This window comes from Chromatiaceae bacterium, assembly GCA_016714645.1.
Lineage (GTDB): Bacteria > Pseudomonadota > Gammaproteobacteria > Chromatiales > Chromatiaceae > M0108.
Map to the genome: position 1 here is coordinate 650,034 of JADKCI010000004.1, position 57,671 is coordinate 707,704.

At 64.0% G+C, this 57,671-nt stretch carries 35 protein-coding genes (2 of these 35 cut by a window edge); 27 read left to right on the top strand and 8 right to left on the bottom strand.

What is annotated here, in order from left to right; translation table 11 throughout:
- From nuoF to IPN92_14970, 11 genes are all read left to right on the top strand, one after another.
- A protein-coding gene (gene nuoF / locus IPN92_14920) for an NADH-quinone oxidoreductase subunit NuoF (GenBank protein MBK8639490.1) crosses the window boundary here: on the top strand, nt 1-361 show its end. 923 nt of this gene lie to the left of the window's left edge; only the last 361 of its 1,284 coding nucleotides appear in the window; the start codon falls outside the window, past its left edge; the stop codon is at nt 359-361.
- A gap of 28 nt (nt 362-389) precedes the next feature.
- The gene (locus IPN92_14925) at nt 390-2,753 is read left to right on the top strand and encodes an NADH-quinone oxidoreductase subunit G (protein MBK8639491.1); all 2,364 of its coding nucleotides are present in this window, start codon (nt 390-392) and stop codon (nt 2,751-2,753) included.
- Between the two features lie 14 nt (nt 2,754-2,767).
- Nucleotides 2,768-3,802: an NADH-quinone oxidoreductase subunit NuoH gene (gene nuoH / locus IPN92_14930; GenBank protein ID MBK8639492.1), complete on the top strand. Its 1,035-nt coding sequence runs from the start codon at nt 2,768-2,770 to the stop codon at nt 3,800-3,802.
- Nucleotides 3,803-3,819: 17 nt separating this feature from the next.
- Nucleotides 3,820-4,311: an NADH-quinone oxidoreductase subunit NuoI gene (gene nuoI, locus IPN92_14935; protein MBK8639493.1), complete on the top strand. Its 492-nt coding sequence runs from the start codon at nt 3,820-3,822 to the stop codon at nt 4,309-4,311.
- A gap of 68 nt (nt 4,312-4,379) precedes the next feature.
- Complete coding sequence (locus IPN92_14940; protein ID MBK8639494.1) at nt 4,380-5,117, top strand: NADH-quinone oxidoreductase subunit J; 738 nt, start codon at nt 4,380-4,382, stop codon at nt 5,115-5,117.
- Nucleotides 5,038-5,343 (top strand): NADH-quinone oxidoreductase subunit NuoK, encoded by a 306-nt coding sequence (gene nuoK, locus IPN92_14945; protein MBK8639495.1) that lies wholly within the window; start codon nt 5,038-5,040, stop codon nt 5,341-5,343. The genes IPN92_14940 and nuoK overlap by 80 nt, the downstream gene beginning before the upstream one ends.
- Before the next feature lie 159 nt (nt 5,344-5,502).
- Nucleotides 5,503-7,491: an NADH-quinone oxidoreductase subunit L gene (gene nuoL / locus IPN92_14950; GenBank protein MBK8639496.1), complete on the top strand. Its 1,989-nt coding sequence runs from the start codon at nt 5,503-5,505 to the stop codon at nt 7,489-7,491.
- A gap of 21 nt (nt 7,492-7,512) precedes the next feature.
- Nucleotides 7,513-9,060, top strand: coding sequence for an NADH-quinone oxidoreductase subunit M (locus IPN92_14955; GenBank protein ID MBK8639497.1), 1,548 nt, complete (start codon nt 7,513-7,515; stop codon nt 9,058-9,060).
- Nucleotides 9,061-9,119: 59 nt separating this feature from the next.
- A complete protein-coding gene (nuoN, locus tag IPN92_14960; protein MBK8639498.1) occupies nt 9,120-10,556 on the top strand; it encodes an NADH-quinone oxidoreductase subunit NuoN in 1,437 nt (478 codons plus the stop codon).
- A gap of 627 nt (nt 10,557-11,183) precedes the next feature.
- Nucleotides 11,184-12,515, top strand: a complete 1,332-nt coding sequence (locus tag IPN92_14965) for a Fe-S oxidoreductase (protein ID MBK8639499.1) — start codon at nt 11,184-11,186, stop codon at nt 12,513-12,515.
- Nucleotides 12,516-12,589: 74 nt separating this feature from the next.
- Nucleotides 12,590-13,171, top strand: a complete 582-nt coding sequence (locus tag IPN92_14970; protein ID MBK8639500.1) for a DUF3501 family protein — start codon at nt 12,590-12,592, stop codon at nt 13,169-13,171.
- 195 nt (nt 13,172-13,366) lie between these two features.
- Here the strand turns inward: IPN92_14970 and hemW are convergent, their stop codons facing one another.
- The 4 genes from hemW to IPN92_14990 all read right to left on the bottom strand — a co-directional run bounded on the left by hemW (nt 13,367) and on the right by IPN92_14990 (nt 19,262).
- A complete protein-coding gene (hemW, locus tag IPN92_14975) occupies nt 13,367-14,536 on the bottom strand; it encodes a radical SAM family heme chaperone HemW (GenBank protein MBK8639501.1) in 1,170 nt (389 codons plus the stop codon).
- Between the two features lie 122 nt (nt 14,537-14,658).
- Entirely contained in the window at nt 14,659-16,887 is a 2,229-nt protein-coding gene (gene uvrD / locus IPN92_14980; protein MBK8639502.1) for a DNA helicase II, read from the bottom strand.
- A 266-nt stretch (nt 16,888-17,153) separates the two neighbouring features.
- Nucleotides 17,154-17,867 carry a Crp/Fnr family transcriptional regulator gene (locus tag IPN92_14985; protein MBK8639503.1) on the bottom strand — a complete coding sequence of 238 codons (714 nt, stop codon included), beginning with the start codon at nt 17,865-17,867 and terminating at the stop codon, nt 17,154-17,156.
- A gap of 195 nt (nt 17,868-18,062) precedes the next feature.
- On the bottom strand, nt 18,063-19,262 hold the full coding sequence (locus tag IPN92_14990; protein MBK8639504.1) for an NnrS family protein: 1,200 nt from the start codon (nt 19,260-19,262) through the stop codon (nt 18,063-18,065).
- A gap of 465 nt (nt 19,263-19,727) precedes the next feature.
- On the opposite strand from IPN92_14990, the gene IPN92_14995 reads away from it, so the two are divergent.
- From IPN92_14995 to IPN92_15025, 7 genes are all read left to right on the top strand, one after another.
- Nucleotides 19,728-19,934, top strand: coding sequence for a hypothetical protein (locus IPN92_14995; protein MBK8639505.1), 207 nt, complete (start codon nt 19,728-19,730; stop codon nt 19,932-19,934).
- Between the two features lie 93 nt (nt 19,935-20,027).
- Nucleotides 20,028-20,501: a hypothetical protein gene (locus tag IPN92_15000; protein ID MBK8639506.1), complete on the top strand. Its 474-nt coding sequence runs from the start codon at nt 20,028-20,030 to the stop codon at nt 20,499-20,501.
- Nucleotides 20,502-21,013: 512 nt separating this feature from the next.
- Complete coding sequence (locus IPN92_15005; protein MBK8639507.1) at nt 21,014-21,979, top strand: IS5 family transposase; 966 nt, start codon at nt 21,014-21,016, stop codon at nt 21,977-21,979.
- Between the two features lie 839 nt (nt 21,980-22,818).
- Entirely contained in the window at nt 22,819-23,526 is a 708-nt protein-coding gene (locus IPN92_15010) for a ParB/RepB/Spo0J family partition protein (GenBank protein ID MBK8639508.1), read from the top strand.
- A gap of 8 nt (nt 23,527-23,534) precedes the next feature.
- Nucleotides 23,535-24,485 (top strand): DDE-type integrase/transposase/recombinase, encoded by a 951-nt coding sequence (locus IPN92_15015; GenBank protein MBK8639509.1) that lies wholly within the window; start codon nt 23,535-23,537, stop codon nt 24,483-24,485.
- Nucleotides 24,485-25,150 carry an ATP-binding protein gene (locus tag IPN92_15020; protein ID MBK8639510.1) on the top strand — a complete coding sequence of 222 codons (666 nt, stop codon included), beginning with the start codon at nt 24,485-24,487 and terminating at the stop codon, nt 25,148-25,150. The genes IPN92_15015 and IPN92_15020 overlap by 1 nt, the downstream gene beginning before the upstream one ends.
- A 260-nt stretch (nt 25,151-25,410) precedes the next feature.
- Nucleotides 25,411-25,614 (top strand): hypothetical protein, encoded by a 204-nt coding sequence (locus tag IPN92_15025; protein MBK8639511.1) that lies wholly within the window; start codon nt 25,411-25,413, stop codon nt 25,612-25,614.
- Between the two features lie 1,017 nt (nt 25,615-26,631).
- Here IPN92_15025 and IPN92_15030 read toward each other — a convergent pair.
- The 3 genes from IPN92_15030 to IPN92_15040 form a co-directional block, all read right to left on the bottom strand.
- Nucleotides 26,632-29,976 (bottom strand): insecticidal toxin protein, encoded by a 3,345-nt coding sequence (locus tag IPN92_15030; GenBank protein ID MBK8639512.1) that lies wholly within the window; start codon nt 29,974-29,976, stop codon nt 26,632-26,634.
- Between the two features lie 453 nt (nt 29,977-30,429).
- Nucleotides 30,430-37,470 carry a hypothetical protein gene (locus IPN92_15035; GenBank protein MBK8639513.1) on the bottom strand — a complete coding sequence of 2,347 codons (7,041 nt, stop codon included), beginning with the start codon at nt 37,468-37,470 and terminating at the stop codon, nt 30,430-30,432.
- Nucleotides 37,471-37,536: 66 nt separating this feature from the next.
- The gene (locus tag IPN92_15040) at nt 37,537-45,492 is read right to left on the bottom strand and encodes a toxin (protein ID MBK8639514.1); all 7,956 of its coding nucleotides are present in this window, start codon (nt 45,490-45,492) and stop codon (nt 37,537-37,539) included.
- Nucleotides 45,493-45,952: 460 nt separating this feature from the next.
- Here IPN92_15040 and IPN92_15045 point away from each other — a divergent pair, with 460 nt between their 5' ends.
- Nucleotides 45,953-46,960, top strand: a complete 1,008-nt coding sequence (locus tag IPN92_15045; protein ID MBK8639515.1) for a transposase — start codon at nt 45,953-45,955, stop codon at nt 46,958-46,960.
- Here the strand turns inward: IPN92_15045 and uvrA are convergent.
- Complete coding sequence (gene uvrA / locus IPN92_15050; GenBank protein MBK8639516.1) at nt 46,932-49,757, bottom strand: excinuclease ABC subunit UvrA; 2,826 nt, start codon at nt 49,755-49,757, stop codon at nt 46,932-46,934. The two genes, IPN92_15045 and uvrA, sit on opposite strands and share 29 nt — an antisense overlap.
- 96 nt (nt 49,758-49,853) lie before the next feature.
- Between uvrA and IPN92_15055 the strand changes: the two genes are divergently transcribed.
- From IPN92_15055 to IPN92_15090, 8 genes are all read left to right on the top strand, one after another.
- Nucleotides 49,854-51,200, top strand: coding sequence for an MFS transporter (locus IPN92_15055; GenBank protein MBK8639517.1), 1,347 nt, complete (start codon nt 49,854-49,856; stop codon nt 51,198-51,200).
- A 111-nt stretch (nt 51,201-51,311) separates the two neighbouring features.
- On the top strand, nt 51,312-51,839 hold the full coding sequence (gene ssb, locus IPN92_15060; GenBank protein ID MBK8639518.1) for a single-stranded DNA-binding protein: 528 nt from the start codon (nt 51,312-51,314) through the stop codon (nt 51,837-51,839).
- A gap of 12 nt (nt 51,840-51,851) precedes the next feature.
- Complete coding sequence (gene rfbB, locus IPN92_15065) at nt 51,852-52,940, top strand: dTDP-glucose 4,6-dehydratase (GenBank protein MBK8639519.1); 1,089 nt, start codon at nt 51,852-51,854, stop codon at nt 52,938-52,940.
- Nucleotides 52,937-53,821 carry a glucose-1-phosphate thymidylyltransferase RfbA gene (gene rfbA, locus IPN92_15070; GenBank protein MBK8639520.1) on the top strand — a complete coding sequence of 295 codons (885 nt, stop codon included), beginning with the start codon at nt 52,937-52,939 and terminating at the stop codon, nt 53,819-53,821. Before rfbB ends, rfbA begins: the two co-directional genes overlap by 4 nt.
- On the top strand, nt 53,818-54,381 hold the full coding sequence (gene rfbC, locus IPN92_15075) for a dTDP-4-dehydrorhamnose 3,5-epimerase (GenBank protein MBK8639521.1): 564 nt from the start codon (nt 53,818-53,820) through the stop codon (nt 54,379-54,381). Before rfbA ends, rfbC begins: the two co-directional genes overlap by 4 nt.
- A gap of 25 nt (nt 54,382-54,406) precedes the next feature.
- Nucleotides 54,407-55,297 carry a dTDP-4-dehydrorhamnose reductase gene (gene rfbD / locus IPN92_15080; protein ID MBK8639522.1) on the top strand — a complete coding sequence of 297 codons (891 nt, stop codon included), beginning with the start codon at nt 54,407-54,409 and terminating at the stop codon, nt 55,295-55,297.
- A 188-nt stretch (nt 55,298-55,485) separates the two neighbouring features.
- Nucleotides 55,486-56,499, top strand: coding sequence for a hypothetical protein (locus IPN92_15085; protein MBK8639523.1), 1,014 nt, complete (start codon nt 55,486-55,488; stop codon nt 56,497-56,499).
- Between the two features lie 146 nt (nt 56,500-56,645).
- A protein-coding gene (locus IPN92_15090; GenBank protein MBK8639524.1) for a peptide chain release factor 3 crosses the window boundary here: on the top strand, nt 56,646-57,671 show its 5' portion. 555 nt of this gene lie beyond the right edge of the window; 1,026 of the gene's 1,581 nt are visible here — the first part of the coding sequence; the start codon lies at nt 56,646-56,648; its stop codon lies off the right edge, out of view.

A 57,671-nucleotide genomic window follows, 5' to 3' on the forward strand; every position in this document is an offset into this window, starting at 1 on the left:
CATTGCCAAGGTTGGGTCCATGCTGGGTTCTGGGGCGGTTATCGTCCTCGCCGAGGGTACCGACATGGTCAAGGTCCTGTCTAATCTGTCCCATTTCTATGCCGCCGAGTCTTGCGGCCAATGCACACCTTGCCGCGAGGGCACGGGCTGGCTGGCTCGGGTGCTGCACCGCATTCTGCATGGCCAGGGTCGGCCGGAAGATCTCGAGCTCCTCGATACCGTGGCGGGCCATATCGGCGGACGTACCATCTGTGCCCTGGGGGACGCGGCGGCCATGCCGGTGCAAAGCTTCCTCAAGCATTACCGGCATGAATTCGCCCATTACATCGAACATGGCAGGGGCCTGGTTGAGGTCGCATGAAAGGGCGGCCTCCCACTGAGATAGCGCAATGACGGACAAGGTCACAATCGATATCGACGGTCGCGCCTGCGAGGCGCAACCGGGAGAAATGGTTATAGCGGTCGCTGATCGCGAGGGGATCTCTATCCCGCGCTTTTGCTACCACAAAAAGCTGTCCATTGCCGCTAACTGTCGCATGTGCCTGGTGGAGGTGGAGCAGAACGGGCGCCCCTTCCCAAAGCCAGTGCCCGCCTGTTCTACCCCCGTATGCGCCGGTCTCAAGGTTCTGACCCGCTCCCCCAAGGCCCTGGAGGCCCAGAAGGGGACCATGGAGTTCCTGCTCATCAATCACCCCCTGGATTGCCCCATTTGCGATCAGGGCGGGGAGTGCGAGTTGCAGGATGTCGCCATGGGCTATGGCCGTGACGTCTCGCGCTACATCGAGGGCAAGCGGGTCGTACAGGACGAGAATCTGGGCGCCCTCATCGCTACCGACATGACGCGCTGCATCCATTGCACCCGCTGCGTGCGGTTCGGCGCCGAGATTGCCGGTGTGCGTGAACTCGGCGCCACAGGGCGCGGCGAGTATGTCCGCATCGGTACCTTTGTCGAACACGCCATGGCCCATGAGCTGTCCGGCAACATCATCGACCTCTGCCCGGTTGGCGCCCTGACCTCCAAGCCCTATCGTTTCCAGGCCCGTGCCTGGGAGCTTAGCCAAGTCGACGGCTTGGCGCCGCATGATGGCCTGGGCTCCAACCTGCACCTGCATGTGCGCCGCAACCAGGTGATGCGAGTCCATCCGCGCGACAACGAGGCCATCAACGAGACCTGGATCTCGGACCGGGACCGCTTCAGTTACGAGGGCCTCTACACCGAGGACCGGCTGCTGTCGCCCCTGGTCAAGAAGGACGGTGCCTGGCAGGCTATTGGCTGGTCCGAGGCCTTACAACTGGCCGCCACCCAACTCAAGTCCGCTGGCAGCCAGCTTGGGGCCCTGATTTCGCCCGCCGCAACCCTGGAAGAGATGTTCCTGGCCCAAAAGCTGGTGCGCGGCCTGGGCTCCCCCGACATTGATACCCGTCTGCGTCAGCAGGACTTCCGCGGCGACGCGACCGATCCCTTGCTGCCCTGGCTGGGGTTGGCCATCGCGGATGTCGAGAAGCAGGGGGCCATTCTGCTGGTCGGGTCTGACATCCGGGCCGAAATCCCCTTGCTGGCCCACCGCATCCGCAAGGCGGCCATGGAAAACCAGGCCAGGGTCGTGACCGTCAATCCCTACGCCTTGGCCCTGACCTTCCCGGCGGAGCAATTTACCGGTACGCCCACGGCCAATCTCGGGGACCTAGCGGCTATCGCCAAGGCCCTGGGTGCCAAGGGCGGGCCTGGCAATGTTAAAGACCTCATCGCCCACGTCACACCCAATGATCGGCATCAGGCGAGCGCCCAAGCCTTGCTCCAGGCCGAATCCGGTGTGGTCCTGCTGGGCGCCCTGGCGGCGGCCCATCCCGACTATGCCCTCTTAAAGGCCTTGGCCAGCATCGTTGCCAAAGCCGCCAAGCTTAGGCTGGGATTTCTACCTGCGGCGGCCAATGCCGCAGGTGCCGCTCTGGCGGGGGCCCTGCCTCAGGTCGAGCCTGGCGCCAAGGCGGTAGCTACTCCTGGCGCCTCGATTGACACCCTGCTGGCGGAGCCCCGCAAGGCCTATCTGCTGTGGAATGTCGAACCGGGTCATGACCTGGCCGATCCGGCCCTGGCGGCCAAGGCCCTGGCCCGGGCGGATTTCGTTGTGGCCTGCGTGTCCCATCGCGGCGCCTCCGTCGAGGCGGTCGCGGACCTGATGCTGCCCATTGCCGCCTTTGCGGAGACCTCCGGGACCCTGGTCAACGCGGAACTGACCTGGCAGGCCTTCCGTGGGGTTGTCTCCCCGCCGGGCGAGGCGCGGCCGGGTTGGAAGATTCTGAGGGTGTTGGGTAATCTTCTTAATCTCGAGGGTTTTGACCAGGATAGTTCGCTCCAGGTGGCTGACGAGGTCCGCGAGGTGTGCGAGGGTGCCAGCCCGAGCAATGCCCTACGTGGGCATGTCAAGGCCAAGCCCGCGGCGCAGGCGGACCTCTGGCGCCTCGGCAACGTCCCCCTTTACCGGCTGGATACCCTGGTGCGGCGGGCCCCTGCCCTGCAACGCGTCCCGGGCGCGGGCTGTTTCTCCGTCCATCTCCATCCCGATCAGGCCACCGCCCTGGGTCTGGCGGCCGGCGATGCCGTTACCATCACCCAGGGCGAGGCCAGCGCCCGGAGCAAGGTCGCACTGAGCGAGGCCATCCCCCTAGGCTGCGCGCGCATTCCGGCGGCGGTGGCTGGCAGCGAGACCCTGGGCGTTCAGATCGGCCCCGTCGTGATCGCCAAGGAATGAGAGCGGATTGAATCATGATTGATCTCTGGAATTCCCTGCCGGAAGTCATCCGGATCCTGCTGAAGATCGTGGTGATCCTCGGGCCCCTGATGGGCCTGGTGGCCTACTACACCCTGGCGGAACGCAAAATCATCGGCTACATGCAGATCCGCATCGGCCCCAACCGGGTCGGTCCCCGCGGCCTGCTTCAGCCTATTGCCGACGCCCTCAAGCTGATGTTCAAGGAGATCATTCTGCCGACCCGGGCGGATAAGACGCTTTTCATCATCGCCCCCCTTCTGACCCTGGGCCCGGCCCTGGCGGCCTGGGCCGTCTTTCCCTTCGACGAGGGCCTGGTGCTGGCGGATGTCGATGCCGGTCTGCTCTACATCCTGGCCCTGACCTCACTGGGGGTTTATGGCGTCATCATCGCGGGCTGGGCCTCCAATTCCAAATATGCCCTCTTAGGTGCCTTGCGCTCCGGGGCTCAGATCGTGGCTTATGAGATCGCCATGGGCTTCGCCCTGGTGGGCGTCTTGGTGGCCGCCGGCAGTCTCAATCTGGGCGACATCGTCCGGGCCCAGGAGGGCAACATCCTGACCTGGTTCTGGCTCCCGCTCCTGCCCCTCTTCGGTGTCTATTTCATCTCTGGCCTCGCTGAGACAAACCGCGCGCCCTTTGATGTAGCGGAGGGTGAATCCGAGATCGTCGCGGGCTTCCATGTTGAATACTCGGGCATGACCTTCGCCGTCTTCTTCCTCGGCGAATATGCTAACATGATCCTTATCTCGGCCCTGTCCGCCCTCATGTTCCTGGGCGGCTGGCTGTCGCCCCTGCCGGCGGCCTGGGTCGAGGGCATTTTTCCGCTCGATAGTGGCTTCCACTGGTTGCTGCTCAAGACCTTTTTCTTCATGTTTCTCTTCCTGTGGTTCCGTGCCACCTTCCCCAGATATCGCTACGACCAGATCATGCGCCTGGGTTGGAAGGTCTTCATCCCGATCACCATCGTCTGGATTCTGGTCGTCGGGCTCGCGGTCTTGTACAAGCTGCCCCCCTGGTGGTCGGCCTGACGAAGAGGGGATAGAGAATGCTGCAAACCATGCGCGATTATCTGCGGAGCCTGCTGCTCATTGAGCTATTCCAGGGGCTGGGTGTCACTGGCCGCTACTTCTTCCGGAAGAAAATCACCGTTCAGTATCCGGAGGAAAAGGCGCCCCTCTCGCCGCGTTTCCGTGGTCTCCATGCCCTGCGCCGTTACGAGAACGGTGAGGAGCGTTGTATCGCCTGCAAGTTGTGCGAGGCGACCTGCCCGGCCCTGGCCATAACAATCGAGGCAGAGCCCCGCGAGGACGGCAGTCGCCGCACCACGCGCTACGACATTGATCTCTTTAAGTGCATCTATTGCGGCTTTTGCGAAGAGTCCTGCCCCGTGGACTCCATCGTCGAAACCTCGATTTACGAATACTGCTTCGAGAATCGTGACGAGAGCATCATGACCAAGGAGCGGTTGCTGGCCATCGGCGACCAGTACGAGGACGAGATTGCCGCGGCGCTATCGGCGGATTCACGCTACCGTTAGGCGCCGAATTGCGCCTTACACCTGATCCAATGGCTGACAGACCTACTTAAACCGGACCGGACCAAGACATGGGCTTCGAAAAGTTTCTCTTCTATGTCCTGGCGGCGACGGTAATCGCCGCGGCCGGCATGGTGGTCACGCGCCGCAACCCAGTGCATGCGGTACTCTTTCTCGTGGTGGCCTTCGTGGCGAGCGCCATGCTCTGGATATTGATGGACGCGGAGTTTCTCGCCATCAGCCTGGTTCTGGTTTACGTCGGCGCCGTGTTGGTCCTCTTCCTGTTCGTTATCATGATGCTGGACGTCGACATCGCCACCCTGAAGGCTCAGTTTATCCGCCACCTCCCCCTCGCCCTGGTGGTTGGGGTGATCATGCTGATTGAGATCTTCATGGTGGTCGGCCCCGGCAACTTCGGTGGCGAGTCCTTCCCGACTCCGGCCCACCATGGCGCCGACTACAGTAATACCCGCGAGCTCGGCCTCTTGCTTTACAGCGTCTATCTCTACCCCTTTGAGATAGCGGCCGTGATCCTGCTGGTGGCCATCGTTGCCGCCATCCGCCTGACTCTGCGTCACCGCCCGGACACCAAGTATATTGATCCCTCCCGGCAGGTCTATGTCCGCAAGGGTCCGGACCGGGTGCGAATCGTGCGGATGCCGCCCGAGCCTCGGCGGGTGCCGCCCACTACCCCCAGACGGTCACCGCCCAAGGCAAGGAGGACGCATCATGATCGAACTCTCCGATTATCTGATGCTGGGTGGAATCCTCTTTTCCATCAGCGTCGCGGGTATCTTCATCAATCGTAAGAACCTCATCGTCCTGCTGATGTGCATCGAGTTGATGCTCCTGGCGGTCAATATGAACTTCATCGCCTTCTCCCATTTCCTGGGCGATATGTCGGGTCAGGTGTTTGTTTTCTTTATCCTGACCGTCGCCGCCGCCGAGGCGGCTATCGGCCTCGCCATTCTCGTGGTGCTGTTCCGCAACCGGCGCACCATCGATGTCGAGGACCTGGATGCCCTCAAGGGTTAGCCCGGGGCGGACTGGGTCGAAAGTTCGGGACGGGAACAACAGGGCTTGTTCGATCAGTGTTAGGCTGGGGATGGCCGGGTTGGGATGCAATTGAATCCCGATAATCCCGTCACTTAATCGCGGCGTCGGCGGAACAGAGCATAAAGAGCAGACAAGCAGATGGAAAACCTCTACCTGACCATCGTCCTCGCCCCCTTGGTGGGCTCTATCATCGCTGGCTTCCTGGGGAGCCGGATTGGGCGGACGGGTGCCCACTCGGTGACCATTCTGGGCGTGGGTCTATCCTGTGGTCTGTCCCTTTATGTGCTTAAGGGATTCGTCGATGGAACCCTGCCAGCCTTTGACGGCCCCGTTTATACCTGGATGATCAGCGGTGGCATTAGCTTCGAGATTGGCTTCCTAGTTGACAAGCTGACGGCCCTGATGATGGCCGTGGTGACCTTCGTCTCCCTCATGGTGCACATCTACACCATTGGCTATATGGCGGATGATGAGCACAACTGGCCCAAGGAATCCCTGGCGGGCCGCAACGCCTATCAGCGTTTCTTCAGCTATATCTCCCTCTTTACCTTCTCCATGCTGATGCTGGTGATGTCGAACAACTTCCTGCAGTTGTTCTTTGGCTGGGAAGCGGTGGGACTGGTTTCCTACCTCCTGATCGGCTTCTGGACCGTGCGCGAGTCGGCCATCTTCGCTAATCTCAAGGCCTTTCTGGTCAACCGGGTCGGTGACTTCGGCTTCATCCTGGGCATCGGCGCCATCGCCATGTATTTCAACTCCATGGATTACATGGAGGTTTTTGGCGCGGCGCCCGCTCTGGCCCACACTCAGGTCCAGATCTGGGGAGATTCTTCCTGGTCCCTGATGACGGTCATTTGCGTACTGCTTTTCATCGGCGCCATGGGTAAGTCGGCCCAGGTCCCGCTCCATATCTGGCTGCCGGACTCCATGGAAGGCCCCACTCCCATCTCCGCCCTGATCCACGCCGCCACCATGGTCACCGCCGGTATCTTCATGGTGGCGCGCATGTCGCCGCTTTACGAACTCTCGGAGACTGCCCTGAGTTTCGTTATGGTGATCGGCGCCACCACGGCCTTTTTCATGGGCCTCGTCGGCCTGGTGCAGAACGACATCAAGCGCGTTGTCGCCTATTCGACCCTGTCCCAACTGGGCTACATGGTCGCGGCCCTAGGGGCCTCCGCCTACGCGGCCGGCATCTTCCACCTCATGACCCACGCCTTCTTCAAGGCCCTGCTCTTCCTGGCGGCCGGATCGGTCATCATTGCCATGCACCACGACCAGGACATCCGCAACATGGGCGGTCTGCGCAAGTACCTGCCCATCACCTGGATCACCTTTCTCCTTGGCTCCCTGGCGCTCATCGGTTTTCCCGGCTTTTCGGGCTTCTTTTCCAAGGACGCCATCATCGAGGCCGTGCATCTGTCCCAGGTGGGCGGGGCGGGGTACGCCAGCGTACTGCTGACCCTGGGTGTCTTCGTGACCGCTCTCTACAGTTTCCGGCTCTATTTCCTCGTCTTTCATGGTAGGGAGCGAATGGATGAGCACACCCGGCATCACCTGCACGAGACGCCGGCCGTCGTCTGGGTGCCGCTGGTCCTCCTGGCCATCCCGTCCGTCTTCATTGGCTGGATGACCATGGAGGCGGTGCTGTTTGGCGACTGGTTCAAGGGCGTCATCCACGTCGCCCCTCAGCACGATGTCCTGGCCCAGTTAGGCGCCCATTTCCATGGCCAGGCAGGCTTCGTCCTGCACGGCATGATGGGGCTGCCCTTCTGGCTGGCCATGGGTGGTCTGGCTCTGGCCTGGTACATCTACATGATGAAGCCGGTCATTGCCGATTACGCCATGGTGCGCTTCAGCCGGACCTATCGCATTCTGGATGGTAAGTATGGCTTCGATCAGTTCAATATGGCCGTCTTCGCTGGCGGGAGCCGGGCCTTGGGCAAGCTGTTTTGGGTAACCGGCGATCAGGGCCTCATCGATGGCGTCCTTATTAATGGCTCGGCCCAAGGCGTGGGCCGTATCGCCCAGCGCCTGCGCGGTATCCAGACCGGCTATCTGTACCATTACGCCATCGCCATGATTCTGGGTCTGGTGGCCTTGATGACCATCTTCGTGACCTTCTGATTCCGAGGGAGACGGACGAGCATGCACTTCGCAATTCCAGTTCTGTCGCTGGCCATCTGGCTGCCGATCATCGGTGGCCTGGCGGTACTCGCCAGTGGCGATAAGGCCCCCAACATTTCTCGCTGGGTGGCCTTGAGCTTTTCCGTGCTTGCCTTCCTGGTCAGCCTGCTCCTCTGGACGGGTTTCGATGCCAGCACGGCCCAAATGCAATTCGTCGAACGTGCCCCCTGGATTCCCAGCTTCAATGCCTGGTACCACCTGGGGGTGGACGGCATCTCCATGCCGCTCATCATCCTGACCACCTTTATCACCATCCTGGTCCTCATCTCTGGCTGGGAAGTCATCAGCTACAAGCCGTCCCAATACATGGCCGCCTTCCTCATCATGGAAGGCGTCATGGTCGGTGTCTTCTCCGCCCTGGACGCCATCCTCTTCTATGTCTTCTGGGAAGCTATGCTGATCCCGATGTTCATCATCATCGGGGTCTGGGGTGGACCCAGGCGGGTTTACGCCACCATCAAGTTCTTCCTGTACACCTTCTTCGGCTCGGTCTTCATGTTGGTCGCCCTGATCTACATGTACTTTAAGTCGGGCTCCTACAGCATCCTCGACTTCCAGGCCTTGCCCCTGAGCCTCACCGAGCAGATTTTGATCTTCCTGGCCTTCCTGGCCGCCTTCGCCGTCAAGGTGCCTATGTGGCCGGTGCATACCTGGCTGCCGGACGCCCATGTAGAGGCACCAACCGGCGGATCGGTGATCCTGGCGGCCATCATGCTGAAGATCGGCGGCTACGGCTTTCTGCGCTTCAGTCTGCCCATCACCCCGGACGCCAGCGCGACCCTGGACTGGCTGGTCATCGCCATGTCCCTGATCGCCGTGGTCTATATCGGCTTTGTCGCCCTGGTCCAGCAGGACATGAAGAAGCTGATCGCCTACTCTTCCATCGCTCACATGGGCTTTGTCACCCTGGGCTTCTTCATCGCCTTCAGTATTTTCGCTCGGGCTGGCTCCACGGGCGGCGTGGTGATGGGCTTTGAGGGTGGCATGGTGCAGATGGTCTCCCATGGCTTCGTCTCGGCGGCCATGTTCCTCTGCGTCGGGGTCCTTTACGACCGTCTCCATTCCCGCGAGATCACGACCTACGGGGGCGTGATTCACACCATGCCCGTGTTCGGCGCCCTGATGGTCTTCTTCGCCATGGCCAATGCCGGCCTCCCCGGAACTTCGGGATTCGTGGGTGAATTCATGGTCATCCTGGCCAGCTTCCAGGCCGATTTCTGGTATGCCTTCCTGGCGGCGACCACCCTGATTCTGGGTGCGGCCTATACCCTCTGGATGGTCAAGCGGGTCGTCTATGGCCCCGTGACCAGTGACAAGGTGGCGGGTTTGCAGGACGCCAATGGTCGGGAGTTGCTGGTGCTGGGGACCCTGGCGGTTGCCGTGCTGGCCCTGGGCCTCTGGCCTGCGCCCTTAGTGGAGGTGATGGACGCCAGCATCCAGAACCTGGTCCAGCATCTGGCGGTTTCCAAGCTGGCCGTGGCCCCTTCGGCCGTGGCGGTACTGCCCTGAACCCTGTTTAGCCCGGTGCCCCGCGCACCTGCCGGGTCCCTTGATTGCGGAAGATCAGCATGACCTTCGATTACGCCCATTTGATTCCCGTCGTTCCGGAGATCGCGGTTCTGGTTTTGGCCAGTACCCTGCTGCTGGTGGATCTCTGGCTGAAGGACCGGGAAAGGGGGATCAACCATGTGATCGCCGTCCTGGGTCTCCTGGTCGTCATCGGCCTTACTGGTCTGGTCGGTGGCGGGGAGCGGGAGATTGTTCTTGGCGGTACCTATGTCCGCGATCCCATGAGCGATCTGCTCAAGATAGCCATCCTCCTCATCAGCCTGCTGACCTTCGTCTATTCCCGAGACTACCTGCGCGACCGCCAGATGATGGTGGGCGAGTTCTATGTTCTGACCCTGTTCGCGATGTTGGGCATGATGGTCATGGTATCCGCCAACAGCTTCCTGACCCTCTACCTGGGGCTGGAACTGCTGGCCCTCTCCCTCTATACCCTGGTGGCCTTCGACCGGGACAGCCCGAAGGGTGCCGAGGCGGCCATGAAGTACTTTGTCCTCGGCGCCCTGGGCTCCGGACTTCTGCTCTATGGCCTCTCCATGCTTTATGGCGCCACCGGTTCACTGGAACTGGGGGCCGTCGCCGGGGCGGTGGCCTTGCAAGGTGCCACTAACCAAGTCCTGGTCTTTGGCCTGGTCTTCGTCGTCATCGGTATTGGCTTCAAGTTTGGCGCCGTGCCCTTCCACATGTGGGTGCCCGACACTTACGAGGGCGCGCCCAACCCCGTGGTCCTCTTTCTCGGCAGCGCCCCCAAGATCGCCGCCTTTGCCCTGGCCTTCCGCCTCCTGGTGGATGGACTGGGCGCATTGCACGCGGAATGGCAGGGGATGCTCATCATCCTGGCCGTCATCTCCATGGCGGTCGGCAATATCGTGGCGATCGCCCAGACCAACATCAAGCGGATGCTGGCCTACTCGACCATTTCCCATGTCGGATTCATCTTCCTGGGCCTGATCGGCGGCAATGCCGAGGCCTTTTCCGCCGCCATGTTTTACGCCATCGTCTATGCCCTGATGGCCGCCGGGGGCTTTGGCCTGCTGGTGATGATGAGCCGCGAGGGATTTGAGGTGGAGCGCTTGGAGGATCTCAAGGGCCTGAACGAGCGTGGCTCCTGGCAGGCGGCCATGATGGGGCTGGTCATGTTCTCCATGGCCGGGGTGCCCCCAACAGTAGGCTTCATGGCTAAGCTGCTGGTTCTGGAGGCCGTCATCAGCGTGGGTCTCTGGTGGCTCGCCCTGGTCGCCGTCTTTTTCTCCATCATCGGCGCCTTCTACTATCTGCGCGTCATCAAGATGATGTACTTTGACAAGCCTGAAACCGCCGAGCCCCTGGTCTTCGGCACCGGTGCCCGCCTGGCCATTTCCATCAATGGCTTGGCCATCCTGCTCCTGGGCCTCTTCCCGGCGGTCCTGCTGACCTATTGCCAGGCGGCCTTCGTCTGATATTTGCTCTTCCATGACCCCGGCGCCCTGTCTGGCGCGTCGGGGAATCGGGATATCCCGAGGCGGGGCCATCATCGGTATGGTCAATCGCCTACATCGGAACTATCCATTTCATTAAAGCTTCCCCCTGGCATAAATTAGTCCCATGCCGGCATCGGGGGTCCTTGCTCCAGACCGGCCTTGTCCTTTGCCAGTGGTGTGGAGATAAGCAGATGACCGCTAAACCTGAATGCCATCAAGTCCCCGTTAGCCAGGAACCCAGCGCGTCCTGGATGCAGGTCCTCGATTTCGGTATCAACCCGCACCTCAAGGGCTCGGCCGGGCAGGGGACTGACCAGAGAGTGAGGCTGCCCTCACGATTCGTGACCTTGCCCTGATCAGGTTTCCCCTAACCCTTGGCATCGGGGGATTAGGTCTTCGAAGGCGGCGGTGACCCACGATAGGATCTTAAAGTCGATAAAGGGGATCAGCCTTGGCCATTGGTTTTTCAATGCCGAAGCGGCTAAGCTGATATTCATGCCAGAAGGCCTTGCAGCCCCTGGACCCTTGGTCCAGTGCGCCTCGTGGTCGTCTGGTCGCCGCGCCCTGTTTCGATTCGTTCCTAGCATTAGATAAGGAGTGACCCCCATGCCCGCTCGCGAAGGCAGCCTCGAGGCTCCCACCCGACACAGTCTCGACTGGACCAATCCCAGGTTTTACGACGAGGAAGACCTGTTCAAGGAGCTGGAGCGGGTTTTCGACATCTGCCACGGCTGTCGTCGCTGCGTCAGCCTTTGTCATTCGTTCCCCGAACTTTTTGACCTGGTCGATGAATCATCGACGCTCGAAGTGGATGGCGTCGCCAAGGCCGATTACTGGAAGGTCGTTGATCATTGCTACCTCTGCGACCTTTGTTTCATGACCAAGTGTCCCTACGTGCCGCCTCACGACTGGCACCTGGACTTCCCGCACCTGATGTTGCGCGCCAAGGCCGCCAAGTTCCAACAGGGCAAGACCCAGACCCGGGACAGGATTCTCTCCAGTACCGATGCCGTGGGTGCCATCGCCAGCCTGCCGGGGGTCGATAAAGTTGTCAACGCCGCCAACAAATCAGACGTGGGACGCAAGGCCCTGGAGGTGGTGCTGGGGGTGCATCGCGATGCCCGCCTCCCCGAGTATCACAACAACACCCTGCGTAAACAGTTGGTTGGCAAGGTGGGTCGCCAGGTTGATGGTGAGGAGGCGGGTTCCACCACCGGCAAGGTAGCCCTCTTTACCACCTGCTACAACAATGTCAACGAACCCGACGTCGGCATGGACCTGGTGACGGTGTTCGAGCATAACGGCATCCCCATCACCATCCCGAACAAGGAAAAATGCTGCGGTATGCCCAAACTGGAGTTGGGCGACCTGGATAGCGTTAAGGCCCACATGGAAGAGAACATCCCGGTCCTCATGAAGCTGGTGGACGAGGGCTGGGACATCGTCGCGCCCATCCCTTCCTGCGTGCTGATGTTTAAGCAGGAACTGCCCCTTATGTTCCCGGATAACGCCCAGGTACAAAAGATTCGCCAGCACATTTACGACCCCTTCGAATATCTCATGATCCGCCACAAACACGGCAAGCTGCGGACCGATTTCAAACAGCCCCTGGGCACCGTCGCCTATCACGCCGCCTGTCATCAGCGGGTCCAGAATCTGGGACAGAAGACCCGGGAACTGCTGAGTTTGATTCCGGATACCCGGATCGAGATCATCGAGCGCTGCTCCGGCCACGATGGTACCTATGCCGTCAAGAAGGAGTTCCACGCCTACTCGATGAAGATCGTCGCCCCCGTGGTCAATAAGGTCAGGCAGATCAAGCCGGACTATTACGGCAGCGACTGCCCCATGGCGGGCCAGCACATCGGCCATGGCCTCAAGGACGGCAGCGCGCCAAAGCATCCCTTGACGTTGCTGCGCCTGGCCTACGGTCTCTGAGTCGTGGCACGGGGCGGATCGACCGCCGCCCCGCCCGCTCTACCTTCGCATTGCTTAACGAGGTACCCATCAGCATGAGCCACTTGACGCCCGCCGATCTCTACAGCACTGAGCAATATGCCAAAGTTCGCAATGAATTCCGCGCCCGGGTGATGGCGCATAAGCGCGACCGCAAGGTGCCTATCGGTCCCAACGCCACCCTCTATTTTGAGGACCGCCTGACCATCCAGTATCAGATTCAGGAGATGCTGCGCATCGAGCGGATCTTCGAGGAGGACGGCATTCGGGAAGAGTTGGACGCCTACAATCCCCTGGTTCCGGATGGCCGCAACCTGAAGGCGACCTTCATGGTCGAGTTTGCCGATAGCGAGGAGCGTAAGGAGGCCTTGGCCAAGCTGATTGGCATCGAGGATCGGGTCTGGGTCCAGGTCGCCGGCCATGAGCCCCGGTACGCCATCGCCGACGAGGACCTGGAGCGTGAAGACGCCTCCAAGACCTCCTCGGTCCACTTTCTCCGCTTCGAACTGACCGATGCCATGGCCGCCGCCCTCAAGGGTGGTGCCGGTCTAGCCCTGGGCAGCGACCATCCCCACTACGGTTACCGCGTCGAGGCGTCCCCCGCCACGCGCGACTCCCTGACGGCCGATCTGGCCTGACGCCTGTTTCCGCCAACCGTTCCGACCCCTCATCCCGCCACGAGTATCGGCAACAGATTGTTTTATCCGGCTCCATCCCCCCTGGTGGGGGGGCTGGGCAGAGGGGGGCCAAACGCCTACCTTCCCGTGAGTGACTAACAGTCAGCCTTTTGAGATGGCGTGCGGGTGACAGGGCTGCCTGTCACCCAAGAGGGCCTAATCCGGCATGAAGTGCCCAAGAAGGTCATTAAGGAACCAGCGACCCCGGTCTGTGGGACGGACCCAAGAGCCACGGATCTCCAGCAGCCCGGCCTCTGCGGCGCTGGCCAGTGGAGCCCCCAGCCGTTCCAGATCCAGCCCAGTGCTTTGAGAAAAGAGCTGGCGATCGAAACCCCCGGTCAGCCGCAGGGCGTTCATAGCGAACTCCAGGACAAGGTCCTCATCCTTGAGCTGCCAGCGTGAACCCAACGGATCGGGGCCCGTCAGGGCCTTGAGGTAGGCGACGGGTTGCCGGGGCTTGGCCTGGCGCCAGGTCAGACCGGTTATCGGGTCACGGCGTTTAGCATGGGCACCGGCGCCGATGCCGATATAGTCGCCGAAGGTCCAGTAGTTAAGGTTATGCCGGCACTGGCGCCCGCTGCGGGCATGGGCCGATACCTCGTACTGGGCAAAGCCGCTGGCCGAGAGTAACTCCAGGCCCTGGAGCTGCATGTCCGCGCCCAGGTCATCCTCGGGCAGGGGCGGTGGGGTGGCATAAAAGGGGGTGTTGGGTTCCAGGGTGAGCTGGTAGTAGGAGAGGTGCTCGGGCTCTAGGGCCAGGGCCAGGGCCAGGTCTTCCCGGGCTTGAGGTAGATTCTGGTGGGGCAGGCCGAACATCAGGTCCAGGTTGATGTTGTCAAACCCCGCCTGACGCGCGAGCTGGAAGGCGCGGCGGGCCTCGTCCGGGCCATGGATGCGACCCAGGTCGCGCAGCCGGTCCGCGCTCAGGCTTTGCACCCCCAGGGACAGGCGGTTGACCCCAGCTTCGCGATAGGCGGCGAAGTTGGCGACGTCCGCCGTGCCCGGATTGGCCTCCAGGGTGATTTCGGTTGCCCTGTCCAGGGGCAGGCGCTGGCGAATGCCCTCCAGCAGCCGGGCAATGGCGGCCCCGGAGAAGAGGCTGGGGGTGCCACCGCCGATGAAGAGCGCAACCAGCGGCGGTAAGGTCTGAGCCCGCCCCGCCAGATCCCGATCGAGATCGCCGAGCAGGGCCGCCACATAGGCCTCCTCGGGGATGGACTTGCCGGCGGCGTGGGAGTTGAAGTCGCAATAGGGGCACTTGCGAACGCACCAGGGGATGTGGATGTAAAGGCTGGGGGCTGAACTCGGGTGTTCGCCGCCTGGAATGGGGTTAATGGGCGCCGCCTGCTTTGCGGGTGGGTTGGGGCGCGGGACCCTTCACGCCAGGGCCGGCCAATGAGAGAAGGCGCGGCGCAACCCGCGCCAACCGGTCTGGGGCTTCGGAGGCCTCATCCCAAGGGCTCCAGCTTGGCGTAGGCGAGGACTAACCACTTGGTACCCTCACCTTGGAACTTGACCTGAATCCGCGCGGCGGCACCGAGGCCCTCGCTGTTGAGCACCACGCCCTCGCCGAATTTGGGATGCCGGACCCCCTGGCCAAGATTAAAGCCGCCTCCCTTGCCGGTTTCCGGGACGCCGGCGGACCAGGAGGCGCCAGCCTGCCGAGCGCCGGTTGCTGGGGAGAAGGATGAGCCCCAGGCCGAGGACCGCGACAGGCCCCCAGCCCGCACCTCACGTACCAGTTCCGCCGGGATCTCGCGCAGGAAGCGGGAAGGGAAGGGGCGATCCTCGCTACCCCGGAAGCGGCGGCTCTCCGCGTGACTGACAAAAAGCTGGTGCATGGCCCGAGTCATGCCGACATAGCAGAGGCGTCGCTCCTCTTCCAGGCGGTTCGGGTCGTTGGCCGACAGACTATGGGGGAAGAGGCCCTCCTCGATGCCGACTAGGAAGACGATCGGGAACTCCAGGCCCTTGGCGCTATGCAGGGTCATGAGCTGGACACCATCCTCGAACTCATCGGCCTGGGCATCCCCGGACTCCAGGGTCGCATGGGCCAGGAAGGCGACCAGGGCATCCTGCTCGCCCTCCACCGCGCCGTCCCCCAGTTCATGGCGGAAGCGCCCGGCGGTCTCGACCAACTGCCCCAGGTTCTCGATGCGATCCTGGCCCTTGCCGTCTTTCTCCTTGCGGTAGTGCTCCTCCAGGCCGGTGGTGGCAATCACGTCGTTGGTGAGGCCCTCCAGGTTGAGATCCGGGACCGCGAGACGGAGGCGATCGATCAGACCCAGGAACTGGCCGATGGCCCCAGCGGCACGGGGGGGGAGGGTGCCGGAAGCCATCAGATCCCGCGCGGCCCGCCAGAGCGAGACCCGCGTCTCCCGGGCCTGTTCCCGCAGGTTCTCCAGGGTGCGGGGGCCGATGCCGCGCATCGGGGTGTTAACGGCCCGCTCGAAGGCGGTGTCGTCGTCGGGGTTGGCGACCAGGCGCAGGTAGGCCATGGCGTCCTTGATCTCGGCGCGTTCGAAGAAGCGCAGGCCGCCATAGACCCGGTAGGGAATCTGGGCCTGGATCAGGGCCTCCTCGAAGAGCCGCGACTGGGCCGTGGTGCGATAGAGGATGGCGCACTCCGCGCGGCGGTAGCCCTCGTCCGTGACAAAGCCGTGAATGCGATCGACCACGAAGCGGGCCTCGTCCACCTCGTTGAAGGCGGCGTAACGCAGAATGGGCTCGCCCTCGGCATCCTGGGTCCAGAGATTCTTACCCAGCCGCATGGGGTTATGCGCAATCAGGGCATTTGCCGCCTGAAGGATATTGCCGGTGGAACGATAATTCTGTTCCAGACGCACCACCTGGGTGTTGGGATAGTCGCGCTGGAAGCTCTGGATGTTCTCCACCCGGGCCCCGCGCCAGCCATAGATGGACTGATCATCGTCGCCCACCAGGAAGAGAGTGTCCCGGTCCCCGGCCAGCAGGCGAAGCCAGGCGTACTGGATGGCATTGGTATCCTGGAACTCATCCACCAGGATGTGGGCGAAGCGCTCCTGGTAGTGGTGGCGGATGTCCGGGCGGTCCCGCAGCAGTTCATGGGTGCGCAGCAGCAGGTCGGCGAAATCGACCTGGCCGGCGCGCTCGCAGGACGCCTGGTACTCGCGATAGACCTCGATGAGCTTGCGCTGGTAGAAGTCGCCGCCGTCGTCCAGGTGCTCCGGGCGGCGGCCCTCATCCTTTTCCCGGTTGATGAAGCCCACCACCTGGCGGGGCGGGTAGCGGGACTCGTCAAGCTGCAGCTCCTTGAGCAGGCGTTTGACCAGCCTCAGTTGGTCGTCGCTGTCGAGGATCTGGAAATGCTGGGGCAGCCTGGCATCCTGCCAGTGGGCGCGCAGAAAGCGGTGGGCCAGGCCATGAAAGGTGCCGACCCACATGCCACCGATGGGCTGTTGGAGGATCTCCTCGATGCGAGTCCGCATCTCCCGGGCCGCCTTGTTAGTAAAGGTCACCGCCAGGAGGGACCAGGGCGCCAGATGCTCGACCTGGATGAGCCAGGCGATGCGATGCACTAGCACCCGGGTCTTGCCGCTGCCGGCGCCGGCCAACACCAAGCGATTGCCGCCGGCAGCAGTGACGGCCACGCGCTGGGCATCGTTTAGGGGGTCGAGAATGTGGGAGATGTCTTCCATGGCGTCATTCTACTCGTAGGTTGGGACAGGAGGGAGGAAGAGGGCAGGAGTGGTCCCTAGCGAAGGGCGGGTACCCGATTAACCCTTATGATTTTCGGCAAGGTTGCTCAATCGGCCTGGGGAAAGGCCCGGTGGCTGGCATGAGGGTGAGCAGCACCTGTGCGGGCTGGCAGGGCGAGCAGCAGCCTTATGCCGCCCTTGAACGTATGCGGGTGGTGGCTCCGCCTCGGTCCTGCCTTGGGGGGATGGATGCGAATCGCCCCAGGTTAACAGGGGAGGACCGGCATGCGGGGCAAGTAGGCGGGTTCCCCCAGATCTCCCAAGGCGGCAATCTTCTCCAGGGCACTCGGGTCCAGGATACTGACATGCCGACCCTGAACACGGATGATGCCGCGCTCACTCAGGTCCTTTTCGATGCGGGAGAAGGTCTCGGGTTTGATGGAGAGGCGCGAGGCGATGACGCCCTTGCGGGCGTTCAGGTTCAGGATCCGGCCATCCCCCGGACACTTGGCGAGCAGATAACAGGCGAAGCGGCTGGTGGCGGAATGCAGGGTCAGATTATCAATCTCCCGCACCAGGCCGCGCAGGCGCTGGCTCAGAACCCCGAGCAGGATGAAACAGGTATCGAAGGACTCCCGCAACATGCGCGTGAAGTCCCGGGTATCCATGCTGATTAACTCAACCGGGCCCAGGGCCGCCGCGCAGACCGGATAGCGGGGGGCGTCCAGGAACATCAGGGCCTCGGCGAAGGTCTCGCCGGGCGCTGCAATCTCGATGACCTTCTCGGCCCCCTCCGCGGACAGGCGGAATAGCCGCAGGCGGCCGGAGATTACCAGGTAGAAGCGTTCGGCGGCATCGCCCTGGCGGAAGAGCATCTGACCCTCGTCCAGTCGGACAGGAATGGCGTGGCGCGCCACCCGCGTCAGTTGTTCATCGGACAAGCGGGACAGCAATAGCGCCCGGCGTAGTTCCTGGATCATGACCACCTCCTTTGTTCGTTTCCGGGGATGCGCTGGCGGAACAGCGCGTCAATCGGGTGGCCATTGCCGATTAAAAAAATTTATAGAACCGAGTAGGGCCCAGCCTCGACCTAAATCAAGTATTACAGTCCCCCCGGGTTTCGCAAAGGCATGATCGGGGGCCGGCAAGCCCGAGGGCAGGCGGAGAAAGGGCCCTTAACCCGGCCGGCCATCCGCCCGCGGCCCTATCAGCATGGGCCCGTAAACCCAAAGGAAGATCCCGAAGGCCAGGATCCAGAGTCCACCCGATAGCCCCAGCCAGAGGGAATACTGGCTGGGCCAGAGCAGGGCGGGGACCACCCGCGTCAGGGCGGCGAGATTGATCGCCAGGAAGGCGGCGATGGTGGCCGGCGAGGCCCGCATGTCGCGGCCGGTATGCCCCAGGGTCACCCGGGTGACCATGCCAAAGGTAAAGACGCCAATGGCCCCAGTTGTCAGGGCGTGCAGGGCGGGGAAGGGGGGCAGGAGGCCCAGTGCGGACAGCCCATCCAGGGCCAGGCCGGCTATCATCCAGAGGTAGCCGGCGTAGAGGACCGCCAGCATGGGATTACGCCAGGCGCGGCCGTCATACCAGCCGGCGAGGCGGATGGCCTGCAGCGCCGCCAGGGCCAGGAGGGGGATGGCGGCGAGGGCGGGCACCGTCGTCAGCAGGTTGACCAGGGCCAGGGCGGTGGCAACGGCGAAAGAGGCGCCTTCCACCCAGGGCCGGTTGACGGGTTGGTTGCCCGGGAGCGCGCTCTGAGTGAAAAAGGGCATGATGCGACCCGCGACGATCAGGAGGATCAGCAGGGTCAGATCGAGCATGAGGCGTGACCCACGACTCGCCGAATTGGCCAGCAGGCCCAGGGCTTGGGCGTGCACCAGCAGATTGGCCAGGGTCATGCCGGCCAGTAGGGCAAGAAAGACCCGGTTGATCTTGTTCTTCCCCTGCCAGAGCGGCGGGATCAGGACCAGGGCCAGGGCCGGGAAAAAGGCCAGATCAAGGATCGCGATCAGGGTGGGTGGCAGGGGCAACAAGGGTCCGAGCCGGGCCGCCAGCCACAGCAGCACCAGGGCGCCGAGACGCCCCCCGGTGGGGGTGTCGATCCCGGTCCAGTTGCGCGCCGCCGTCAGCAGAAAGCCCGCGATGACGGCCCCGACATAGCCAAAGAGCATCTCGTGGGCGTGCCAGGCCGTGCCGCCGAGATAGGTATCTCCCGGCAGCAGACCCCATAGGCGTGCGAGCCAGATGGCCATGGCCAGTAGGGCCAGGGCCGCGGCGGCGAGGAAGAAGGGCCGAAAGCCGAGGGCCAGGAGGCTCGATCGCTTGCCAGGGGGGGGCAGGGGAATTGCGGACAAGATGGGGTCCTCGCTCATATCTGGAAGTGTGACGGACAGCCTATCGCCCGGGCCGGCGCTAACCTTGATCCGGGTCAAGGGGCCGGGCGGGGTGATTGGGGGAATTACCCTGGCCAGGATTTGCTCGTCCCATCCCTATGTCGCGCCTCCAGGGCCTTAGGGATGAGGATTTATCTCCAGCAGTTCCTTGATGGGCTAGAGTAACAAAGATAGCGGGGAGCCAGGGTTTTGTGTCCCTTCTATTAAGGGTTTTGTTGGGCTTGGGGGCCCTGTACGCCCAAGCCAGATGGTCCCGGATATCTTCCAGGAACCGGATGGTTTCCTGTTTCCCGGCAACAAGGTGGTGGTGAAGAAGGACTATTTCGCCGGGGTCCTTCTGGGTGGGGTCTGCGTATCTTCCTGGACCCCTTTCCCGGCTACTACTGGTCAGGGAACGATGGCTATGAGATTCAGACCCGCTGGCGCGCCAACAATGCCCTGGAGGTGGTCAATACGATCCCGGGTATCCATTACGGACCCGAGATCAACGCCGTCAACGACGCCATCCTCTACAACGTCTCCCCTTGGAGCGTGACTGAATCCCTCGAACTCGCCAACATTGTCGCCCATGATTTCGTGGATAAACCCCAGACCACCTTTCTCTTCTATTCCTTGGGAGAGCCCTCTCTGACCCGAATGGCGCTAAGTTAAGCGCAACCCGCGGAAAAAATAGGGGGTTAGCTGGCAAGAGTGGTAGGCTGAAAGTTGCCAAACCCACAGCGCCAGCCAGGCGAGCCAACCCTCATGCATCCTAACCAGCGCGCCGCCACGCGGCAACGTCAGTGCGTCCTTGATCACGCCGACAACACCAACGCTCAGGGCTTTTTTAGCCTGCTCACTGGCCCGCAGCTCCTCGATCGCGTGGCGGGGTTGCTGCCGGAGCCTCGCGAGCGGATGTTTCCGCCGACCGAGACACTGGCGATGTTCATGACTCAGGCCCTCTCGGCGGACGGCAGTTGTCGCCAAGTGGTGGACGAGGCGGCGGTTAAGCGATTGATCGCGGGACTCCCGGCCCACAGCGCCAACACCAGCGGCTATTGCCAGGCGCGCGCCCGGTTGCCGTTACCGATGATTTCGACCCTGGTGCGGGACACCGGGGCGATGGTGGCGGGGGACGCGGCGCTCTGGTGGCAGTGGCAGGGACGTCCGGTGCGCTTAGTCGACGGCGCCACGGTCACCTTAGCCGACACCGAAGACCATCAAGCCAAGTATCCGTAACCGACGAGTCAGAAGGCGGGATTGGGCTTTCCCATCATGCGCTTGGTGGCCCTGCTGTGCCTGGCAACCGGGGCCCTGCTGGACGCGGCGACCGGTCCCTGCCAGGGCAAGGGCAGTGACGAGCAGGCGCTCTTGCGCACCCTGCTCGACACCCTCAAACGTGATGATATCCTGCTCGCAGATGCTTATTACTCAACGTACTTTCTCCTCTGCGACCTGGTTGCCCGCGGCGTCGACGGGGTGTTTGAGCAGGACGGTGCGCGCAAGCGCAGCACCGACGTTCGGCGCGGCCAGATTTTGGGTGTGCGTGACCATCTCATCATCCTGCCCAAGCCCAAGCAGCCACCGTGGATGAGCCAAACCGACTACGACCGTGCTCCCGCCTCGTTGAACGTGCGCGAGTTTCAGGCGGGCGGCAAGATCATGGTCACCACCTTTTTGTGGCGTTGGTGCATAAATCCGCCGATTCCTGCTAAGCTGACCATCGTTTCACCTTTCAGCAAGCCCCAAACATGCCATCCACGGACCAGACCAGCGCGGCTCCCGCCACCAAGCAGGCGACCTATCGGATCACCAACTGGCCAGAGTACGACCGGGCACTGGTGGCGCGCGGAGACCTCACCTTCTGGTTCGACCAGGAGGCGATCACCCAGCGCTGGACGCCTGAGCCCACGGGCAAGCGGGGTGCCCCTTGGCGCTACTCGGACGGGTCCATCCAAACGTTGCTGGTCTTGAAGCACCTGTTCCACTTGCCGTATCGCTCGCTGGAAGGGTTGGGACGTTCCCTGATGCGCCTGATGGGGTTGGATCTACCGATCCCGGATCACACGCACTTGTCGCGTCGGGTGAAGACCTTGACGGTTCAAATCCCCCGCCAGGAGCGCACGGGGCCGATCCATGTGGTGGTGGACTCGACGGGACTGAAGGTGTTTGGCGAGGGGGAATGGAAAGTGCGCCAACACGGTGCCGGGAAGCGGCGCACCTGGCTCAAGGTCCATCTGGCCGTCGATGCCCACGCCAAGGAGGTCATTGGCGTGGAAGTGACGACGGCGGCCTGGACGGATGGCGAGGTCTTTGGGGATCTGGTGGATCAGATCGAGGGGGCCATCGAACAGATCGATGCCGATGGAGCCTACGATACCCGCGAAGCCTATGATGTGGCCGCACAACGCGAGGCGATACTGGTGGTTCCGCCCCGGGAAAACGCGGTGGCCTGGGACGCCGATCACCCGCGCGCGCAGGCACTCGCCGCAATCCAGGAGAAGGGACTGGCGCAGTGGAAGAAAGACACGGCCTACCACCATCGCAGTATCGCCGAAAACGCCATGTACCGCCTCAAACAGCTCTTCGGGGCGGGAGTGGCCTCACGCATTTTTGACGCCCAGCTGAACGAGGTCCAGGCGCGGATTGTGGCCATGAACAAAATGACCTACCTGGGGATGCCGATCTCGGTCCGGGTTGGGGTCACTGCGTCCTGAAAAAATGGGGTGGGGGAATCCTGCCCTGCTATTTCTTTATGCACCAACGCCCCTTTTTGTGTCCGAAAGCGTACCCCAAGGGCCTCCTCAAGGTCCTATATCGTAGCCGCTGGAACATTGAACTGGACCTGCGCAACATCAAGACCACGCTTGCCTCAACGCTAACCCGAATTGACCCACCTTCTGCTAAGAAATCAGACCCACCCCCTGGTGCGTAGGGGTCTGCGCTAACGAAAAAGTCCCCACCCCCACCCCCCACCCTGGGGCATCGGGGCACACTTCCACCGCGCGGCACTCCGCTGATGGGTGGGAAAGATGAGCCACGCGCCCGGCTGTTGCTGCTGCGGCCAGCCGTTTCAGCCGCGCCCCCAGAACCCAACCCAGACTTACGGTTCGCAGCCGGCGTGCCGGCGTGCCAGCGGGCGCGCAAGCGTGTCTGGCAACGCGGCAAGCGCGCCACCGATTCGGACTACCGGGCCAACGACCAGGCCGCCCAGTGGGCCTGGGCGCAGGCGCATCCGCAGTATTGGCGGGCCTGGCGGGAACGTCACCCCGAGTCCGTTGCGCGCAACCGCGAGGCCCAGGGGGCGCGCAATGCTCGGCGCCGTGAGGCGCTGGGAGTGATTGCAAAAGAGGACGCGTGGACGTCTGAAAGCGGTTTACCGGCAGGCACTTACCGGGTTGAGCCGTGGCGTGGGACGGATTGCAAATGTGGACGTGTCAACCGCGAAAACCTGTTTGTACTCAGCGGAGTAGGCGCGGTTTAGGGGCCCTGGCGGCGGATGGCAAAGAGAGGACTCGATGGCCCTGGCGGGAATGTTCGGGCTAGGGTGTCGGCCATGCACGCCGCCCCCGTGAACGGTATTGCGCTCGATCTGCATCAGTTCGATGCCCCCTATGCCCAGACCCGGGTGCAGCGCCCCGAGCAGGTCCGCCGGCTGATGGCCTCCATCGACGCCGATGGCCAGCGGGTGCCACTGATGGTTGTGGCCGCGGGCCCTCGCTGGATTTTGGTCGACGGCTACCCGCGCTGGGCGGCGCTGCGGCACCTCGGCCGCGACACCGCCCAAGTCGAGGTGTGGCAGGGCCCGCTCGGCGAGGCCCTGACGCAGGTGTTGGCCCGCCACCAGGGCCGCGCCTTCGCGCCCATCGAGCAGGCATGGATGTTGTCGGCGGCCCTGGCCGAGGGGCTGAGCCAGCGCGCCCTGGCCGCGGCCCTGGGCAAGGACGCCAGTTGGGTCAGCCGGCGTCTGGCGCTGCTCGCGCAGTTGTCCGAGCCCTTGCAGGAGGCGCTGCGCCAGGGCGTGCTCTCGACCTGGGCGGCGAGCCGGGTGTTCGTGCCGTTGGCGCGCGCCAACGCCGTCGATGCCGAGTCCTTGCTCGCCACCCGGCACAACGGGCCCTTGTCCACGCGGGAGTTGGCCACCTGGTATGCCCACTATGGGCAGGCTCACCGCACTGCCCGCGCGCGCAGGGTGGCCCAGCCGCGGCTGTTCATCCAAGCCTTGCAGAGGCCGGACACCCCGCTCAACACTACAGCACCCTGACCTACTGGGTGCGCGAACTGCAACTGCGTGAGGAGCCACCGGCGCGGGTCGGTCATTACGACTTCGCCCCGGGCCAGGAGATGCCGCACGACACCTCGCCCCATCGCTTGCGCAGCGGTGGGATCTTGCTCACCGCCCCGTGCGCCGCGCGCATCCTGGGCTTTAGCCGCCTCAGCGTCATCCCGTACTACCCGCGCTTCACCCGCTTCGAGGCCCAGGTGTTCCTCGACGCGGCCGTTACCTTCCTCGGCGGCACCTGCGCGCGCTGTACTATCGACAATACCCGCATCCTGGTGGCCGCCGGCAGCGGGCCGGGGGCCCTGATCGCCGCCCAGATCGAGCAGTTCGGGGCACGTTTTGGGGTCCGATTTAAGCCCCATGCCATCGGCAATCCCGACCGCAAGGCCCACGTCGAGCGATTTTTTCACTACGTCGAGCACCATTTCCTACCCGGACGTTCCTTTGCCGACTGGCCGGACATCAACGTCCAGGCCCGCGCCTGGTGTGAGACGGTCGCCAACCAGCAGGTCAAGCGCTCCTTGGGCACCGCCCCACGGGCCGCCTTTGAGCAGGAGCGCCCGGCGCTGCACCCGCTGCCGGCCCATCAGCCGGCGGTGGGTGTGATCGCCCCTCGGGTGGTCGACACCGAGGGCTATGTGCATCTGGAGACCAACCGCTATTCGGTGCCCGAGCGACTCCTCGGCAAGGCGGTGGAGGTCTACCCGTACTTCGAGACGGTGGCGATCTACTTTCAGGGCCGCGCGGTGGCCCATGCCCCGGGACGTGGGGCGGCCCGGCTCAAGCGGCTGTTGCAGTTCCAACGCACCTATCCCATCAGGCCCTTCCTCGCCGCCGTGGCCCAGGCCCTGGCCGATGGCCTCTATGACCTGACCCGCCGGGCGTCGCTGATCCTCAAGCAGGTGCGCGGGACGTTCTTCCAACTCCCGGAGGGGGACTGATGCGCGCGGCCATTCACACCTTGCTCGCCGAACTGCACTTCGCCGGTATGGCCGAGACCCTGGACCGGGTGCTCGATGGGGCCGAACAGGGCGGCGATCCGCCAGCGGCGGTGTTACTCGCCCTGCTGCGCGAGGCGTCGCGGCACCGCCAGGAGCGCAGCCGCGCCTATCGCCTGCAACAGGCCCGCCGGCCCTGGGACTGGTCGCTGGACACCTTCCCCTTCGCACGCCAGCCGACGGTGGACGCTGCCCACATCCGCGCCCTCGCCGGTCTGGGATTCATTGACCGGGCCGCGAACCTGGTCTTGATCGGCCCGCCCGGCACCGGCAAGACCGGACTGGCCATCGGCCTGCTGCGCCAGGCCCTGGTCAACGGCTACCGTGGCCGCTTCTACAACGCCCAGGACCTGATCGACGAACTCTATGCCGCGCTGGCCGATCACTCCACCACTCGCCTGCTCAAACGCCTGGCCGCCTATGACGTGCTGGCCATTGACGAGTTGGGGTACATGAACCTCAAGCCCGAGCATGCCAACGCCCTCTTCCAACTGCTGGAACAGCGCTACGCCCGCAAGAGTACCCTCATCACTACCAACCTCGACTTCGACCAGGGGTACGACCTGTTCCGCAATAAGCCCCTGGTCGATGCCTTGCTCGACCGCTGACAGCATCACTGCATTACCTTGCGCCTCACGGGACCATCCTTGCGCGCCCCCGCGGTGCCAGGCGACAGCGCCGCCCCGCGCTAAACCCTACCCCCCCTCGCACCGCCGGTCGCGGTCCGGTTTCTTGGCGAACCGGACCGCGACCGGGGCCCTACTGCGCCCCTTACCAAACGCTAAGAGCAGTCATCTCCTGCGCACGAGGTGGGTCCGTTTTTCCTAGCGCAAGTGGGTATGTTTTGATTAGCGTTGAGGTCCGTGCGGTGCTCGATCGCCTCGATCAGCGCTACCAGGCCGTACGCCGCCACTTGCCCTCCCGACGCACCTTCTTCGAACATCTCCGGGCCCTGGCCCAGTACCTGCCGTTTGACTCCTGGGACCACCTGTTCAACTTTATGCGCGAGGCCCTCGAGCCCGCCCAGCCACCCCTCGCCCGCCGTCCTGGCGCGCGGCGTAGGCAAATTTAGAATTGCTGGATGATGGGCTGCTTTGGCACCGTCCCCTGCGATTCGTGGCTTCGATGGCGTATGTTTCACCTCGTTTCCGCCCAGTTTGGGCTATTTGGGCAGCCTGGAGTCCATCAGTAAGAGAGAAATCCAGTTAGATAGAGACCCCAACCGCCTGAATTTACCGGCCTGCGCGCCTTTTCGCGCAGGTCTGGTGGAATGACAGGTGTACGGTCGGCATGGGCGTGAACTTGTGGGGTGAAAGTCCCCTGTAGGAGGGCCTGTATGCCCGTGAGGGCAGATAAAACTACTAGCCCACGGCAGGGGCAGGCCCGCAAGGGGCTGTCTGAAGGAAGCCCGAGCGCAAAGGTGCGAGCCGACGGACAGAAACCGCATAGAAGGCTCAGGCCCCGGGCGAGTCAGCACCAGGTGACGAAGACCGCCAGGTGCAGGGGATAGGGTAAATGCGGCGGTTGTGTGCACTGAAGGTTCACGTTCTTATCCGGGGAGATCGGTCCTGCAAGCGGTCCGTGCCGCGACGGGGGTCAAACTGAGGTCCTGTCCGAAAGGGCAGAAATCGCCATCGAACCCTAAGCGGCAGTGGTCGCCATGGGAGCCGGACTGAGGCCCAGCGCGAAAGCGCTGGAGACGCCACCGGACCCTACCGTGATCCGGGCAGCGCGTGCGGCGGCAACGTCGTGCGTGAGGGGACAGAAGTCAGCAGAGGGCGTAGTAGCCAAACGCTCGCCGTAATGGGCGGGACAGGGTGAAGGCCCGAACCTTCCGCAAAGAGCGAGCCGCACTCCGCGCACGGATGCACTGCTGCGTATTCCGGGTGAAACGGACGTGGCGCGGCGTGTTGTAACCAGCTTTGAAGGGCGATTCGGCCATTGTGATGAAGTCCTTACCAATCCGACGGAAGCGCCCCGTGCGGACCCGCATGCGGGGTGCTGTGGGAGCCGGGGGAGAAAAAACCCCCGGCGACCCGATTCGGCGGCAGTTCTCCATATCCGCGTTTCGCGGGCTCCACACTGGGGGTCACTTGCCCCATGTGACCGCGATCCACAAGTCTCCGATCTCCTTGTCCTCGAAGAAGAGCTTCAATTCCGTGACCGGGCTGGAGGGCAGGGCGATGTCCGTGAGCTTGCCGACCAACAGCTGCCCCATCGCTGCATCGTGGTCCAACGCATCCTTCTTGATCGTGGCGTCAGTGCGATCACCCTTGTCGAACACATCCAGGGTGCCCGGAACGACGGCCTTCGTGCTGCGGGCCACGAGGTCCACTTGCAGCACCGTCTTCAAGTGCCCCTGGCTCCAGAACGGGTAGTGCTCCTCGCGCAGATTGAGCGCGAGTTCGAAGCGCTGGTTGGCGCCAGGCGTCTGCCCCAGGAATCTTGCCCACTCAGTGGGGAACTCGTCGCGCACGGAGAAGAGCCGCACTGACCCCGCCGCCTGCGCGCCCTCGATGGCGGCCGTGACGTTCTCCACGGCGGCCTTTCGTATCTGTGCCCCTCCTTCGCGCGCGGTATACCGGATATGGAGGATGACGTCGCTGATGGTCTGGTAGTCGAATTGCCTCGCCTCGCCGTTGCCGGGATTGGCCGGCAGGTCCAGCCGCCATTCGCTGACCACGCCCGAGTTCTCGAACGGCAGGTAGCGCTCGTCGCGCAGATTGGTCTCGAACAGGCCACCGTCGTTCTGCGCGGAGCTCGTCACGATCGATTGCACGCTGCCGAAGAAGTCGGTGAAGCGCACGTCGTCGGCATTCTCGCGCGGGTAAGACCCGGCGCCCAGGCTCGGCGTCTTGCGGATGCTGCTCTTGAGCAACGTCAGCGTGCAGTTCACGCTGGCGTATGGACCCGTGACGCACGGGATACTCACCGATACCGTCCTGATGCGGCGGAAGTAGTGGCCAGGTCCGTCCATGTCGAACAACGTTTCCGGCAGGGTCACGGTACAACTGCCCGAGGCGCGCAGTTGCAGCAGGGCCAGCGGATTGATCTGCAGCACGCTGACGTGCCGCGTCAGTTCGTATTCGCGCTGGTTGAGGTCGTGATACGCCATCTCCATGCGCTTGATGTCGAAATACAGCTTCTCTCCAGCCAGCAGGCCTTCCTTGCCGGCGAGATAGCCGAACTGGAGATAGCCGAGATCCGGCTGACCGAGCTCGTGCTGCAAGGCGCGCTCGGCTTTCTTGGCGACATCGAACGCGAACTGGAAACACTGGCTGTATAGCCCTTTCACCTCGCGCTTCATCCAGACGTACAGCGCCTTGTTGGTCTTCTTGCCCTTGTTCTCGGTGCCTTCTTCGTTGAGGAAGCGCTCGATTTCTTCGGCCTGCTTCATCTGTTGACGATGGTTCTTCAATTCCATCTCGGCGATGGCCTGACGGATCTCGGCACCGCGGATTTGCTTGCGAATCTGGTTGATTTCGCCGGCGGCCAGATTGCTCTGGAACGCCCACTCCTGCTCGCGGCGGGCGTAGGCACCCACCTTGGCGGACTGGCTCGCCTGCATGGTCAACTCTTCGGAGATGGCGAAGCCGAAATCGGCGGCGAACTTGGCCACGGCGGCGAACTTCTGGCCGCCCGTGCCGATGCTGCCCCCGATGCCCCAGTAGTGGGCATGCACCTTCGTGTCGGGGATCATGGTGAGACTCTGTGCGGCCAGTTGCAGGAGTTTGGCGCCACGGTGAATGTTCAGCGCGAAGCCGGATTTCTCCAGCTCCTTCGACTCGTAGCTGCTCACGATTCTGCCGCCCGAACTGCCGAGATCCTGCTCGATGTCCACCTCGATGTCGCGCGGCGCGACCTGCGGCTCCTTCATGGCGAACCGCATCCTGGCCAGGCTGTCATGATCCAGTTCCTCCAAGTCGGGGATCGCAGCCTCGATCTCATCGGCCTTCTTGCCGAGCTGGCCTTCGTAGTAGCTGTACCGCTGCACGGCCAGTGCGAACGTCTGCAGCAGGCTCTCTTTCGCTTTGATGGCCTCCTGCAGCTGACCGTAGCGCACCTGCTCCACCATATCCATCACGGCGCGCTCGTGCCGGGCGCGCAGGATGGTCATGGCCTCACCGTCTTCCTTCTCCATCGCCGACAGCAGGCTGCTTCCGAGTGATTTCACCTCCTGGCAGATGTCGGCGGCCTTCTGGACGAGGAGTTGGAAGCGCACGAGGGGCAATGGTTGATTCAACCCGCTGGCAATCGCTCCCACATCCAGGCCCGCTGCGGCGGCGCGTGCGAGCAGAGCGGGGTCGATCGGCGGCTCGAACAGCGCCAGTTGACGGAACACACCCTGGAAGTTGAGACTGTTGCGAATCTTGAACAGACGGTCGGCGACCGTGTCCCAATAGCTCAGCAGCTTCTCGTTGCGCGGCACGCAGAAATAGAGGGCCTTGCCCATGCTGCGCAGCGTGGCCAGCCGGTCGTCATCGCCCCGGTCATCAGCCGGGAACGGCATCAGGTCGAACGGCAGGTCCGCTTCGACGTCACGCAGGACGGTGCCGAACTGGCTCAGATCTTGTCGCAGGTTGGCGTAGGTCTGCCTGCGGACTGCGCCTTTTCGTGGCACCGGCAGCGGACGCGGGCCGAGGATGTTGGCCGCCAACACGTACACCATCATGGCTTCGTCGATCGCCTCGCCCGTGTCCTGCCTGAAGAGCGAGTCGCCCCACGCGATCAGGTTGTCGAGATAGGCCATCACCGTCTTGTGCATGTAGGCTTGCTGCCGGTACCGGGCGATGACGTGCGGCCGGAACGGCTGATCCTTCCACGCCTCCATGCTGCGCACGGTCTCGGCACGCAGGGTTTCGTCCGCGCCCGTGGCAAGGTTCACGAGAAGCTCTTCGATCTTCTGAACGTCGGTGCTCTGGAACGGCCGCACCTTCCAGAAGCGCGCGGGCGTCGGTCCCTCGCTGTCGTCGGTCGGGTCGAACACGTAGTGGAACCAGCGCTGCGACTCGGCAAACCGCTGGTTCTTGCTCAGGTGGATCGCGATCGTGATCGGGACGTGGAAAAACAACTCCCAGTTGTACGCCGCGTACGCGCCGCCGGAGCTGAAGTCGAGGTCCTTGACGGGATACGGCGGCTGCACGAGCGCGGCGCTCGGCAAGTACGCCGCACCGAAGAAGTCGGCGAACAGCAGCGGACGCATCTTGCTCCTGAGCAGCCGCACCTGAAGGCCGCTCGGAAACTCGACCTGCGTGCCACCTGTCAGCAGCACGCGCGTTCCCGCAGGCAGCGAGGCAAGTGTGCCGTCATGCAGCGTGAGCGGCGACGCCGCTGTCAAGGTGATCGGCGTATCGCCGGCTACGATTGCCTTGCTGTTGGCTGTCGGCTCGAACAGCTCGCCCGCTGAAGGTGTCCCAATCATCCCCTCGACCATCGTCGCCTTCATCCCGTCAGCGAGGGTGGCCGGCGCGTCACCCGCGGTGTCGAACGCCATTTGCGCGGCCAGTTCAACCGGGTTGCCGCCGCTCGTGGCCTGCACCGTGGCGAGCAGGGCAATCCTCGAGCCGGCAGGAATCGTCAGCGCGACGTTGGGCTCCAGTGCGATGGCGATACTGCCGGGGAAGGAGGCGCCATCGACAGCGTTCTGCGTGTCGGCGGCCTCCAGTCCGGACGTGCCGCTGCGCAGCAGCCGCTGCATCAGTTGCTGGACGTACGGATGCTGATGCAGGTGGAAGCGATAGCGGACGTCGCGCTCCTGGACAATGAAGTGGCGAGTGTCCGTCGTGGCGCCGGCAGGGCCCGGCACGACGGTGAGATCTCCCAGCAGGAAGCCGTGGAAGCGGTCGGCGACGGCAGTGATTAGTGGCTTCACAACGTGCTCCTTGGGTCAGCGTTCCAGACGGGCGATGCCCGCGATACGCGCGCCCAACCCGGTGCGCGTGGCTTCATCAAGATTGCGGGCCAGCCCGGCGTTGAAGCCGCCGCCTCCCACGACGTTCAGGCCGCCGGGCGTCGGCGTCAGTCCGCTGCGTTCGAGGGACGTGGCGCCCGAGAGCACCAGCGTGCTTCCCGACGCAAGGCCGCTCGCGGGATGCACGCCCACCGGCGAACCGGCGTTCGCCTGACCGCCCGCCGCGACGATGTCCAGACCCGGCCGCCCCGCGGGTCCGATCAGGACGCCGTCGAATTCGAGCGCCGTCGCGGGGTTCACCAGCCAGTCGGCACGCAACGTGGGACCAATGACGGACTCCGGGGCGATGCCAAGGCTGCCGCCGAGGTCACCGGGATCCGGCGCGGGGCCGCGAGGGATCTCCGCCAGCACCGTCAGGTCTCGCCACCATTCTGGGTGGTGCCAACCCGGGTCTGGTTGCGGCGTCGGCGTGACCCAATCCTGCCATTCTTCGATCGTGCGCTCCGTCACGCTGGGCTCGACGAAGAACGTGTGCGAGTTGTCCTGGTAGAACACCGGCCGCATCAGTGCGGCGATCTCTGGCAGGCCGCGCTCGATCGCGGCTTGCACCGCGGCGTCCTCATCGGGCAGGTCCGGTGTGATGAGCGGCGTTGCAGCGCTGTCGCACGGCAGCAGCGTATAGGCGTCGCACTTCTGCAGAACGCCCGACACCTGCACCGTGTCCACGGGCGCCTGGCCGTCCTCCGTGGTGATGTGTCGTCTGAACTCCACGCTGAGTGCGCCGCTGCCGCCATAGCGATTGGCCATCACGCGGCTCGCGCTGCTCAAGGGATTGGACGGTTTCTCGCCGCAGAACGCCGACTCCGGCTCGGCATTCCGGCCTGCCAGATAGAACGCCTGATTCACACCGCCTCCGCGGAGGTGAATGTAGACGCCGCACTCGTCGCCGTTTTCATACGGTTCTTTCGAGACGTGGACGAACACGGAGTTGACGTCGAAGTGGCTCGAGACCAGCAATGGACCGGACGTCTGCGTCGCTTCCACCCAGACATACCCCTCGGCCGTGGCGGGGCGGGTGTCGCCGACTCGACGGCGCTCCCAATGCGGTGGCACCACCGTCACCGTCGTGACAGGTACGAACGCGCTCGATTCGGACGTGCTCCACTCTCCGGCGAGGCACTCGCTCCAATGCAGCTGCACGTCGAGCTGCTTTTGCCGCCCGGCGGCACTGACGTCGTTGATGATGCTCGACAGCTTCGCCTGGCCCAGAGCCTGATTGCCGCTGCTCGCCCCGAACTGCGGTTCGCGGACCGGCTTGTCCAGGAACTTCACCCAGAACAGGTAGAGGCGGTCGCGCCAGACTACCGGCACCAGGTGATCGCCTTCCACCTCGGCGCTCACCGGCTCCCAAGGCGTCCACATCTGGCGGGCGTAACGGCGATAGAAGTGCTTGTGCGGCTTGCCGTAGGTGCGGCCGATAACGTGCAGGGTGCGCGCGGCCGGTTCACCGTCCTCCATGTGCATGGCCACGATATCCAGCCGCGCCAGTTCGTCGAGCGTCTTGAGATAATTCAGGAACGCGTCCTCGGCCAGATCGTTCGAGATGTCTCCTTCGAGCAGTGCGCCCTCGAGCTCGGCGAATAGGTGCGTCTTGTCGTCGCGGAACTCGGGCTCGAGCCAGTTCTCGGGGAACAGGAAGATCTTTCGGTTCGCTTCCCAAACGCGGTAGCGCTTCATCCATTCCCACTGTCCGGCGTTCACGACCGAGGGATGCACCTTCGGCTCCATGTTGAGCAGGCTGCGCTGGATGAACAGTTGCAGCGAGGCAATCGCCAGCCGGATGCGCGACGTCTGCACCACCGGCTCCATGCCCGGATCGACGAGGAAGTGCTCGTACAGCTGCTCCATGCTGGCGAACCGCCGCTGGTGCATGACGAAGGCGACGAGCGCGTCGCGCTGGCGACGCCGCAGCCGGTCGAACATCGGCTGGGCTACGCGTTGCCAAGCTTGCGAATCGAGGCGCGCCTTGATCGCTTCCTTGACATCGCGCGCCACCTCGAAGCGAGGCGCGTCCGGCGCGGCGGACACCACGACGCGCGCCCACTCCAGAAGCGAAGCCGCAGGCACGCCGAACCGCTGCACCACCTGCAACGCCAGCCACAGCCGCCGCAAGGGCCTCTCGCTCGCGAAGGCAGAGATGGCGTTGGGGCCTGCGAGGGCCCGCGCCGTCGCTTTGACAGTCGGTTCGTCGCGGCGAGTGAGCCTGGCAATCAACGGAACGATCTTCGTGTCGAGCACGTCAGGGGCGGTGCTTTCGCTGGCTTCGAAGATGTCGATCAAGTCGGCCGGGCCGTCGCCAAGCTCGCGGTCGAGCCGGGCGTAGGCGGCCAGGCGCAGAAACGTTCCAAACAGCGCCATGGCGCCGGCAACCGTGTCATCGCCCGGCCGCGTCGGCAATGCGCTCAAGCTGTCGCCGTGAGTCAGCAGGTAGCGCAATTCGCGCTCGTTCAGTCCCAGGGCCTCCGCCAATTGCAGCACCTTGGTCAACAGCATCACGGCGCGCTCCGCCTCATCGAAGCCCGCGCCAAGTCCCGCTTCCGCGCCGCCGATCACGGTCTGCAGCAACGGGACCGTACCGCCCAGCACGGCAGCGTCGGTGAGGAGTCTCTCCACCAGTGTCGCCTCCGCGCCGGCATACGACGTTATCGTCTGAAGGACGAACTGACGGATCAGACGTTGCCGTAACTCGTCGGGGCTCGCCGGGGGCGGGTCGGTGGGGATCGTAGGATCGATGCGGATCGCGCGGATGCCCTCAGCCATTGTCTTCAGGAGCGCGCGCATGGCTTCCGGGTCCTGGCGGTATTTGCCCGCCGCGTCGAAGCGATGGCGCAGCAGGTACTCCAGATCTTCGATGGTCAGCCCGCTGTCCTTGACATCCTGGGCCACCTCCACGAACCGCAGCGTTTGCGAGAAGGGGCGGTCGAGCTCGATTGCCTTGCTCGCCGGAGTGTCTGCGAGCGGATCGGGATGCAGGGGAGTAAACGGGTCGAGGCCGGAGAGCTGCTTGAGCGAGATCAGCTCGCGAACCGAAAGCCTCAGCCCCTTGGCCAGCAACCCGTACCGATAGAGCCGCGACACGGTTGGCAGCGACAGATCGGCAGTGTCGACCTGCTCACCGGCATCCTCCAGGACACGCCCGACTTCGTCGAGCGTCAGGCCCAGGGCTCCGCGCAGCGCCGGGATGTGATCCGTGAGCTTGGGCACCGCGCCCGACAGGTAATTGCCGAGCGGATCGTCAAATACCGCGTCGCTCTTCAGCATGCCGCGGGTGAGAAAGAGCTGCGCGTAGAGCGGCTGTTTGCCGGTGGTGGGGAGGTTCGTCCACAACGTCAGAAGCTTGATGCGGCCCTGCTTGCCTACGTTGAGCTGCCCTTCCAGGGCCTTGAGGTGGGCCAGGTAGATCAACGCCGTCTTCAGCGGCTGTTGTCCGAGATGCGCTTCCTCGAAGGGCGCGCTCGCCGGCACAAACGCCTCCAGGGCGCGACTGGTTTCGTCGATGCTCCAGCCCAGCGTGCGCCACAGGCGCACGAAGAGGTTGATCCTGAGGAACGCCAAAGGATCGGCCGCCCCGCCGTTGGCGTAGCGCACCGTCGTCAAGTCGAAGTTACCGCCGGCACTTGGATCGGCCAGCACGAGGACCGCATCGAACGGAATGGCCTGGACTGCGGCCTGCGCCGGCCCCAATTTCTCGTGCAGGGCCTGAACTTCCAACTGCAGCTTCTGATCGTCCGCCGCGAGCGTCGCGGGGTCCGCTGTTACGAGAGGCAGGTGATCGAGATAGACGCGGGCGTCGTGGATGCCGATCCCCAGTTTGTAGAGCAGGCCCAGTTGCGCGATCTTCGGATTGACGAAACCCGTCTGGATGATCGCCACGAGCTCCTGGTAGGTGATTCCCAGTCGCCGGCACAGCGCCCTGGCCGAGTGCAGGTCGATGCGCTGGCCGGTGTCTCCCTCGACCGCCTCGGTCGTCGCCTCGGCTGCTGTCGTGAAGCCATACAACTCATGCCATGTGTCGAGCGGATCGGGGTTGGTGAAGACCGCCACCTCCGCTGGGGACAGTCCGAGCGACTCCATGAAAATGGTGGAGCGGTCGAACGCCTGCGCGGGCGCGAACAGATCGTCGCTCGGCCGGAACACCTCCATGACGCGCGCGAGCGGCGTCTCGAAGTGATCGCAGAACTCGCGAACGGTGTCGGTCCAGAGATCGAACGGCAGCGCGAGCGGATAGCGCGCCTCGCGCAGCTTTTCATAGGCACCGCTGATCACGTTCTGCGGCTCGGCCAGCAGCTCCGCCGTCGTAGCTTCCCCGGTGTCGCGTGCCGCTTGTTCCTCGAGCTTCCCGTTGGCGACGTAGTACTCGAGGATCTCATTGACGATGTCGATGTAGGGCAGTGCGGTGTGGGTGTTCTCGCAGGTGAGCGCGATGTGCGGCAGATCGGGGCGGCGCTCCATCAGCACGTCGTACGGCTTCGGATGCGGGTAGTGGCTCCCCCCGTGCGACGTTTTCCACCGCGCCAGGAAGTTGTCCCATTCGCGCGCTTCAGGATCGACGAACTGCATCAGGTCCACAAAGTAGGCGGCCGGGCTCAGCACTGACCGGCAGTGCTCGCATTCGCAGAAGTCCATCGACCCGAACAGCGATTCCATGGTCGGAAACTGCTTGATGAGTCCGTCACGCACCTGTTCGCGGACCGCGACCGGCGCCGAGAATCCGGCGACGGCCGGCTCGTTGTCCACCTTCCCCGCGATGGCGAACAGGTTGAAGGTGACGATTTCCACCTGGCAAGCCTTGCGATACACGAGACCCGCCTCCGCCGAGGCCGGATCCCTGCCGTGAAGCTCGAAATACTTGGCGTCGAAGAGCGCGGTGAATTCGGCCTCCGGATACGCGGTCACGTCGTAGGCCGAGGTCATCTGCAGCGCCAGGAGCACGGGCATCGCGTCGTGACTGGGTGTGATCTGATAGACGCGCTGCAGCGTTTTCAACTGCTGCCTGGCCGATTCGAACGCCGCGCCGGTGAGCCCGGCATGCACTCCGGCATGCGTATTAAGAAAACCGTCCACCGATGTTTCGCCCAGCCTGAATCCCTGCACGGCTGCGTTCTTCAGGAGCGTCGCAGTCTCGTCGCGGGATGCCGGCAGCTCGATGGCGTTCTGTTCGATCAGCCGTTCCACCACCGGCGTCGGATAACTGCGGTCCAGCTTGCGCGCCATGTCCGCCGCGTAGGCACGCAGCCGGTCTTCTACCTTCTCGCCGACATACCGCGCCGGCACCTCGGCATCGAGCTTCTGCTTCTCGGCGTCCGTCAGGTTGCCGAGGTGGGCGGACGGAATCGCGACATGCGCGAGCACTTCCTCGACCCATGTCTCCGCGTGGTGAAAGTCCTGCTCCACAAGTTCGGCGGGATCGTCGATCCCCTTTTGCATCAGCCGCCTCGTCATGCCCTCGCTGTTGCCGGCGAGGAAGGCCAGCTTGCCCTGCAATTGCAGCGTGCCGATCTGTGCACCGTCGAGTCCGGCCTTGCGCGCCTCCTCCCAGAGTTCGGCGCCGGTGCCGCGATGGCCGAGATAGACAGGAGCGAACTTGGCCTGCACCTCCGGGCTCAGGCCCGACGAGCCGAGCAGCTGGCCGTAGGTGGCGCGCGAGCCCGGCGCCGGAATGTTCAGGCGAACCTTGGTGGTGAATGCGGCAAACTTGGACTTGAAGTCGGCGATCTGCGGGTCGCTGAGCTCGACGATGCCGGCGTCGCGCACGGCTTTGAGTGCCTGTTCGGCCACCTCCGGATCCACCTGTGCCAGCGTCAACTTGTCCGAAGGCAGCCCCGCGCGCAGCAGACCGTACAGAGGTTCCTGCGGCAACTGCGCGTCGGCATCCGCGCTGAGCCGTTCGGTCGTGGCGGCGAGCGCGATCAGGCGAGCGTCCCAGCCGGTGGCGCGATTCAGCACCGTGAGGTCCTGGCGGTCGTTGTTCTCGCGCGCGCCGGCCAGCGTCGTCATCGTCCCGACGTGAGCGGTGAGGTCGGCGGACAGACGGCCGTATTCCGCCGCCAGAGGCTGCAGCGTACCCGGCGCGACGAGGTTCAACCCGGCACGCGACTCGCCGCTGCGGTCATTCAACGGTCGGGACAGTGGGATTTCTCCGCCCGTCGCGTTGACGGTGCGCACCTGCAGACTGGCGGCCTTGCCAGCGGCATCGTAGGCAAAGGCGTAGTGTCCGCCCGCGAGCGTGGTGGTTTCGTTCAGCAGGGTCGCCGTGCCGCCGAAGTCGAGGCGGTACAGACGCAATTTCAGATGGGCGGCGGGCAGGCCATGCTGCAGCATGACCTGGCCTTCGACCCGGCGCTGCGCCGCGGGCTTGCGATCGATGGCGAGGGTGAGATCAACAATCTCCAGGGGCTTCGCATTGCGCGTCACCTCGGACGATTGCAGCAGCTCGCCATCGTCGCCCACGGCCGAGACACGCAGGTTCGTGCCCTCCACGCCTGGTAGCAGCTCGTAGCGAATGGTGTAGCGGCCTTGCGCATCGGTCGCGTTTTCGCCAAGGAGAATAGCGCCGCGTTCACTCTCGTGATGGGCGCGGATCTGTACGCCTTGGAGCAGTAAGCCGTCCTGGCGCCGGACCTCGCCACTGACGACGTGAACGCCGACGGCGGCCGCTGCGCCGAACATCCCCCATTGCTGGAGTAGCTCGTTGAACGCCTTGGCGGCGGGCTCGTCCACTTCGCCACTCGCCGTCAGCCCGCGCCCGTCCTGGAAGAGGCTCACCAGTTTGGCAGTGACGCTGTCGTAGGTCTGTACGGTGCGCTCGCGCTTGAGTGCTTCCGACATTTCCCGCCGCGCCGCGTCATCCGCCGGCAACAGGACACTGCGCTCCAGGCACAGTTGCAACACGTCCTGCAGGTCGGCGACCACCGCGCCCTGCATGCGCAGCTTTAACGGAAAGACGATCGTGTTCACGGCCCGAGCCCCCTATGTCTATCGCTGCTACACCGTTCGTAAAATTCCTGGGTGATCAGTTGAGCGCTATTGACGGTCAGCAGCTGTGCCATAACCGACCGTCATCCTGATCATGGCATCCGCTTTTCTCCCATACGGGTCGTCAGGGTACTTGGCTCTGATTCGCTCGATCACTTCGCCACGATAGGTGCCGCCCTTGATCATCAGATAACCAACGCCGGCCCCAACCACGACCTTCCAGCCGACGACCATCAATATGATCGGCATTACCGTCTCGTCATGGTTCCTTGCTTTGGCGAGGCTAACAGCCGGATGCAGACCTTCCGCAACCTCGGCAACCGATGGCAGCTGAGCTTTGGTAACCAAACTGATGATGGCCGTAGTCGCCGTGCTCACGACGGCCGACTTCACCATGTTCCCCAAGCGCGATGGTGCTGTACCGTCATCCGCGCCGCGCCTGGGCGCGCCCTTCCCCGCAAGAGCACTGATTTTGGCGCGTATGCCCGACTTCATGGTTTCGAGGCGAGATAATTGTTGTTTGGTGAATGGCTTTGTCGTGAAGTCGTGAGGGTCCGGTGGGGTAATCTTCCCTGGTTTCGTAACTCGGCCCTCCTGATCAACCTCGGCGGGGATATCGCCCATGACGTAAAACAATAGGCGGCTGTTTTCCCTGGCGTTTCTCTCGAGGCCAATGCTCTGCTTGATTCGTTTGGAGGCCTCTGTCTTCTTCAGTTCGATGTCGAGGGGCACCTCCTTCAGCGAAATGTCGATGATTGCGCCCCTGACCGTCACCTCAAAGTTGCCCTTGCCAAGGATCTTCTCGAGGTCCTCCCGGATGAGATCTCCGGCGAGCTTGCCGATCTTCATCGGATCCCGCCAATGCACGTTCGGCTTCTTCAGTGAGTCTTCAGCGACATCCAGCATCCGGTTGTAGTAGGTCTTCACCTCATCTACGAGTTGTTTGACCACTTCGTGCGAGGCGTTCTTCGATTCTGTCCCTTCGGGATCGATCAGTCGTAGGGGGCTGTTCTTGACATAGGCATAGACATTGGCCCCATCTCGTAGGCCCGCTGGATCGCAACTGGTCCACCTTCCCAGCCACGACGCGTAGTACCGCGCCGCGTGGTAACCGAGCCCGCTCTCCTCGTCGCGCTCCATTCCGATATACCGGTAGCGCTTCAAGCCGACTTCCGCTGCGCTTCGCCCACCTTGATACGACGTGCTGCCGTACGGGTGATATTCCTCGTAGGAAATAATCTGTCCCTCGCCGTTGAGTTCCAACGATGCGGAGCCGAGGTGATTGCTGAACTGGTAACGGATTAGTGGCGCGCTGGAGGTGAAAGGCGCGGTGGTATCTAGGGTCTTTGTTTCGACCAACGCCACGCGCTGCTGGTCGTCCATCACGTTCAACGTCTCGCGCTCCAAGGCCACGGTGACGCCGTCGTTCTCGTACTCGCGGTAGACCTCGAACGTGTCCAGGTATACGCGCTCCTTCATGCGCGTGGGCGTCTGGCCGGGCGCGGCCGGACGCTCCGTCACCTTCCGCACGCGTTGCCCGCTGCCGTCGTACACGTACCAGGTCGTCTCCGGTGAACCGGTCGTGACGACCTGTTTCGCCGTTGCTTGAAGGCGATCGTGGAAATCCCAGCGCATCAGCGGCAGATGCGGCATACGCGTCATGCTGCCGTGCGGGTCGTACTCGTAACGGCCGGAGAAATGATCAATGGCATCGCCTGGAAGGCTCGTCGCGAGAAGCCTGTTGCTCGTGGCGTCGTAGTCATAGCGCCGCGTCCATGACCCATTCGCGCCAGCCTGGTGGATCATTCGCAGGATGTTGCCCACCGCGTCGTAGTCGTATCGCTCGGTGTAATTGCGGAGTGCCGCGGCGTCGGTGGGCAACGGCTGGCGCATGCGCGGCGAGTCGTCATCGGTGACCTGGGGCGACGCATGCTGTCCGACATGTTCTCGACCGCTCGCGGTGATCAGGCGATAGATCGCGTCGTACTCGTAGTCGGCCGACGGCTCCACTCGCTGGCCGCTGAAGAAGATGGTGTGCTGTGCCTCGTCACGGATGTGCGTGATGTTGCCGACTGGATCGTAGAAGTAGGTGAGATTCTGAATGCCCCCGCGGGGAGGATCGGGCGGCTGCGGCCAATCGTCCGCGAAGCCGGCGCCGCGGTCGGTGAGCAGGTGGATCAGACGAAACGTCAGCGGATCACGTTCGTACGTCGTACCGACGCCGTTGCCGTATCGAATGCGCGAGCGCTGGCCCTTCGCGTCGTAATCGACGTCCGTGACGACGTGCTGCGTGGCGCTCTGAACACCAAGAAGGCCTGCAGGCTCGGTGTCCTGTTCGAGCCAGACATCCACTCGTCCGAGCAGGCCCCCCTCGTTGTAGCCGGGACGGATCACGGTCAGCCTGGTGCCGGGGCGATCGCTGTGTGGGACGACGAGCTGAATCGGACGGTTGAGCGCATCGAACCGTATCGAGCTGGTGAAGAGCTCGGGCTCGAGCGCGGGTGGCTGTGACCAATCCGACGTGCTCGTATAGTTCTGGATCAGTTGGCGCGTGTGGCGCAGCAGGTTGCCCTTGAAATCGAAGGCTTCGTCCTCGCCGGTATCCGGGTTGAGTCCGACGCTCACGACGATGCCCGCGGTGTCGCGATGCCGGAGACGCTTACCGCGCACGTTCAACGCTTGCCTTTCGGCATCCGAGAGCCCGTTGTTCGGCGTGTCGCCGTAAATCACGTGATCGAACTGAATCTCACGCCCGGGGTCCTGCGGATCGATGCCCGATCCGAAGGACGCGATGGAACGGCGCATTGGGTCGTATTCCGTCCTGAACGCATGGCCGCGGCCGTCCCACGCGAGCAGCAAGCCGCCGGCCGCATCGTTCAGCGTCCAGCGCTCGCCGGCATCCATACTGTGCTGAAACAGGAGATTGCCGGCGATGTCGTAGCAGGGAGCGAAGCCTGACACCGGATCGTCGGATTGGTCGTCCGGCACTGGCGGCGTGATGTACTGCATCACCAGGTTCCGGCGCGCATCGCGAATCCACAGCGGCTTGCCCTCGGCATCGAGCTTGGTGAACGTGACCTGGTAGTCGTCTCGCCAGGTCTCTGCACCGAACACGTGAGAGCCAGCAGCGTCTTTCACCCGGTTGTGCGCGACCACGATGACGGCACGGCCGAGGCTGTCGACCAAGGTGAGGGACGGCGTCCCGGCGTGCTGCGCGGCGAGCCATGCGGCTCGCTGATCCTGGGTGACGAGCAATCGCCCCGTGATGTCGCGCGGCAACGGTAGAGCGGGATCGGGTGGATTGCGATCCGAGTACCACGTGCTCTCCCGCACGGTGTCGTTGGCGTCGAAGCTCCGCGTCAGCCAGGGCGAGAACTCGACACGGCTGAACGTACCGTCGGGCATTTCGCTGCGGACGGCACGTCCGACGGCGTCGTAGTAGGTGAGAGCGGTCACGCCCACCTCGAGAGGCTCCTCGAAGCGATGGCCCAACGGGCTGAAGTACGGCTCGTATTGCTTGACCGCTTTGTCCTTGTTGTTGAGGATGGTCTTGCCGTTCGCGATCCAGCGCAGCGGCTGGCTCGGCGCCTCGGGTTCGGCCTGCGTCTTCTTCACCAGCACACTGCCCATGCCGTCGGAGTACTCGAATGAAGTCTGCAGTGCGCTTTGTTCGCCCGGCGCAAGCTGGCTCACGTGCGTCTCGCGGGCTATGCCGCAGGCGCAAGCCGGGTGGGCACCCCAAGCGATGGTTCCGTCCGCGTTGAGAGTCTCGCCAAAGTAGTAGATGTGTCGGGCCGAAGCATCCGCCAGCCACGCGCGCGCCTGTGTGTCGTCGAGATCGGACTGGCCGAAAAACGTCTCGAGGTCCGAGGTGTCCGGGTTGGCCAGGACGTCGGTCAACCCCGCGAGGGTGTCTCCTTCGGCGCCCTTACCTTGCACCGCCATCGCCGAGGGTAAGCCCAGCACGTCGAAGAACACCTCGGACAGGTTGGCGTTGATGTCCCGAATCTCGCTCGGGGAGAGCACGCGGAAATCGAAGCGCTCGACACGGGTCGTGTTACCCAGCGCGTCAGTGGTCGAAGCCATGAACAGGTCGAGCGGATCGTATTCCACGGTAGTGACATTGCCGAAGGGATCAGTGAAGCGCTCGGGCAGGTAGAAGTGTTGGGCCGCATCCGGCGCGAAGCCGGCAATCCCCGAGCGAACCCAATACTGGCCGTCGGTGCCGCCGCCGGCGAAACGCATGGCCAGAGTTGCACCGCTCAGGTAGCCGCTGACGGAGGCATCGCCCAGCCTGTTGAGGGCATCGGGTGTCAGCTTGTCCGCGAAGACCGCGTCGAGCAGGTCACGAGTGAGGGCGAGTGTGTACCGCTCGAACGGCAACCCGAGGCGGCCCAGTTGGCCGAGTGGCAGCGGCGCGTCGACGAGCGCGCCGTCATCCTTGAAGAAGAGCGTGCGCTCGTGCTCGACCAAGCGTTTCTGCGGAGTGCTTCCGTTGGCCAGCTCGTGATACGCGATTTCCGGCACGGCCACACCCTCGGTCTGATGAACCTCGCTCAGACGCAGGCCGCGCAGCTCATCGAGTGTGAAGTAGCGGTTGTCGCGCGCATTCGGTGTGAGCTGGTCGTCCGCATCTTCGGGGCTGATGCCCGTCAGCTCGTACGTCAGCGCCTCGCAGGGCGCACGCAGGCGATAGGTGTCCGGCTCGACCACGTCGTTGGTGTAGCGCGTCTCGGCGTAAGCGACGTGGCGCTCGCGCTGGACACTGCGAATGAGCGCCACCGTCTCCGGTGGCAGTGCTTCGTCTTCGAACTGCCCGAGGCGGGGATAGACCACGGTCACCGACTGCAGGATGTTGGCGTATTCGTCGTGCTGCAGGTGAAGCGTGTGCTCGATCCGCGGGTCCGGCCTCAGCGCGTCAGCACGCAGGTCGAGTTCGTAGTGGTAGGTGATCGCCTCGCTCTCGGCGACCAGGAAGACCGCGTGGCGATTGGCAGCCTTCGCCTGCACGCGTCGAATGTGGCAGTTGTGGTACGCAGTGGAGAAGAGCTTCACCGGCTGATGTTCGCCGCGCTCCAGCGCATCCACATCCAGCTCGTACGTTTCCTGCCGGAGCGTCATCCCTCTGCACGCGCGCAAGGTCTCACGCCATTCGTCGGCGCTCGAGTCCTCCACGCGCAGGTCCGGCTCGGGCAGCACGTTCTCTTGAAAATCGCCGAGTACGGCGAGTCCGCCTGATTGCGCGCTTTCGAAACCACCGGGGAAGTATTCGTGCGCGAATTGCGAGAGCACGCGCTCGCGTTCGCTCGCCGCGCCGGTGTGGTACCACGTGATGGTCTTGACGGGCGGCTGATAGAGGGTCTTGTCGTCCGTGATGTAGGGGCTTGCCGAATTGCCCTGCGAAAATTCGCCGTAGGACTCGACATCAACCTGCTCGACGCGACCGAACCCGCGGAACTCCCGTTCAACGCCATCGAAGAACCCGTGGTGATACGAGTAGCTAGTGGAAAACCGTGTCTGCCGCCACTTGTCGGCAACGGTCACGTTCTCGACACAGTGGACCGGGAAGGGAAGCTTCGTGATCCACGGCCTCCCGGCGGCTTTGTCCGCGAGGTAGAACTTCGTCGAGGGGGCGTAGGTGACGATGGTCTCGGCGCCGAGGTTGTTGAGGCTCTTGACCAGCAGGTGCGGCTTCTGGCCGCCCATCAGGTCCACATAGCGCATGGATCGACGCGCGTCGCCTGGCAGCGGCGACGACCAGACCAGGCAAGCCGTACCGTTGCCGAACAGGTCGATCGGCACGATGGATGCGAAGTCGTCCACGCGCGGGAAGACGTTCAACTGCTGCGCGGCGCTCCAACTGTTGCCCGACTGATTGAAGTACAGGCGCACGCCATCGCGGTGCAAGTAGATGATGTCGGTCGTGCCGCTGCCGTCGACATCCGCGAGCCGGATGCGGCTGTGGTCGAACTGGTCCGGATGGTCGAACCGCGGTGACTCGTCCATGGTGACCTTGGCGCCGAAGCGTCCGTAGCCCAAGTTGGGCCAGAAGCAGACCCCGCCGTTGCGGATGCGAACCAGGTCCGTGAGACCGTCGCCGTCGAGATCCGCCAGATAGATCGACTCGGTGCCGTCGGCGAACACCAGGCGCGGGCCCTGCTCGTCGTCGAGCGCGTGCTGCACGCGCCGCGCCGGACCGAAGCCCTGCTCCGCCAGCGACGCGTGCCACACGAAGGCATCGTTTTCACTGACCAGGACGTCGGCGTGGCCGTCGCCGTCCAGGTCAACAAGTTTCAGATTCGGGTCGCGCGTATCGCGGTTGAGGTAAGCCGTGAACGGACGGAAGTGCTCCCAGCCCTCCTCCGCGCCGTGTTCGTACAGGCCCGGCACGGGACCGTCGAGCAGCACGAGATCCGGTTGGCCATCGCCGGCCAGATCCATGAACTGCGCCTGTCCGTTTGTCAGGCCCGCGTTGGGAGTGAGCGCGACACGTTCCACGGGCGCGAACTCGACCTGCCGGTCGCTGATGGGGCTGACGTTGCGTTTGTAGAACCAGCCGCCGCCCTGCTCGGTGAGGATGCCCGGAATGCCTTCACCATGCAGATCGATCCATTGGTAGGCCGCACCGTCCAGGCCGATCGGCAGGTTCGCCAGGCTCTCTTCGTCAAGTTCGTGCACGCTGTCCTGCACGCTCGGCTGCGTGTATGCGAACTCGACTGGCGGCAGGCTGCGCTTTCGATACGCGCCTGCGTCGCGCTTGTAGCTGGACTGCGTGACCGAGAGCAGAAAGGTGTAGGCCGGGTTGCGCGCGTTGGCTGGATCCTGATCGTGCGAATACCCGAAGTCTGTCGAGCGAACCAGGCAATCGGTTCCAACGCCAGGCTCGCCGTCGAAATGGTGGAACATCAGCACGCGGCGGCATAGGCGGGCGGTGCGCACCTCGAAGCCGGCGCGATAGGACGAGAATGGGTCGACGCGGGAGCGCCACGGGCCCGCCTCGTTCGGTGTAGGCGCCTCGGCGACATGTTCGCCGTAGTCGAAGACGGCTTCGAACATCCAACCGGCGCCCTGCAGCGCGGTCGCGCTCAACCTGGCGGGCCGCTGCCCTGCGCTGTCGAGCAGCGTGTTCCGGTTGCCATAGCGGATGCGCTTCAGGTGGCGGTTGGTTTTCCGGCGCGGGTCGTCGCGCTCGCCGCGGTTGCGCTCGTGCGCGCGACCCAGGTCGACGCCCGTGCCGTCCTCGGCTTTGTAGTCGTAAACGACGGCGTTGCCTTTGTCGTCGCGGGTTTCCGAGATGAGCCACGTGAAGACGCGCAGGGGATCGGCTGCGTCCGCGATGCGCGAGTTTGCATCCGTGCCGTACAGCGTGAGCACGTTGTCCCTTGAAATCGAGCGCCAGTGCACGTCGCCATCGCCCTGGCGCGTCCAGCGCTCGATGCGTGCGAACAGGCCTTCGATGCGCGGGCGGTACCGCTGGACCATGTAGGTGTCGGAGCCGATCGCGCGATCGGACAGCCTCTCGCGGACCCAGGTGCCGTTCTGATCGATCGTGACGGGCACGAGATCTTCCGTGCCGGATAGGATGTAGACGTCGGACTCCTGAGCGTCGTGATACTGCGGTAGTCCCTTGTCGGTCTTGCGGGTGATCTGGGGTAGGCCGAGCGCCCACCCGAATCCGAAGGGGCCGTTGCCCGCTCCGGAGTCGTAGTTCAAGGACAGTTGGGGGCTGAAACCCGAGCGTCCGGGGCTGGTGGCAATGGGCACGGACATGGAGCCGGTGCCAGTGACCGGGTTGGCGCCGAATTTCTCGCCGATGCCGCGGATGGCGCCGCCGCCCTTGGGCAACGCGATGCCTTCCGGTTTGACCTGAAAGCCGGAATCCCCCGCGGACTCAGGGTTGGAGCGCGGATCGCTGCCCGTCCTGATAGCCTGCGTGTCAGGGTGATTGTTCGTACGTTGCTGCAGGTCTCCAGGCATCACGCTCCCGTCAGCAGTCTTGTGCATGACCAGGCTGCGAGCAGCCCAGCCAAGCACCTCGTGAAGTCCGGCAGTCTCGACGGACCGCCAATGGCGACCCCTCTGAGACAGGCGAGGTGAAAAGTGTTGTTACGAAGCGCGTTGGTGCGACTTACCGTCGGCGGCTTCAGTGTTCATCGGAAAATGCCGCTCCTGCGGTTCGACGATCCGGTCACCGGGGGAAGGACGGCAACAAATTGTCCGCTTTTTGCGACTAATGCTCGAAAACCTTAGTGGACAGTTAGGACATTAGGACATATCCCGGAATGTGTCAATGCAGCAGTCAGCAATTCAGCGCTGAAGCACAAGACCCCCGCCCGAATGGTGCCAAGGCTTGGCGGGGAGCGGTAGAGAACCGGTTTCGCAAAGGCGGCTAGGAGCCTGTCGGACTTTCGCGTCGCTGTTGGTAAAATGGGCGCCTTGAATCCACTCCCGCGGGCCCTCCCCGATGAGCTTCATCCAAGCCGACCGAGACACCCCCTCCCTGTTGCCGCCGTCGGTGGATGAATGGCTGCCGGCCAATAATCTGGCCCGGTTTATCCTGGAGGTCAGTGATCAACTGGACCTGTCGCGCCTGACCCAAGGTTACGCCCGACGGGGTTCCAAGGCCCACCACCCGGCGGTGTTGCTGGCCTTGCTGGTCTACGGCTATGCCACCGGGGTGTTTGCCAGCCGGAAGATCGAGCGGGCCACTGATGATTCGGTCGCCTTCCGCTTCCTGGCCGCCAACACCCACCCCGACCACGACACCCTCGCGACCTTCCGCAAGCGCTTCCTGCCGGAACGGGAAGCGTTGTTCGTCCACGTGTTGTCGATCGCGCCGACGATGAAACGGCTCCAATGGGGTCAGCTCACCCGGGACGGCAGCCAGCTCACGGCCAACGCCGCCCAGCACCAGGCCCTGTCCCACGGCCACATTGACAAGCTCGCCGCCCAACTCCGGGACGCGGTGCGGGCGCTGCTCGCCAAGGCCGAGACCACCGACCGGGAGGAACGCCCCGACGGCCTGGACCTCCCAGCAGAACTGGCCCGACGCGAGGCCCGGCGGGAGGCTTTGGCCAACGCCCAGGCCGCGATCGAAGCCCGCGCCAAAGCCCGGTGCGACGCCGAACAGCAGGACTACGAAGCCAAAGTCGCCCGCCGCGAGGCACAACGTCAAGCCGGCAAACCGCCCCGCGGCAAGGAACCGCCGCCTCCGCAAGCCGGCCCTCGCGCCAAGGACCCGGTCAACCTGACCGACGAAGAATCCCGGATCATGCCGGTCTCCGGCGGCGGCTTCGCGCAAGCCTACAACATCCAGGCCGCGGTCGATGCCGAGACGATGCGCGTGCGGGTGACCGGGGTGAATCAACAGACCCATGACCAGCAACAGGTCGAACCGATGCGGGACGCACTGGCCGCCCTGCCGGACCGTCCCGCTCCTGACTTCACCACCCCCGCTCCAGCAGCGTCTTGAGATAGCGCCCGGTATGGGAGGCGGGATCGGCGGCCACCTGCTCCGGGGTGCCGGTGGCGATGATGGCGCCGCCGCGATGGCCGCCCTCGGGGCCCAGGTCGATGACCCAGTCGGCGGTCTTAATGACGTCCAGATTGTGCTCGATGACAACCACCGTGTTGCCGTGGTCGCGCAGCCGGTGCAGGACATCCAGTAACTGCTTTACGTCGTGGAAATGCAGGCCCGTAGTGGGCTCATCTAAAAAGTAGAGGGTGCGGCCGGTATCGCGCTTGGAGAGTTCGCGGCTGAGCTTGACACGCTGGGCCTCGCCGCCGGAGAGGGTGGTGGCGCTCTGGCCGAGGCGGACATAGGTGAGGCCGACGTCCATGAGGGTCTGGAGCTTGCGTGCCAGGGTGGGCACCGGGGCGAAGAACTCCAGGGCCTGCTCCACCGTCAGGTTCAGGACTTCGTCGATGGTCTTGCCCTTGTAGCGGATCTCCAGGGTCTCACGGTTGTAGCGCCGGCCCTTGCAGACGTCGCACTGGACGTAGATGTCTGGCAGGAAGTGCATCTCCACCCGGATGAGCCCGTCGCCCTTGCAGGCCTCGCAGCGCCCACCGGCGACGTTGAAGCTGAACCGCCCCACCGAATAGCCCCGGGTACGGGCCTCGGGCACGCCGGCGAAGAGTTCCCGCACCAGATTGAAGAGGCCGGTATAGGTCGCCGGGTTGGAGCGGGGGGTGCGGCCAATGGGGCTCTGGTCGATATCCACCACCTTGTCGAAGTGCTCCAGGCCCTCTACCCGGTCGTGGGGGGCGGGCTGGAGGTTGGAGTTGTTGAGGTGGCGGGCGGCGAGGGGGTAGAGGGTGTCGTTGATCAGGGTCGATTTGCCGGAGCCCGAGACCCCGGTGACGCAGCAGAGGGTGCCCACCGGGATGGCGACATCGACGCCGCGCAGGTTGTGGCCGCGGGCGCCGAGCAGGCATAACTGGCGCGCCGGGTCCGTGGGGGTGCGCCGCTGGGGGATGGCGATGCGCAACTGGCCGGAGAGATAGCGGCCGGTCAGGGAGTCCGGGCAGGAGGCGATCTCCTCGGCGGTGCCTTGGGCGACGATCTCGCCGCCACGCTCCCCCGCCCCCGGGCCCATGTCTACCACCTGATCGGCAGCGCGTATCGCCTCTTCGTCGTGTTCGACCACGATGACGGTGTTGCCGATGTCGCGCAGGTGATTCAGGGTCCGCAGCAGGCGGGCATTGTCGCGCTGGTGCAGGCCGATGGAGGGCTCGTCCAGGATGTACATGACCCCCACCAGACCGGCGCCGATCTGGCTGGCGAGCCGGATGCGCTGGGCCTCGCCGCCGGACAGGGTCTCGGCGCTGCGCTCCAGGGTCAGATAGTCGAGGCCCACGTCCACTAGGAAGTGCAACCGCTGGGCGACCTCCTTGATGATGCGGGCCCCGATCTCGCCGCGCTGGCCCGGCAGGTCCAAGGTCTCGAAGAAACTCAGGGCCTCGCCCACCGGCAGGCGGGTGATCTCCGCCAGGCCGCGCTCGGCCACGAAGACATGCCGGGCCGCCTCGTTGAGGCGCGTGCCCTGGCAGGTGGGGCAGTCCTGGTGGGAGAGGTAGCGGGCCAATTCCTCCCGCAGGGTGACGGAGTCCGTCTCCCGGTAGCGGCGCTCCATGTTGCGTAGGACCCCCTCGAAGGGGCGAACCTTGCCCGGGCCATGCTCGTGGGGCAGCTTGAGCTTGATGCGGTCCTTGCCGCTGCCGTAGAGGACGACCTGGCGAATGGGTTCTGGCAGTTCCAGCCAGGGGGCCTCGACGTCGAAGCCATAGTGCTCGCCCAAGGCGCGGACCATTTGGAAATAGTAGGCGTTGCGCCGGTCCCAGCCGCGCACGGCGCCACCGGCCAGGCTGAGTTCCGGGTGGACGACCACCTTGTCGGCGTCGAAAAACTGCTCCACCCCCAGGCCGTCGCAGCTCGGGCAGGCCCCGGCAGGGTTGTTGAAGGAGAAGAGGCGGGGTTCCAGCTCCGGCAGGCTGTAGCCGCAGATGGGGCAGGCGTAGCGGGCCGAGAAGATGAGTTCGGGCTTCTCGGGCTCGTCCAGCCAGGCGATCCGGGCGATGCCGCTGGACAGGTTCAGGGCCGTCTCCAGGGATTCGGCCAGACGGGGGCGCAGGTCGTCGCGGACGCGGAAACGGTCCACCACCACCTCGATGCTGTGCTTGCGCTTGAGATCCAGCTCCGGTGGCTCGTCCAGCTCGCAGAGGTCGCCATCCACCCGGGCGCGGACGAAGCCCTGGGCGTTGAGTTCGGCGAAGAGGCGCTGATACTCGCCCTTGCGCTCGGAGATCACCGGCGCCAGCAGCATCAGCTTGTCACCCACCGGCAGGGCCAGCACCTGGTCCACCATCTGGCTGATGGTCTGGGCGTCCAGGGTTTCGCCATGATGGGGGCAGCGGGGGGTGCCGACCCGGGCGTAAAGGAGGCGCAGATAGTCGTAGATCTCGGTGATGGTGCCGACGGTGCTGCGGGGGTTGTGGGAGGTGGTCTTCTGCTCAATGGAGATGGCTGGCGACAGGCCCTCGATCTGGTCCAGGTCCGGCTTCTCCATGACCGACAGAAACTGGCGGGCATAGGCCGACAGGGACTCGACATAGCGGCGCTGGCCTTCGGCATAGATGGTGTCGAAGGCGAGGGAGGACTTGCCCGACCCCGAGAGGCCGGTAACCACGATGAGGCGGTCCCGAGGCAGCTCCAGATCGACGTTCTTGAGATTGTGCGTTCGTGCGCCGCGGATGCGGATGCTATCCATGAGCCTAAACCGGGTGGGGCGAAGCTGCTATTATGCTCAGCCATTCCCAAGCTAAGCAAAGCCGATATGAGCCGTTCCGGACCCCCGCCCATTCCCATGACCTCCGCCGAACGGCGCGCCTCGGCGGGCCTGGCCGGTATCTTTGCCCTGCGCATGCTCGGTCTTTTCCTGATATTGCCCGTATTTGCCATTCAGGCCCGGGAGGTACCCGGGGCGACGCCCCTGCTGATTGGCATCGCCATCGGTGCCTATGGCCTGACCCAGGCCCTCCTTCAGATTCCCTTCGGCATGTTGTCGGACCGCATTGGCCGCAAGCCGGTCATCCTGGGCGGGCTGATCCTCTTTGTCATTGGCAGCGTGGTGGCGGCCCTGGCGGACGATATTTATGGCGTCATTATCGGGCGCCTGCTCCAGGGCAGCGGGGCCATCGCCGCCGCCATCATGGCCCTGACCGCCGACCTCACCCGCGAGGCGGTGCGCACCCGCGCCATGGCGGGCATCGGTATCAGCATTGCCCTCTCCTTCGCCCTGGCCCTGGTGCTGGGGCCCATCGTCGCCCATTGGGGGGGGCTGGAGGGTCTCTTCTGGTTCATTGCCGTGCTGGCCTGCGCGGGCATCCTGATCCTGCTGCTGGTGGTGCCGAATCCCATCCGGTCCAGCCTGCATCGTGACGCGGAGCCCGTGGCCAGCCAGTTTCGCGGTGTCCTGGCCCATGGTGAGTTGCGGCGGCTGGATCTCGGTATCTTCACCCTGCACCTGACCATGACCTCACTCTTTCTGGTGCTGCCCCTCTTTATGCGGGACCAGGGACTGGCGCCGGTTGATCACTGGCTGGTCTATCTGCCGGTTCTGCTGCTGTCCATCCTCGCCATGGTCCCTCTCATCATCCAGGCCGAAGGCAAGGGGCGCATGAAGTTGGTTTTTCTGGGTACCTTGGCGGCCCTGGTGCTGGGGCTGCTGGGGCTGAATTACCTGGGCCATGGCATTCTGGCCATCGCCTTCTGGCTCTTCGTCCTGATCACCATCTTTAACCTGTTGGAGGCCGTTCTGCCATCCATGGTCTCCAAGGTTGCCCCCGCCGGTGCCAAGGGCACGGCCATGGGGGTCTATTCCACTTCGCAGTTCGCCGGGGCCTTTCTCGGCGGTGTGGTGGGCGGCTGGATTCATCAACATTTGGGTCCCGAGGCCGTGCCCATCTTTTGCGCCCTGGCGGTCTCCGTCTGGCTCCTGGTGGCCTGGGGTATGCAATCCCCGCGACAGGGCACACCCCACATGGTCCGCGTGGGCGATCGCGCCGCCGATCCCGAGCTCCGAAACCAACTGTTGGCGATCCCGGGGGTCGAGGAGGCCCTGATCGTGGCCGAGGAGGGCGTTGCCTATCTCAAGGTGGACAAGCGGCAAGTCGATTGGGCAAGATTGCAGGAATTTGCAGCGGAAGGCTAAGGCCGTCTCCGGACAGTACCGCACCGGTCGGGATCTCGGTCCCCTACCTATCAAATCGCCAATTTCGCCCCGCGCGGGCGCCATTATCGCCTTTCGTGGCACGAGGAACCCATGTCCAAAGGAAGTCTCAACAAGGTCATGCTGATCGGCAATTTGGGGGCCGATCCGGAGACCCGCTACACGCCCAGCAACATGGCGGTGACCAAGCTCCGCCTCGCCACCAGTGAATCCTGGAAGGACAAGAATACCGGCGAGGCCCAGGAACGCACCGAGTGGCATCGGGTCACGATCTTTGGGCGCTTGGGCGAGGTCGCGCAGCAGTACCTGCGCAAGGGCTCCAAGGTCTATATCGAGGGCCAGTTGCGGACCAATAAGTGGCAGGGACCCGATGGTCAGGATCGCTATTCGACCGACATCGTGGTCGATATCCGCGGCACCATGATGATGCTTGACAGCCGTGGCGCCGGTGGTGGTAGCTCAGCCCCCTACGATAGTCAGGGCGGTGGTCAGTCGCGCCCGGCCAAGGGTGGGGGCGATGACTGGGGCGATGACGGCTTCGGCGGCAAGCCCGCGGCTAATGCCGGCGGTCCCGGTGGCGCCGCCGCCACCGTGGACTTCGACGACGACATCCCCTTCTAGGACATGGCTGTGATGAAAACCATCCTGGTTACCGGTGGCGCCGGCTTTATCGGGGGCAATTTTGTCCACTTCCTGCTGCGGGAGACGGACGTCCAGGTCATCAACCTGGACAAGTTGACCTATGCCGGCAATCTGGACACCCTGGCCCCCCTGGCGGGCAACCCCCGCCATGTCTTCGTCCAGGGCGATATCGGCGACCGGGACCTGGTGGGCCGCCTGCTCGCGGACTATGCCGTGGACGCCGTGGTCAACTTCGCCGCCGAGTCCCACGTGGACCGCTCCATCGATGGCCCCGCGGCCTTCGTCGAGACCAACGTTCTGGGCACCTTCAACCTCCTGGATTGCGCCCGGGCTTACTGGTCCGGCCTGGGTCTGGCGGGGCGGGCGGCCTTTCGCTTTCTGCACGTCTCCACCGACGAGGTCTATGGGTCCCTGGGCCCCACCGGGCGTTTCGTCGAGACGACCCCCTACGCGCCCAATTCCCCCTATTCAGCCTCCAAGGCCGCCTCGGATCACCTGGTGCGGGCCTGGTTCCACACCTACGGGCTGCCGGTGCTGACCACCAACTGCTCCAACAACTACGGCCCCTACCAGTTCCCGGAAAAACTCATCCCCCTGGTAGCCCTCAAGGCCCTGGCCGGGGAGTCGCTGCCCATCTATGGCAACGGCTCCAACGTGCGCGACTGGCTGTATGTCGAGGATCACTGCCGGGCTATCTGGCGGGTCCTGGCGGCTGGCCGGCCCGGCGAGGTCTATAACGTCGGCGGCGACAGCGAACGCACCAACCTGGAGGTGGTCGACACCCTCTGCGGCCTGCTCGACGAACTGGTGCCGGACTCGCCCCACCGGCCCCATGCCCAGCTCAAGGTCTTCGTCACCGACCGCCCCGGTCATGACCAGCGCTACGCCATCGACGCCACCAAGCTCCAGACCGAGTTGGGCTGGGCACCCCAGGAGCGCTTCGAGACCGGCCTGCGCCAGACCCTGGTCTGGTATCTGGAGAACCCTGACTGGTGTGGACGGGTGATGGACGGCAGTTATCGTGGCCAGCGGCTGGGGACAGGCGCGGGCAAGGATGACCTGGGGGAGGGCGCGGCATGAATCGCAAGGGCATCATCCTGGCCGGGGGCTCCGGCACCCGGCTCTATCCGCTGACGCATACCATCAGCAAGCAACTGCTGCCGGTTTACGACAAGCCCATGATTTACTATCCCCTCGCCACCCTGATGCTGGCGGGGATTCGGGAGATTCTGGTCATCACCACCCCCCGGGATGCCGACGCCTTCCAGGACCTGCTCGGCGACGGCGGCCAGTGGGGTATTTCCCTCCAGTATGCCGTCCAGCCCGAGCCCGGCGGCCTGGCCCAAGCCTTTATCATCGGCGCCGATTTTGTCGCCGGTGACCCGAGTTGCCTCATCCTGGGCGATAACATCTTCTACGGCCATGGCCTGGTCCAGCAGATGCGCGCCGCCAATCTCCGCGAGCGCGGGGCCTCGGTCTTCGGCTACTGGGTCAAGGACCCCGAGCGCTATGGCGTCGCGGAACTCGACTCCCTCGGGCGCGTCCTCGGCCTGGAGGAAAAGCCGGTCAAGCCCAAGTCCAACTACGCCGTCACCGGGCTCTACTTTTACGACGAGCAGGTGTGCGACCTGGTGGCCAATCTCCAGCCCTCCCCCCGGGGCGAACTGGAGATTACGGATCTCAACAACCTCTACCTGGCGCGGGGCGAGCTCTTCCTGGAACGTCTCGGGCGTGGTACCGCCTGGCTCGACACCGGCACCCATCAGTCCCTGATGGAGGCCAGCAACTTCATCGAGACCATCGAGCAGCGCCAGGGCCTCAAGATCTGCTGCCCCGAGGAGGTCGCCTGGCAGAGACGCTGGATCGAGGCCGACCAGTTGCGCGCCATCGCCGCGCCCCTGGCCAAGAGCGGCTATGGCGAATATCTGTTGGGGCTGCTGGAGCGCTCCGCCGAGCCATGAACATCATCGAGACCGAGATCCCCGGCGTCCTCGTCATCGAACCCCAGGTCTTTGGCGACGAACGGGGCTATTTCCTGGAGAGCTGGCAGCAGGAACGCTACGCCGCCGCCGGCATCCCCCGGGGTCTGGTGCAGGATAATCAGGCCTATTCCCGCCATGGTGTCCTGCGCGGCCTGCACATCCAGCATCCCTACGCCCAGGGCAAGCTGGTGCAGGTGCTGAGGGGCGAGGTCTTCGACGTGGCCGTGGACGCCCGCCCCGGCTCGCCCTGGTTCGGGCGCTGGGTCGGCGTCCTGCTCTCCGGCGAGAACCACCGCCAGTTCTGGGTCCCCGCTGGCTTTGCTCATGGCTACTATGTCACCGGCGAGGACGCCCTCTTCAGCTATAAGTGCAGTGACTATTACCACCCCGAGAACGAGTTGTCGGTGGCCTGGAACGACTCCGCCATTGGCATCGACTGGCGCCTGCGGGGTGAACCCATCCTCTCCGCCAAGGATCTGGCGGCTACTCCGCTCGCCGCCGTCCCGACCGAGCGCCTGCCGGCCTATGCCGGCCCCTGATTTGGACTCCGGATTGAATCCCCACATGAAAAAGCGACCCGAAATCCTGCTGATTGGCGCCGACGGTCAGGTCGGCTGGGAACTGCAGCGCACCCTGGCGCCCCTGGGCCATCTGACGCGCGCCACCCTCGATGGTCGCTGGGAGCAGGCCCTGGATCTGGCCAACGCCGAGTCCATCGCCGGGGTCCTGCGCGAGACCCGGCCCGATATCGTCATCAACGCCGCCGCCTACACGGCGGTGGACAAGGCCGAGACGGAACAGGACCTGGCGCAACGTATCAATGGCGATGCCCCCGGCCTGCTGGGCCGCCTGCTCGCCGAGCGCCGCGTGCCCGTCCTCCATTACTCCACGGATTTTGTCTTCTCCGGTCAGGCCGAGAGCCCCTACAAAGAGGATGATGAACCCGGCCCCCTCAATGTCTATGGCGCCACCAAGCTCGACGGCGAAAATCGGCTGCTCGACTCCGGTACCCCGGCCCTGATTCTGCGCACCAGTTGGGTCTATGGCCGCTACGGTCAGAATTTTCTCCTCACCATGCAGCGCCTGCTGCGGGAGCGGGAGGAGCTTCAGGTGGTGGATGATCAGATCGGCGCCCCCACCTGGAGTCGCCTGCTGGCCGAGGTCAGTGCCCAACTCTTGTACCGCGTCATCAGCGGAGATATTGACCTGGAGCGCCAGTCCGGCCTCTACCAGGTCACCGGCGGTGGCCAGACGAGCTGGTGGGGCTTTGCCAAGGCTATCCAGCAGGCCAGCGGCGCCCACTGCCGCCTGTTGCCGATCCTCTCGCGCGATTATCCCTCCCCCGCGAAGCGGCCGACCTACTCCGTCCTCGATAACGGCAAGCTCCTGGACACCTTCGGGCTGGCCCTCCCGCACTGGGAAACCTCCCTGGCGATGTGTCTGGCGGAGACCTGAGGGGGCAGGCAAGGGCATGCCCGATCAGGCCTGCCTGCCCTTGCCATTCGGGTGTCTTTGCGGATCGGACTTGGGGGGCTATGGCCTTGACCCTCCTGAAGACCGCATCCATACTCAAAATTCTCCGAGTGCCTGAGGTACCCCTAACCTGCTCCCCCCCAATTATGTCAACTACCAGAGGTAACACCATGAAAAGAATGCTCCTGGCAGCCCTGTGTTCGGTCGCGACCCTGCCCGCCCTCGCCCAAGAGGCGAAGGTTGACATCACGCTGAATGCCGCCATGCCCTCCATTCGCGACCCATCCCGGAACGATACTTTCAAATTCACCCTGACGGACGCCAAGATCGTCACCAGCCTTGAATTGGAATGCCAGGCCGGCCGGACCCAGGCCCTGGTGTTGCGCACCAATGAGCAATGCAGCGTCAAAGGTACGGGTGCCATCGTCAATCCCTCGAACCCTGGCCAGCGGATGCCCCGCGCTCAGTACGCGGGTGGCTTTACGGTCAAGGAGAACGGCCAGGTCGAAGGCAATACCCTCAGCGTGAACTACCTGGCGGTTGGCAAGGTCCCGGCCTCCTCGGAATCCTTCGGTGGCGGCATGATGCTGAAGCCGGAAAACCCCTCCCCGGGGGCGGCGGAGCTGCAGGCCGCTATCCTGAAGAAGCTGCGGGGTGAAAAGGGGGCGGGCTCCGTCATCGACGAACGGGTGGACACCGTCCAGCTCTCCAGTTTTTTTATTCCCTCGGCGGGGCTGCCCTCGGAGAAGGGCTGTGCCTGGAACGGGGACATGATCTTTTCCTACCAGACGAACTCCTGGTTCATCAATCTCACCGCCAAGTGCGGAGAGAAGAACTATGCCCTCAAGGGCAATATGCCCTGGACCGACACCCCGGGCGCGACCAACCAGACCCAGTATGACTTGACCCTGACTCTGCCGAGCGCGGCCATCGGTTCGGACGATGCCCTGTTTGCCAACCCCGACGGGGATAGCGATCTCTTTGCCACGGTTGATGGTATGACCGGCACCATCATCATGAAGGAATCGGGCCATGTGAAGGCCAAGGTGGATGGGGTCGAGGACGAGGTGGCCACTCAGATCGAGGGCAGCGGTGCCCTGAAGGGGACCAATGTCTCCCTGGAGGCGGTGCGCTCCTTTACCCTGCTGATCGGCATCCTGTCGCGGACCTTCTTTGGGGCCTGATAGCCCCTTCCTCGCACCCGGGCCCGACACGTTCGGGTCCGGGTGGCCCATGTCCCGGACCGCCGAACCGCGGGCGCGGTGGCCAGGCCCGGCATGGGGCCGTTTTCATTTCGCGCTTTAACCGGGCGCCTTCTACCGGATGTTTCATGGCCCAGCTCCACGAGCAACTCGCTAAGCGGCGAACCTTCGCCATTATTTCCCACCCCGATGCTGGCAAGACGACTCTGACCGAAAAGCTCCTGCTGTTCGGCGGTGCCATCCAGATGGCGGGAACCGTCAAGGGCCGCAAGGCCGCGCGACACGCCACCTCCGACTGGATGGAACTGGAAAAGCAACGGGGCATCTCGGTGACCTCCTCGGTGATGCAGTTCCCCTATGGCGATGCCATCGTCAACCTGCTCGACACCCCGGGTCACGAGGACTTCTCGGAGGACACCTACCGGACCCTGACGGCGGTGGACTCCGCCCTGATGGTGATCGACGTGGCCAAGGGCGTGGAAGAGCGCACCATTAAGCTCATGGATGTCTGTCGCCTGCGCGCCACGCCCATCCTCACCTTTGTCAACAAGCTGGATCGGGAAGGGCGTAACCCCATCGAGGTGCTGGATGAGATCGAGCAGGTGCTCAAGGTCCGCTGCGCCCCCGTCACCTGGCCCATTGGCATTGGCAAGCGTTTCAGGGGCGTTTATGACCTGCGCAATGGCAAGACGCATCTCTTCAGCGCCCAGCATGGTGGCCGTATCCGCAGCGGGGAGGTGATAGAGGGTCTGGACAATCCCCGCCTGGATGAGTTGTTGGGAGAGCAGGCGGCGGAACTGCGCGAGGAGATGGAACTGGTGGCCGGCGCCAGTCACGCGCTGAACCTGGACGACTACCTGGCGGGGGAGCAGACGCCGGTCTTCTTTGGGTCCGCCATCAATAACTTTGGCGTCGAGGAGTTGCTGCGGGCCTTCGTCGATTACGCCCCGCCACCCCGGCCGCGCGCGACCCTGCAGCGCGAGGTCCTCCCGACGGAGGAGGGCTTCACGGGCTTCGTCTTCAAGATCCAGGCGAACATGGACCCGGGCCATCGGGATCGCATCGCCTTCCTGCGCGTCTGTTCCGGCAGCTATCGCAAGGGCATGAAGATGCGTCATGTCCGCATCGGCAAGACCATCCAGGTCGCCAACGCC

Excerpts from the sequence above, each read along its gene's own strand:
- IPN92_14925 (MBK8639491.1), top strand. The coding sequence starts at position 390 with ATGACGGACAAGGTCACAATCGATATCGACGGTCGCGCCTGCGAGGCG.
- nuoH (MBK8639492.1), top strand. The coding sequence starts at position 2,768 with ATGATTGATCTCTGGAATTCCCTGCCGGAAGTCATCCGGATCCTGCTG.
- nuoI (MBK8639493.1), top strand. The coding sequence starts at position 3,820 with ATGCTGCAAACCATGCGCGATTATCTGCGGAGCCTGCTGCTCATTGAG.
- IPN92_14940 (MBK8639494.1), top strand. The coding sequence starts at position 4,380 with ATGGGCTTCGAAAAGTTTCTCTTCTATGTCCTGGCGGCGACGGTAATC.
- nuoK (MBK8639495.1), top strand. The coding sequence starts at position 5,038 with ATGATCGAACTCTCCGATTATCTGATGCTGGGTGGAATCCTCTTTTCC.
- nuoL (MBK8639496.1), top strand. The coding sequence starts at position 5,503 with ATGGAAAACCTCTACCTGACCATCGTCCTCGCCCCCTTGGTGGGCTCT.
- IPN92_14955 (MBK8639497.1), top strand. The coding sequence starts at position 7,513 with ATGCACTTCGCAATTCCAGTTCTGTCGCTGGCCATCTGGCTGCCGATC.
- nuoN (MBK8639498.1), top strand. The coding sequence starts at position 9,120 with ATGACCTTCGATTACGCCCATTTGATTCCCGTCGTTCCGGAGATCGCG.
- IPN92_14965 (MBK8639499.1), top strand. The coding sequence starts at position 11,184 with ATGCCCGCTCGCGAAGGCAGCCTCGAGGCTCCCACCCGACACAGTCTC.
- IPN92_14970 (MBK8639500.1), top strand. The coding sequence starts at position 12,590 with ATGAGCCACTTGACGCCCGCCGATCTCTACAGCACTGAGCAATATGCC.
- uvrD (MBK8639502.1), bottom strand. The coding sequence starts at position 16,887 with ATGGAAGACATCTCCCACATTCTCGACCCCCTAAACGATGCCCAGCGC.
- IPN92_14985 (MBK8639503.1), bottom strand. The coding sequence starts at position 17,867 with ATGATCCAGGAACTACGCCGGGCGCTATTGCTGTCCCGCTTGTCCGAT.
- IPN92_14990 (MBK8639504.1), bottom strand. The coding sequence starts at position 19,262 with ATGAGCGAGGACCCCATCTTGTCCGCAATTCCCCTGCCCCCCCCTGGC.
- IPN92_15000 (MBK8639506.1), top strand. The coding sequence starts at position 20,028 with ATGCATCCTAACCAGCGCGCCGCCACGCGGCAACGTCAGTGCGTCCTT.
- IPN92_15005 (MBK8639507.1), top strand. The coding sequence starts at position 21,014 with ATGCCATCCACGGACCAGACCAGCGCGGCTCCCGCCACCAAGCAGGCG.
- IPN92_15010 (MBK8639508.1), top strand. The coding sequence starts at position 22,819 with ATGCACGCCGCCCCCGTGAACGGTATTGCGCTCGATCTGCATCAGTTC.
- IPN92_15020 (MBK8639510.1), top strand. The coding sequence starts at position 24,485 with ATGCGCGCGGCCATTCACACCTTGCTCGCCGAACTGCACTTCGCCGGT.
- IPN92_15030 (MBK8639512.1), bottom strand. The coding sequence starts at position 29,976 with ATGGTCGAGGGGATGATTGGGACACCTTCAGCGGGCGAGCTGTTCGAG.
- IPN92_15040 (MBK8639514.1), bottom strand. The coding sequence starts at position 45,492 with ATGCACAAGACTGCTGACGGGAGCGTGATGCCTGGAGACCTGCAGCAA.
- IPN92_15045 (MBK8639515.1), top strand. The coding sequence starts at position 45,953 with ATGAGCTTCATCCAAGCCGACCGAGACACCCCCTCCCTGTTGCCGCCG.
- uvrA (MBK8639516.1), bottom strand. The coding sequence starts at position 49,757 with ATGGATAGCATCCGCATCCGCGGCGCACGAACGCACAATCTCAAGAAC.
- IPN92_15055 (MBK8639517.1), top strand. The coding sequence starts at position 49,854 with ATGACCTCCGCCGAACGGCGCGCCTCGGCGGGCCTGGCCGGTATCTTT.
- ssb (MBK8639518.1), top strand. The coding sequence starts at position 51,312 with ATGTCCAAAGGAAGTCTCAACAAGGTCATGCTGATCGGCAATTTGGGG.
- rfbB (MBK8639519.1), top strand. The coding sequence starts at position 51,852 with ATGAAAACCATCCTGGTTACCGGTGGCGCCGGCTTTATCGGGGGCAAT.
- rfbA (MBK8639520.1), top strand. The coding sequence starts at position 52,937 with ATGAATCGCAAGGGCATCATCCTGGCCGGGGGCTCCGGCACCCGGCTC.
- rfbC (MBK8639521.1), top strand. The coding sequence starts at position 53,818 with ATGAACATCATCGAGACCGAGATCCCCGGCGTCCTCGTCATCGAACCC.
- rfbD (MBK8639522.1), top strand. The coding sequence starts at position 54,407 with ATGAAAAAGCGACCCGAAATCCTGCTGATTGGCGCCGACGGTCAGGTC.
- IPN92_15085 (MBK8639523.1), top strand. The coding sequence starts at position 55,486 with ATGAAAAGAATGCTCCTGGCAGCCCTGTGTTCGGTCGCGACCCTGCCC.